The 57,671-nt window shown below is 64.3% G+C and carries 41 protein-coding genes; 14 read left to right on the forward strand and 27 right to left on the reverse strand.

Annotated features, from left to right (window positions below; genetic code table 11):
• From RTQ83_RS13175 to RTQ83_RS13195, 5 genes are all read right to left on the reverse strand, one after another.
• Positions 1-1,159, reverse strand: a 1,159-nt coding sequence (locus RTQ83_RS13175) for a cache domain-containing protein (protein WP_312515149.1), incomplete at its 3' end; no start/stop codon positions are given.
• A 153-nt stretch (positions 1,160-1,312) separates the two neighbouring features.
• Positions 1,313-1,906 carry a nitroreductase family protein gene (locus tag RTQ83_RS13180; protein ID WP_312515152.1) on the reverse strand — a complete coding sequence of 198 codons (594 nt, stop codon included), beginning with the start codon at positions 1,904-1,906 and terminating at the stop codon, positions 1,313-1,315.
• The gene (locus RTQ83_RS13185; protein WP_312515155.1) at positions 1,903-3,441 is read right to left on the reverse strand and encodes an ATP-binding protein; all 1,539 of its coding nucleotides are present in this window, start codon (positions 3,439-3,441) and stop codon (positions 1,903-1,905) included. The genes RTQ83_RS13180 and RTQ83_RS13185 overlap by 4 nt, the downstream gene beginning before the upstream one ends.
• A gap of 91 nt (positions 3,442-3,532) precedes the next feature.
• Entirely contained in the window at positions 3,533-4,183 is a 651-nt protein-coding gene (locus RTQ83_RS13190; protein ID WP_312515158.1) for a YitT family protein, read from the reverse strand.
• A 393-nt stretch (positions 4,184-4,576) separates the two neighbouring features.
• Complete coding sequence (locus tag RTQ83_RS13195) at positions 4,577-5,743, reverse strand: mandelate racemase/muconate lactonizing enzyme family protein (protein WP_312515163.1); 1,167 nt, start codon at positions 5,741-5,743, stop codon at positions 4,577-4,579.
• A 97-nt stretch (positions 5,744-5,840) separates the two neighbouring features.
• Here RTQ83_RS13195 and RTQ83_RS13200 point away from each other — a divergent pair, with 97 nt between their 5' ends.
• On the forward strand, positions 5,841-6,776 hold the full coding sequence (locus tag RTQ83_RS13200) for a LysR substrate-binding domain-containing protein (protein WP_312515166.1): 936 nt from the start codon (positions 5,841-5,843) through the stop codon (positions 6,774-6,776).
• Here RTQ83_RS13200 and RTQ83_RS13205 read toward each other — a convergent pair.
• Positions 6,760-7,515, reverse strand: a complete 756-nt coding sequence (locus RTQ83_RS13205) for a sulfite exporter TauE/SafE family protein (protein WP_312515169.1) — start codon at positions 7,513-7,515, stop codon at positions 6,760-6,762. The genes RTQ83_RS13200 and RTQ83_RS13205 overlap by 17 nt on opposite strands.
• A 98-nt stretch (positions 7,516-7,613) precedes the next feature.
• On the opposite strand from RTQ83_RS13205, the gene RTQ83_RS13210 reads away from it, so the two are divergent.
• Positions 7,614-8,546: a LysR substrate-binding domain-containing protein gene (locus RTQ83_RS13210; RefSeq protein WP_312515172.1), complete on the forward strand. Its 933-nt coding sequence runs from the start codon at positions 7,614-7,616 to the stop codon at positions 8,544-8,546.
• 200 nt (positions 8,547-8,746) lie between these two features.
• Here the strand turns inward: RTQ83_RS13210 and RTQ83_RS13215 are convergent, their stop codons facing one another.
• Positions 8,747-10,948, reverse strand: coding sequence for an NADP-dependent malic enzyme (locus RTQ83_RS13215; protein ID WP_312515174.1), 2,202 nt, complete (start codon positions 10,946-10,948; stop codon positions 8,747-8,749).
• A 291-nt stretch (positions 10,949-11,239) separates the two neighbouring features.
• On the opposite strand from RTQ83_RS13215, the gene RTQ83_RS13220 reads away from it, so the two are divergent.
• Positions 11,240-12,052 (forward strand): SDR family NAD(P)-dependent oxidoreductase, encoded by an 813-nt coding sequence (locus RTQ83_RS13220; protein ID WP_312515177.1) that lies wholly within the window; start codon positions 11,240-11,242, stop codon positions 12,050-12,052.
• A gap of 156 nt (positions 12,053-12,208) precedes the next feature.
• Here the strand turns inward: RTQ83_RS13220 and RTQ83_RS13225 are convergent, their stop codons facing one another.
• The 5 genes from RTQ83_RS13225 to RTQ83_RS13245 are packed head-to-tail and all read right to left on the reverse strand — an operon-like array spanning position 12,209 to position 19,439.
• Entirely contained in the window at positions 12,209-14,257 is a 2,049-nt protein-coding gene (locus RTQ83_RS13225) for a DUF2235 domain-containing protein (RefSeq protein ID WP_312515180.1), read from the reverse strand.
• Positions 14,235-14,816 carry a DUF3304 domain-containing protein gene (locus RTQ83_RS13230; RefSeq protein ID WP_312515183.1) on the reverse strand — a complete coding sequence of 194 codons (582 nt, stop codon included), beginning with the start codon at positions 14,814-14,816 and terminating at the stop codon, positions 14,235-14,237. Before RTQ83_RS13230 ends, RTQ83_RS13225 begins: the two co-directional genes overlap by 23 nt.
• Positions 14,817-14,827: 11 nt before the next feature.
• Positions 14,828-15,688 (reverse strand): DUF4123 domain-containing protein, encoded by an 861-nt coding sequence (locus RTQ83_RS13235; RefSeq protein ID WP_312515186.1) that lies wholly within the window; start codon positions 15,686-15,688, stop codon positions 14,828-14,830.
• Positions 15,689-15,693: 5 nt separating this feature from the next.
• Positions 15,694-18,564, reverse strand: coding sequence for a type VI secretion system Vgr family protein (locus RTQ83_RS13240; RefSeq protein WP_312515189.1), 2,871 nt, complete (start codon positions 18,562-18,564; stop codon positions 15,694-15,696).
• The gene (locus RTQ83_RS13245; protein ID WP_312515192.1) at positions 18,561-19,439 is read right to left on the reverse strand and encodes a hypothetical protein; all 879 of its coding nucleotides are present in this window, start codon (positions 19,437-19,439) and stop codon (positions 18,561-18,563) included. The genes RTQ83_RS13240 and RTQ83_RS13245 overlap by 4 nt, the downstream gene beginning before the upstream one ends.
• 222 nt (positions 19,440-19,661) lie before the next feature.
• Between RTQ83_RS13245 and RTQ83_RS13250 the strand changes: the two genes are divergently transcribed.
• From RTQ83_RS13250 to tssA, 6 genes are all read left to right on the forward strand, one after another.
• Positions 19,662-20,522 carry a M15 family metallopeptidase gene (locus RTQ83_RS13250; protein ID WP_312515195.1) on the forward strand — a complete coding sequence of 287 codons (861 nt, stop codon included), beginning with the start codon at positions 19,662-19,664 and terminating at the stop codon, positions 20,520-20,522.
• A 193-nt stretch (positions 20,523-20,715) separates the two neighbouring features.
• Positions 20,716-22,188 carry a hypothetical protein gene (locus RTQ83_RS13255; RefSeq protein ID WP_312515198.1) on the forward strand — a complete coding sequence of 491 codons (1,473 nt, stop codon included), beginning with the start codon at positions 20,716-20,718 and terminating at the stop codon, positions 22,186-22,188.
• A gap of 55 nt (positions 22,189-22,243) precedes the next feature.
• Positions 22,244-26,170: a type VI secretion system membrane subunit TssM gene (tssM, locus tag RTQ83_RS13260; RefSeq protein WP_312515363.1), complete on the forward strand. Its 3,927-nt coding sequence runs from the start codon at positions 22,244-22,246 to the stop codon at positions 26,168-26,170.
• Positions 26,167-27,150 (forward strand): type VI secretion system-associated protein TagF, encoded by a 984-nt coding sequence (tagF, locus tag RTQ83_RS13265; protein ID WP_312515202.1) that lies wholly within the window; start codon positions 26,167-26,169, stop codon positions 27,148-27,150. The genes tssM and tagF overlap by 4 nt, the downstream gene beginning before the upstream one ends.
• A gap of 2 nt (positions 27,151-27,152) precedes the next feature.
• A complete protein-coding gene (locus tag RTQ83_RS13270; RefSeq protein WP_312515205.1) occupies positions 27,153-27,932 on the forward strand; it encodes an OmpA family protein in 780 nt (259 codons plus the stop codon).
• A gap of 31 nt (positions 27,933-27,963) precedes the next feature.
• Positions 27,964-29,016 (forward strand): type VI secretion system protein TssA, encoded by a 1,053-nt coding sequence (gene tssA / locus RTQ83_RS13275; protein ID WP_312515208.1) that lies wholly within the window; start codon positions 27,964-27,966, stop codon positions 29,014-29,016.
• An 18-nt stretch (positions 29,017-29,034) separates the two neighbouring features.
• Here the strand turns inward: tssA and RTQ83_RS13280 are convergent, their stop codons facing one another.
• The 13 genes from RTQ83_RS13280 to RTQ83_RS13340 all read right to left on the reverse strand — a co-directional run bounded on the left by RTQ83_RS13280 (position 29,035) and on the right by RTQ83_RS13340 (position 44,772).
• Positions 29,035-29,166, reverse strand: coding sequence for a hypothetical protein (locus RTQ83_RS13280; RefSeq protein WP_312515211.1), 132 nt, complete (start codon positions 29,164-29,166; stop codon positions 29,035-29,037).
• A 399-nt stretch (positions 29,167-29,565) separates the two neighbouring features.
• Positions 29,566-30,567, reverse strand: coding sequence for a PoNe immunity protein domain-containing protein (locus RTQ83_RS13285; RefSeq protein ID WP_312515213.1), 1,002 nt, complete (start codon positions 30,565-30,567; stop codon positions 29,566-29,568).
• A gap of 22 nt (positions 30,568-30,589) precedes the next feature.
• On the reverse strand, positions 30,590-32,215 hold the full coding sequence (locus RTQ83_RS13290; protein WP_312515216.1) for a hypothetical protein: 1,626 nt from the start codon (positions 32,213-32,215) through the stop codon (positions 30,590-30,592).
• Positions 32,215-34,737 carry a type VI secretion system tip protein TssI/VgrG gene (locus RTQ83_RS13295; protein WP_312515219.1) on the reverse strand — a complete coding sequence of 841 codons (2,523 nt, stop codon included), beginning with the start codon at positions 34,735-34,737 and terminating at the stop codon, positions 32,215-32,217. The genes RTQ83_RS13290 and RTQ83_RS13295 overlap by 1 nt, the downstream gene beginning before the upstream one ends.
• On the reverse strand, positions 34,737-35,303 hold the full coding sequence (locus RTQ83_RS13300) for a contractile injection system protein, VgrG/Pvc8 family (RefSeq protein WP_312515222.1): 567 nt from the start codon (positions 35,301-35,303) through the stop codon (positions 34,737-34,739). Before RTQ83_RS13300 ends, RTQ83_RS13295 begins: the two co-directional genes overlap by 1 nt.
• Before the next feature lie 51 nt (positions 35,304-35,354).
• Entirely contained in the window at positions 35,355-38,015 is a 2,661-nt protein-coding gene (tssH, locus tag RTQ83_RS13305) for a type VI secretion system ATPase TssH (protein ID WP_312515225.1), read from the reverse strand.
• Between the two features lie 73 nt (positions 38,016-38,088).
• On the reverse strand, positions 38,089-39,183 hold the full coding sequence (gene tssG / locus RTQ83_RS13310) for a type VI secretion system baseplate subunit TssG (RefSeq protein ID WP_312515228.1): 1,095 nt from the start codon (positions 39,181-39,183) through the stop codon (positions 38,089-38,091).
• Positions 39,147-40,991 carry a type VI secretion system baseplate subunit TssF gene (gene tssF, locus RTQ83_RS13315; RefSeq protein ID WP_312515231.1) on the reverse strand — a complete coding sequence of 615 codons (1,845 nt, stop codon included), beginning with the start codon at positions 40,989-40,991 and terminating at the stop codon, positions 39,147-39,149. The genes tssG and tssF overlap by 37 nt, the downstream gene beginning before the upstream one ends.
• A gap of 1 nt (position 40,992) precedes the next feature.
• Positions 40,993-41,484: a type VI secretion system baseplate subunit TssE gene (gene tssE / locus RTQ83_RS13320; protein WP_312515234.1), complete on the reverse strand. Its 492-nt coding sequence runs from the start codon at positions 41,482-41,484 to the stop codon at positions 40,993-40,995.
• Positions 41,485-41,578: 94 nt separating this feature from the next.
• Entirely contained in the window at positions 41,579-42,070 is a 492-nt protein-coding gene (locus tag RTQ83_RS13325) for a type VI secretion system tube protein Hcp (RefSeq protein ID WP_312515236.1), read from the reverse strand.
• Positions 42,071-42,101: 31 nt separating this feature from the next.
• A complete protein-coding gene (gene tssC / locus RTQ83_RS13330; RefSeq protein ID WP_312515239.1) occupies positions 42,102-43,586 on the reverse strand; it encodes a type VI secretion system contractile sheath large subunit in 1,485 nt (494 codons plus the stop codon).
• Positions 43,587-43,589: 3 nt separating this feature from the next.
• Positions 43,590-44,099 (reverse strand): type VI secretion system contractile sheath small subunit, encoded by a 510-nt coding sequence (tssB, locus tag RTQ83_RS13335; protein WP_312515242.1) that lies wholly within the window; start codon positions 44,097-44,099, stop codon positions 43,590-43,592.
• Positions 44,100-44,184: 85 nt separating this feature from the next.
• On the reverse strand, positions 44,185-44,772 hold the full coding sequence (locus RTQ83_RS13340) for a hypothetical protein (RefSeq protein ID WP_312515247.1): 588 nt from the start codon (positions 44,770-44,772) through the stop codon (positions 44,185-44,187).
• A gap of 236 nt (positions 44,773-45,008) precedes the next feature.
• Between RTQ83_RS13340 and tssK the strand changes: the two genes are divergently transcribed.
• The 5 genes from tssK to RTQ83_RS13365 all read left to right on the forward strand — a co-directional run bounded on the left by tssK (position 45,009) and on the right by RTQ83_RS13365 (position 54,824).
• Positions 45,009-46,355 carry a type VI secretion system baseplate subunit TssK gene (gene tssK, locus RTQ83_RS13345; protein WP_312515250.1) on the forward strand — a complete coding sequence of 449 codons (1,347 nt, stop codon included), beginning with the start codon at positions 45,009-45,011 and terminating at the stop codon, positions 46,353-46,355.
• Between the two features lie 18 nt (positions 46,356-46,373).
• Positions 46,374-47,153, forward strand: coding sequence for a type IVB secretion system protein IcmH/DotU (icmH, locus tag RTQ83_RS13350; protein WP_312515253.1), 780 nt, complete (start codon positions 46,374-46,376; stop codon positions 47,151-47,153).
• Positions 47,150-50,911, forward strand: coding sequence for a type VI secretion system Vgr family protein (locus RTQ83_RS13355; RefSeq protein ID WP_312515256.1), 3,762 nt, complete (start codon positions 47,150-47,152; stop codon positions 50,909-50,911). The genes icmH and RTQ83_RS13355 overlap by 4 nt, the downstream gene beginning before the upstream one ends.
• Positions 50,912-50,958: 47 nt before the next feature.
• A complete protein-coding gene (locus tag RTQ83_RS13360; protein ID WP_312515259.1) occupies positions 50,959-51,420 on the forward strand; it encodes a hypothetical protein in 462 nt (153 codons plus the stop codon).
• Positions 51,421-52,091: 671 nt separating this feature from the next.
• Complete coding sequence (locus tag RTQ83_RS13365) at positions 52,092-54,824, forward strand: TonB-dependent receptor (protein WP_312515262.1); 2,733 nt, start codon at positions 52,092-52,094, stop codon at positions 54,822-54,824.
• Positions 54,825-54,845: 21 nt separating this feature from the next.
• On the opposite strand, the gene RTQ83_RS13370 is transcribed toward RTQ83_RS13365, so the two are convergent.
• Both RTQ83_RS13370 and RTQ83_RS13375 read right to left on the reverse strand, forming a co-directional pair.
• The gene (locus tag RTQ83_RS13370) at positions 54,846-56,201 is read right to left on the reverse strand and encodes a chloride channel protein (RefSeq protein WP_312515265.1); all 1,356 of its coding nucleotides are present in this window, start codon (positions 56,199-56,201) and stop codon (positions 54,846-54,848) included.
• Between the two features lie 98 nt (positions 56,202-56,299).
• Positions 56,300-57,577, reverse strand: coding sequence for a sugar MFS transporter (locus RTQ83_RS13375; RefSeq protein ID WP_312515268.1), 1,278 nt, complete (start codon positions 57,575-57,577; stop codon positions 56,300-56,302).
• Positions 57,578-57,671 lie beyond the last annotated feature (94 nt).

Here is a 57,671-nt window from a genome sequence, read left to right on the forward strand (position 1 = left end):
CGCCGGCGCGCGCCGCTTCCACCGCCGCGTTCAGGGCCAGGATATTGGTCTGGAAGGCGATGCCGTCGATCACGCCGATGATGTCGACGATCTTGCTCGACGATGCATTGATCGAGGCCATCGTCTGCACCACGCGCGAGACCACCGCGCCGCCGTGGGTGGCGACGTTCGAGGCCGACTGCGCCAGTGCGTTGGCCTGGCGTGCATGCTCGCCGTTCTGGCGCACGGTGCCGGCCAGCGCTTCCATCGAGGCGCCGGTCTGCTCCAGTGACGCCACCTGCTGCTCGGTGCGCGCCGACAGGTCCTGGTTGCCGTCGGCGATCTGCGACGAGGCGGCGGCGATGGTATCCGTGCCCTGGCGCACCTGGTTCACCACGTTGGCCAGGCTGTGCTGCATGGTGGCCAGCGACGACAGCAGTTGCGCGATCTCGTCCTTGCCCTCGACCTGCACCGGATGGGTCAGGTCGCCGCGCGCCACGGCATCGGCGGCATCGACCGCCTGCCCGATCGAACGGGTCACGCTGCGCAGCACCAGCATCACCACCAGGCCAAGCGCCAGCCCGAAGCCGACCAGCACGACGACTGCGCGCCACAGGTCGGCGATGAAGGCATCCTGCAGGTCGTCCATGTACAGTCCGGTCATGAAGGTCCAGTCCCATGGCTTGTAGGTCAGCACGTAGGCGCCCTTGGCGAACACCTGCTGCTGATCCGGGTGGCCCGGTTTCGGCCACACGTACTCGACCCAGCCTTCGCCGGTGCTTCTGGCAACCGCAGCGACCTCGCGGTACAGGTAGGTGCCCTCGGTATCCTTGAATTCGGTCAGGTCCTTGCCGATCAATTCGGCCTTGATCGGGTGCATCAGCATGGTCGGATGCGAATCGACCACAGTGTAGTAACCGTCGGCACCGTAGCGCATCGACTTCAGGCGCTGCAGCACCTGTTTCTTGGCCTCGGCTTCCGGCAGCGTGCCGGCCGCGGCCAGCGCCGCGTATTCCTTGACGGTCGACATGCCGACGTCGGTCGCGAACTTCAGGGCGACCCGGCGCTCTTCCAGGCGCTGCGCCTTGCTTTCATGGATGTGGAAGATGGTCATGGCCGACAGGGCCAGCCAGCTCAGGACGAGCGGAAGATACAGTTTGGCGCGGAAACTCAGTGTCATGGTCGAAGGGGGCGAGGAAATAATTGCAAGAAGTTTCATTGATATTGCAAAAGAGCAACTTCATACATGAACCTGAAAACTTCTGGTTTCCGATACACACCACTCACGCGTCAACTGTGGTTCACGATGCCGGCCTAACCACGGCAGCGCCGGCTACAGGGTCGAGAAGAACAGATCGAGCGCCGGCCGCGCGCGCGGCGCCTTGTGCGACGACGCGGTGCCGACGCCGATGAAGCAGATCGCCTGCTCCGTCGCTTCCAGGCGCAGCAGGCGCCGCATGCCGGCGCTGTCCATGGCATTGCCGCTGGCCAGGCCGCTGGCGAAGCCCAGCGCCTGGGCACCGACCAGCACGTTCTGGATCGCGCAGCCGAGCGAGACCAGCTTTTCGCTCTTCGGGATCGCTTTCGCATCCGGATTGTCGCGCGCCACCGCCACCAACAGGCAGGGCGCGTGGAAAGCTTTGGCACGCGCTGCCGCCAGGGCCTCCGGGCCACAGGCCGGGTCGCGCAGCAGCAGCGCTTCGGCGAACACGTCGCCCAGGTCCGCGCGCCGCTCCTGCCCGATCAGGACGAAGCGCCACGGCAGCAGCAGGCCATGGTCGGGCGCATGCGCCGCCGCTTCGACGATGCGCTGCAGTTGTGCAGCGTCGGGACCGGGAGCGACCAGCCGGCGCAGCGACACATGGCGGCGCGCCGCCAACGCCGACCAGTAGTCATCGGTGTCGGGAGATCGGGTGCCGGTCATCATTGGGCCGGATCAGCCAGCGGCAGCGACACCGTGAAGGTGCTGCCCTGCCCTGGGCTCGCGCTGGCCGCCGTGACCTCTCCGCCGTGCAGGGTGGCGATGGTCTTGACCAGTGCCAGGCCGATCCCGAGCCCGCCCTGCGAACGGTCGAGTGCGCGCTCGGCCTGGGTGAACAGGTCGAACACGTGCGGCAGCAGAGCACCGTCGATGCCGATGCCGTTGTCCTGCACCGTCAACGTCGCGCTCGCGCCGTCGGTGCGCAGCGCCAGGCTGACCGCCCCGCCCTGCGGCGTGTACTTGGCGGCGTTGTTGAGCAGGTTGGCGACGATCTGCACCAGCCGGTTGCGGTCGCCCTCCACCAGCGGGTGCGCCGCTCCGGCATGCACCGTCAAGGCATGCCCCTTGGCGGCAAGGAGCGGCCGCGACTGCTCGACCGCGCTCTCCACGACGGCGCCAAGGTCGACCCGTTCCTTGTTCAGTTCGACCAGCCCGCGGGTGACGCGCGACACGTCGAGCAGGTCGTCGACCAGCGCGCTCAGGTGGCGTGCCTGGCGGCCGATGACATCGCTGGCCTTGGCGACCCTGGGGTCGCCGCCGGCGAACATGCACAGCATCTCGGCCGCGCTGGTAATCGGCGCCAGCGGATTGCGCAGCTCATGCGCCAGCATCGCCAGGAACTCGTCCTTGCGGCGGTCGGCGTCCAGCAGCTGCTTCTGCGCACTGCGCAACTCGGTAATATCCATGTTGGCGGCCACCGCGCCGATCACGCGTCCCGTCTCGTCGCGCAGCGGGGAACTCGACACCACGATGGTCCCGCGGCTGCCGTCGCGGCGCTCGATGTCCAGCACCGCGTCGCGCGTATGCGTGCCTTGCTTCAGCGACATCGCGCACGGCCATTGTTCACCCGGGATGCGCTCGCCGGTCTCGGTATGAAAGCCCAGGTAGCTGTCGTAGTCGATCACCGAATGCAGGCTGCCCGTGGACGCCCAGGTCCGCTTCCATTGCTCGTTCTCGATCAGCAGCGTACCGCTTTGGTCGAGCATGATGAGCCCGGTGGGAATGGTGTCGACGATGGCTTGCAAGCGCGCCCGTTCGGCTTCGAGCTGCTGGCGGCTGAACGCCAGTTCGCGCTCGGCCGCCTTGCGTTCGCCGATGTCTTCGATCACCGCGATCGCATAATCGGCCTGACCCTGGAGGTTGCGCACCAGGGACAGCGTCAGCCTGGCCCAGAGCGCCTGCCCGCTTTTGTGCAGCAGGCGTTTCTCGACCGTGCACGATTCGAGCTCGCCACGCGCCATGCGTCCGAACGGCACGGCATCGCAGTCGGCATCGAGGGGGTGGGCAATATCGGCCCATCCCAGCACCAGCATCTCGTCACGCGAACGCCACAGCATCTGGCACAGCGCCTGGTTGACCTCGAACCAGCGCCCGTCGGCAAAGCGCACGAAGCCCATCCCGAGCGCAGATTGTTCGAACAGCGCGCGAAACGCCGGCTCGCTGCCGGCAATCGTGGAATCGTAGAGGGGCTCGGTCATCATGGCGGCATTTTAATGCTTTTTGCACTCCCGGCCGCACGCGCATGGCCGGGCATGGCATCCGGACATGCGTTCATTCCGATACCGCTCGAGCTCAGCTGCCGAAATAGCGCCCGGCGCGGTGCCAGGCCATGACCATGCTGCTCATCGCCACCGCCGACAGCGCCGACCAGGCCACCAGTTGCGGCGCCACCAGCGACAATGCCACCAGCAGGATCACGGCGTCGATCATCACCTGGGTGCGGCCGGCGTTTATGCCGTACTGCTTCTGCAGCCACAGGGTGACGATGCCGGTGCCGCCGACACCGGCGCCGTGGCGCGCCAGCGCCAGGATGCCCATGCCGCAGAAGGTGCCGCCGGCCAGTGCCGCCACCGCCACGTGTACGTGGCCGATCACCAGCACATGCGGCACGGCTTTCAGCAGCAGCATGATGGCCACGCTGCCGGCCAGCGATTTGATGGTGAACAGCGGCCCCATGAACAGGTAGCCGAACAGGAAGAACGGCACGTTGATCAGCATGAACAGGAGGCCCACCGGCATGCCGCTGAAGTAGGACGACAGCAGCGCGATGCCGGCCACGCCGCCGGTGATCAGGCCGGCCGCCTGCAGCAGCACGATGCCGGCGCAGACGAACAGCACGCCGACGGCGATGCCGTAGACATCGTCGAGAAGGGTATGGGGTTTGACCGGCATCGGGCGGCTCGCGCTTGGCGTGGGGCCCGGGAAAGCAGCCTGCCGCGTCATTGCGCGCAGCTCCGGCCAGCGTCGCACGCTGTAGCAGCGGACATGGCAAGCGCAGGGCAGGACGGACGCTGGAGCAGCGTGGCGAGCAGGCGATACTGGTTCATGTTGTACAGTGTTCTGAGGGTGGAACGCGATGGCAACCGACGGTCCTGGCTTGGGCCGGATGGTGCCGGGAGCCGGGCCGTCGCGCCAGTCCCGGTTGGGGGCTGGACGCCATCTTGCGCGAAAGCGCCGCCATTATCGCTTATGTTGCGGCGCAATGTCGATACAGAACACGTTTGAACCCTTCAACTGTGGCGTCACGGCAGGAAATTCCACAAGAGCGTGCGGCGTCGCACCATGCGGGTGCGGGTTACACCCGATTGTGCACCCGATTGATGCTGAACGACGCCCTCAGGCAGTCAGCTTGCGCATCTGCGCGATCAGGTCGGCCTTGCCCTCGAAGCCGATGCCCGGCAAATCGGGCATGGTGATGTAGCCGTTGTCGACCTTGACGCCATCCGGGAAGCCGCCATACGGCTGGAACAGGTCCGGATACGATTCGTTGCCGCCTAGGCCGAGGCCGGCCGCGATATTCAGCGACATCTGGTGCCCGCCGTGCGGGATGCAGCGCGCCGGCGACCAGCCGTGCTGGCGCAGCATGTCGAGGGTGCGCAGGTATTCCACCAGGCCGTAGCTCAGCGCGCAGTCGAACTGCAGCCAGTCGCGGTCGGCCCGCATGCCGCCGTAGCGGATCAGGTTGCGCGCGTCCTGCATCGAGAACAGGTTCTCGCCGGTGGCCATCGGCTTGTCGTAGTAGTTGCGCAGCGTCGCCTGCAGCTCGTAGTCGAGCGGGTCGCCCGCCTCTTCGTACCAGAACAGGTCGTACTGCGACAGCGCCTTGGCATACCTGATCGCGGTATCCAGGTCGAAACGGCCGTTGGCGTCCACCGCCAGCTTCTGGCCGTCCCCCAGCACGCTCAGGATCGAATCGATGCGGCGCAGGTCTTCGTCGAGCGAGGCGCCGCCGATCTTCTTCTTGACCACCGTGTAGCCGCGGTCGATGTAGCTGCGCATCTCGTCCTTCAACTTGTCGTGGTCCTGGCCCGGATAGTAATAGCCGCCGGCCGCGTAGACGAAGATCTTCTTGTCCGGCGTGCCGTTGCCATAGCGTTCGGCCAGCAGCTGGAACAGCGGCTTGTCGGCGATCTTGGCGACGGCGTCCCACACCGCCATGTCGATGGTACCGATCGCCACCGAGCGCTCGCCGTGGCCGCCCGGCTTTTCGTTGACGAACATCGCGGCCCACACTTTATGCGGGTCGAGGTTGTCGCCGCCGGCGTCGAGCAGCGAGGCCGGGTCGGCTTCCAGGATGCGCGGGATGAAGCGTTCGCGCATCAGCGTGCCCTGGCCATAGCGGCCGTTGGAATTGAAACCGTAGCCGATCACCGGCTTGCCGTCCCGGAGGACGTCGGTGACCACGGCGACGACGCTGAGCGTCATCTTGCTGAAGTCGATATAGGCGTTGCGGATCGGGGAGCTGATCGGAACAGTCTTTTCGCGGATGTCGACGATTTTCATGCGGGTCTCCTGAGGGCGGATATTGGGTCGAGCCGACAGATTATTCGCTTTATAGGAGGTTATGATTCAGGATTCTTTACAAGATTCTTCACCCAAAGTGAAAAGCGACCTCGCCTCCCAGCTCGAATTCTTCGTCCTGCTGGCGCGCCACGGCAGCCTGTCGGCGGCGGCGCGCGCGCTCGACATCACGCCGCCGGCCGCCACCAAACGCCTGTCGCAGCTCGAGGAACAGCTGGGCGTGCGGCTGGTGAACCGCACCACCCGCACCAGCAGCCTGACGCCGGAAGGCGAAACCTACCTGCACTACGCCACCCGCATCCTGGCCGAACTACGTGAAATGGAAGATGCGGTGTCGAGCACGCGCTCGGTGCCGCGCGGTCTGCTTCGCGTGAATGCGTCGCTCGGTTTCGGGCGCACCGCGATCGCGCCGATCGTTTCCAGCTTCGCGCGGCGCTATCCACAGGTCGAGGTGCAGCTGGACCTCAGCGACCGCCCGGTGGATCTGGTGGCCGACGGCGTCGACCTGGCGATCCGCTTCGGCGCCCCGCCCGACCAGCGCCTGGTGGCGCGCCGCATCATGTCGAACCGGCGCTTCCTGTGCGCGGCGCCGCGCTACCTGGAACGCCATGGCGCGCCGGCCACGCTGGCCGACCTGGCCGCGCACCACTGCATCATCCACCGCCAGAACGACGAGGCGCACGGCGTCTGGCGCCTGGAGCGTGACGGTCAGATGGAGACGGTCAAGGTGCGCGGCATGCTGGCCTCGAACGACGGCGACATCGCGCTCGGCTGGGCGCTGGACGGGCATGGCATCCTGGTGCGTTCGGAATGGGATCTAGCGCGCCACGTCGAGAGCGGCCGCTTGACGGTGGTGCTGCCACAGTACGTGCAGCCGGCGGCCGACCTGTTCGTGGTGTACCCGAACAAGTCGCACCAGTCGGCGCGGGCGCGCGCGTTCATCGACTTCCTGGTCGAGCAGCTCGGGCCGGGGCCGCGGATCGAGTCACAAGTCGACCTCACGTCGCCAGCATGACGGCGGCGGTGCCGACCAGCACCGCGCAGAACAGCCAGCGCAGCAGCGGCGCCGGCAGCTGGTGTGCAAGATGCACGCCCCACGACACGCTGAGCACACCGCCGAGCGCCATCGGCAGCCCGGTCTCCCAGTCCACCTGCCCCGCCTGGCCATAGGCCGCCAGCGCGATGAAGGCGCCCGGCACCACCAGTGCCAGCGCCGTGCCCTGGGCGCGCGTCTGCTTCATGCGCAGCAGGCTCACCAGCGCCGGCACCACCACCAGCCCGCCGCCGATGGTGAAGAAGCCCGACATGGCGCCGCTAGCCACGCCGATCACCGGCAGCAGCGGGCGCGGGATCGGCTTGCCCGGTTCGTCGTGCGCGGCCTTCCCTTTCGGCCAGCCGAAGTACAGCGCCAGCGCGATCAGGAACAGGGCGAAGGCGACGTGCAGGACATCGGCGTCGATGCCGACCGCCAGGCGCGCGGCCAGGTAGGTCGTCACCATCGAAAACACGCTGATCATGGCCACCGAGCGGAAGTCCACCGGGTTCTTCTGGTGATAGCGCAGCAGGCCGAGCAAGACGTTGGGAGCGATCATCACCAGCGCCGTGCCCTGGGCCAGGTGCTGGTTCATGCCGTACAACAGGCCCAGGATCGGGATCGCGATCAGGCCGCCACCGATGCCGAGCATGCCGCCGGCGACGCCGAGCGAGGCGCCGAGGCTGAAGTTGGTGGCGAGCGAAATCAGGGACAGCGTCATGGTGCGGCATGGTCGAGTGAAAGGCAGGCGTAGTGTAGCTGTCCGCAGCGGTTTTATAATGCAGCCACCTTTCATCTATTCATAAGCTGAACTGACTAATGAGCCGCATCGCCGACCTGGAGTTTTTCGTGGACCTGCTCAAGCACGGTTCGCTGGCCGCGCTGGCGCGCGAACTGGGCGTGACGCCGCCGGCGGTCAGCGCGCGCCTGGCGCAGCTGGAAAAGCGCCTCGGCGTGCGCCTGCTGAACCGCACCACGCGCCGCATCAGCGTCACGCACGAGGGCGAGCTGTATCTGGCCACCGGCGCGCGCCTGCTGGGCGAGCTGGAAGACCTGGAGCAGCTGGTGTCGAACAGCCGCGCGGTGCCCAAGGGACGCCTGCGCGTGAACGCCAGCTTCGGCTTCGGGCGCCAGCACATCGCGCCGGCCATCGCCGCGTTCGCGCGGCGCTATCCGCAGGTGGAGGTGCAGCTGGAACTGACCGACCGCTCGCTGAACCTGGCCGACCGCGCCTTCGACGTCGGCATCCGCTTTGGCGAGTTGCCTGATTCGCGCCTGGTGGCGCGGCGCGTCGTGGGCAACCGGCGCCTGCTGTGCGCGGCGCCGTCGTATCTGGCCGAACACGGGGTGCCGGCGACGCCGCGCGAGCTGCAGTCGCACCAGTGCATCGTACTGCGCCAGAACGACAGTGCGTTCGGGACCTGGCATTTCACCAAGGGCAGCCGGCAGGAGACGGTCAAGGTACGTGGGACGCTGACGTCGAACGACGGCGAGGCCGGGGTGCTGTGGGCGCTGGACGGGTTCGGGATCATGATGCGCTCGATGTGGGACATTCACGCGCATGTCGCCAGGGGGCAGCTGGTGCCGGTACTGGAGGATTGGGAATTGCCGAGCGCGGATGTGTATGCGGTGTATCTGGAGCGCGCGACGGTACCGGCCAAGGTGACGGCGTTTATTGATTTTCTGGTGGAGTGGTTTGGGCGGGAGGCGGCGTGGGTTGCACCGGTGTCCGCGCAGCTACGGGGTAAGTGAGCAGGCCCGCTGCTCTTTTTAGTTTGTTACCGCATAAAACGTCATCCCCGCGAAGGCGGGGACCCAAGTTCGATGCGTAGCACCTGCTTCAAACGAAGTGGCTGCGCGTGCAAACTTGGGTCCCCGCCGAGTGCGACGTTCGTCCGGGATGACATGCTGAGGTTAGCGGTTCGATGAAACGCTAACTCACAACAAACAACTTACTTCGCTTCCGCCGCCGCCAGCGCCGTCATGTTGACGATACGACGCACGGTCGCGCTCGGGCTCAGAATGTGCACCGGCTTGGCCGCGCCCAGCAGGATCGGGCCCACGGTCACGCCCTTGCCAGCAGCGACCTTCAGCACGTTGAACAGGATGTTGGCCGCATCCAGCGACGGCATCACCAGCAGGTTCGCGCTGCCCGCGAAATCGCCTTCGATGTTGTAGATCTCGCGGATCTCCTGCGACAGCGCGGCGTCGCCGTGCACTTCGCCGATCACCGCCAGTTCCGGCGACTGCTCTGCCAGCAGCGCGCGCGCTTCACGCATGCGGCGCGCCGATGGACGCTCGGACGAACCCTGCGACGAGTGCGACACCAGCGCCGCCTTCGGCTCGACGCCGAAGTGCTGCAGCATCGACGCCGCCTGGCGCGTGATCGCGGCCAGTTCCTGGGCGCTCGGCTGCTCGTTGACGTAGGTGTCGGTGATGAACAGCGTGTGCTTGTCCAGCACCAGCGCGTTCATCGCGGCCAGCACTTCGGCGCCCGGCGCGGTGCCGATTTCGTTCTTCACGTGTTCCAGATGGCTGTCGTAGCTGCCGGTCATGCCGCAGATCAGGCCATCGACTTCGCCCGCTTTCAGCAGGCGCGTGCCCTGCAGCGTGGTGTCGCCTTGCGCCGCGACCACGGTATAGTCGCTGCCGGCTTGCAGACGCAGACCGGCTTCCTTGACCGCGCGTGCGATGTCGTCGGCGGCGCCGATCAGCACCGGATGCGCCAGCTGCTCGTCGACCACGGTCTGCACCGCACGCAGCACGCGCTTGTCCGTCGCTTCGGCGTACGCCACCTTGCGCAGCGTGGCCTTGGCCTTGGTGAACACGGGCTTCATGAAGAAGCCGGTGTGGTAGATCATCTGGCCCAGCTTGTCGCGGTAGGCATCCATGTCCTCGATCGGACGGGTCGCCACGCCCGAGTCAAAGGCGGCTTGCGCCACGCGCGGCGCGATCGCGGCCAGCAGGCGCGGATCGAACGGCTTCGGGATGATGTATTCAGGGCCGAAGGTCAGGTCCTGGCCTTCGTAGGCCAGCGCCACCACGTCGCTCGCTTCGGCTTCGGCCAGTTCCGCGATCGCGGTCACGCAGGCCAGCTTCATTTCGTCGGTGATGCGGGTGGCGCCGCAATCCAGGGCTCCGCGGAAGATGTACGGGAAGCACAGGACGTTGTTGACCTGGTTCGGGTAGTCCGAACGGCCGGTGGCAATGATCACGTCCGGACGTGCGGCCTTGGCCACTTCGGGACGGATTTCCGGTTCCGGATTGGCCAGCGCCAGGATGACCGGCTTGTCGGCCATGGTCTTGACCATCTCGGCGGTGAGCACGCCGGCGGTCGAGCAGCCCAGGAACACGTCGGCGCCGTCGACGATGTCGGCCAGCGTGCGCGCGTCGGTCGCCTGCGCGTAGCGCGCCTTGTTGACTTCCATATTGGCTTCGCGGCCCTGATAAATCACGCCGCGCGAGTCGGTGACCCAGATGTTCTCCTGCTTCACGCCCAGCAGCACCATCATGTCGAGGCAGGCGATGGCGGCGGCGCCGGCGCCCGAGGCGACCAGCTTGATCTGGCCGATGTCCTTGCCGACCACTTTCAGCGCGTTGAGCAGCGCGGCGGTCGAGATGATCGCGGTGCCGTGCTGGTCGTCGTGGAAGACCGGGATGTTCATGCGCTCGCGCAGCTTCTTCTCGATGTAGAAGCATTCCGGCGCCTTGATGTCTTCCAGGTTGATGCCGCCGACGGTCGGCTCGAGCATCGCGATGGCGTCCACCAGCTTGTCGGGATCGAGTTCGTCCAGCTCCAGGTCGAACACGTCGACGCCGGCGAACTTCTTGAACAGGCAGCCCTTGCCTTCCATGACGGGCTTCGAAGCCAGTGGGCCGATGTTGCCCAGGCCGAGGACGGCGGTGCCGTTCGAGATCACGGCCACCAGGTTGGCGCGCGACGTGTAGTCGGCGGCGGTAGCCGGGTCGGCGGCGATTTCCTCGCAGGCGTAGGCCACGCCCGGCGAATACGCGAGCGAGAGGTCGCGCTGGTTCGACAGCGGCTTGGTGGCCACGACTTCGATCTTGCCGCGCGTCGGGCTGCGGTGGTATTCGAGCGCGTCGAGGCGCAGCTGGGTGTTCTGGGTTTCGTTGAGCGTGCTGTCGGTACTCATGTGTTTTCCTATAGCTTGTAATGCGAAATCTGGTGCTGCTGCCGGCACCAGGCGCGGTCAGTCGGACGGCCGCGTTTCCTGGTGCTTGTTGGTCGTGCCCGCGCAGCGACTGGTGCGTGCGCAGGGGTGGGACATTCTATCCGAATACCACCATTGATGGGTTGTCAATGCCAATTTGCCAGCGTCTGCGGTGGCGCGTTTCGGGTCACGCCGCCCTGTCCCGAAGCGGACGTTGTCGAAATGATCAACATGCTAAGCTCGTTTTACATGTAATCAGCTTAGGAGAATGCGATGACGAGCAATACCGATCGACCACTGGCGCTGATCACCGGCGCCTCCAGCGGCATCGGCTACGAGCTGGCGCGCCAGTTCGCCGCCGACGGCTATGACCTGTTCCTGACCGCGACCCAGCAGGCGGGACTCGAACGCACCGCGAGCGAAGTCAGCGCCAGCGGCGCGCGGGTGGAGATCTTCACGGCCGACCTGACCGAGTACGACGGCGTCGAACGCTTGTTCCAGGCGGTGCGCGCCACCGGGCGCCCGCTGGCGGCGGCGGTGCTCAATGCCGGCGTCGGCCTGGGCGGCTACTTCGTGGGCGGCACGGAGCTGGAAGACGAACTCAAGATGATCCAGCTGAATGCGGTGTCGCAGGTGCACCTGACCAAACTGATCGTGCCGGACATGGTGGCGCGCCGCGCGGGCAAGCTGCTGTACACGGCGTCGATTTCGGGCACCATGCCGACACCGTACGAGGCGGTGTATGGCGCGACCAAGGCTTTCCTGATTTCGTTCGCGGAAGCGGTCAAGTCCGAGATCAAGGACAGCGGCGTCGAGATCACCCTGCTGCTGCCGGGCCAGGTCGACACCAACTTCTGGCCGCGCTCCGGGATGGTGGACAACAAACTGGCGGTAGGCGAGAAGGCGTCGCCGGTGAAGGTGGCGGAGGAAGGCTATCAGGCCTTCAAGAAAGGCGAAGACCGCGTGGTGGCGGGGATGGTGAGCAGCAAGATCATCGGGAATGTGGTGAACAACCTGGCGCCGGATACGGTGAAGGCGGATCTGCATGCGAAGGAGGCCAAGCCGGGGTCGGGCTTGAAACAGTAGCCGCCGGCGGCGCCGTGGCTCTTCGGCGGCCGCGGCGCCCTGCTGCAGCGGAACCGATCAGAACCAATCGCCCACGGACATCGATGTACGCTTGATCCGGTTGATCCTGCAATCAAGGATTACTTCGGCATCCTTGCGCTTGGAGTCGGCAGCTGGCTAAGCCTGGACTTCGGATCTTTGACCATCGTTGACGTTTCGATTTGCGTATTGCACCTCATTGCCATGAGACCGCTGCTGCATCGCATACCGGTATTTCTCATCGCCACCCAGGTACACGACGCGCGGATCGGACGGTAACGTCGCGTCCGTTGCAAAGCCGGCCAGGGAATCGTGTACATAGTTATCGAAAAAAGCAATGATCGTTTCATCCTGCAAGCCCTTGTTGTGGATGAACTCATTTTCGTATGCCTCGAGCATGACCTTGTAGTGCGGACGTAATTCGCCGCGCCTGGCGCTGTCCGGGTCGCCGCCGAAAGTGCCGCGCTTTGTGAACACATCGCGCACGGCTTTCACATCTGCCATGAGTTGAGCATCGTACATATCAACCATGCCCGAAAACTCGCTCATGTCCGGCTGCGCATCGCGCTTGGCTTTCGCACGCAAATAGTTATCTTCTGCGACTCTCTGGCGATTTTTGGCGCTTTCCCGCTCGGCTTCATACTTGGGCAGATCCTTTGGCGTCGGGTTACTGTAATTGCTTTGGACGTAACTCAACCAACGTTGCTCCGCGATTGCCACATCCCTGCGTGCCTGGTTATTGATGTCTTCGAGGCGGGATACTTCCCTGTCCAATGACGCCGTTTCATTCTTAAATACCGCATCTGCGCGTCGAACATCGTTGGCCTCATTTCTGTCGCCACCCATCTTGCGTCGAATCGCCCGGAACCGCCACGCAAAATAGAAACCCATATGCGCGTTGATCAACGGCCCCAGATTGGACATACCGGCGAACTTGCTATGATAATAATTATAATGCTGCAGCAATGTGGCACTAGTCTCGAAATCTTGCGCCTGGAGAGCGCTCCACGCCGTCCTGGGCAGCAGCGGCACACCATGTTCCAGGGCGAGTTGATACATCGAACTCAATGTCACGAGGGAGAAGAGTGCCTGGCGCTCTTTACTGCGTCCGCCCTCGCCTTCTCGATAGCCACCACCGACATCGGAATGCGCGCCAGGGAACACCGTTTCATGAAAATGCTCGGGCTTGATGACCTGCCCGTCTCTCAGCACACTGATACTATCGACCGGAAACGAATTACGCACTTCATGTGCGGCTACGAAATGCCGGACGTGTTCGACCACGTGTGGGATCGCCATCAGGTTGCCCCAGTCACTGTGCCCGTCATACACTCCAGGCGCAGGATCCGCACCGGGCGCCGCACCGGGTGCGAACGCAAGCGCGTCAGGCCGAAGCTTCGCTAAAACGGGGGCATACGCGCGTGTCGCGATAAGTTGTCGGATCCCGATACCCGACGCGACGATATCCAGGTTATTGGTGCTCATCGGCAATCCAACAGATGCGACCGTGTCGAACAGCCCCATGAATCGGATACGCAACCGGTGATTACCCTGCTTTAGCCGGCACCCGCCGGACTGGATCACGCAACGCTCTTTGATCAGGATATTGGAAAATGCCCGAGCCATTGCGGCGCCTCGGCTGAAACCAAACAGCGCAACGTTGATTTCCACAATCTTATTACCCGGTGAATTAGCACGGGCCAAGTGGCTTTGAAGCAGTTTGTCGAATTGTTCCAATGCCCAGTCAAGACGGACCTGTCCATATCGTCCCATGCCGAGTCCGAGCTTTCCGCCGCCGTTGTCACCGACTTCGCGAAAATAGGTGCCCACGCCAGGCACGTATACCCGATAGATGCCCGCTACCGGGTCGACATCCGCATGCACCCTGTATAGCCTTGCAATATTACTGTGCTTGAACGTGCCGATATCCGCATTCAGGTTATTTCCGGTGCCGTCGAAGAAAAAACTCAGCCATGGCTGCTGTTGACAGCTGGTCGGCGCCGGAGCGCTGTCCGCTTGGCTGGCCACGGCCAAGCCCGCGGAAGCCGAGGGGGTCCTGACGGCACGCGAGGCCTCTGCCACCAGGAATTGCGCCTGATCGACCCCATCGCGCAGTGCGTCCTCCTGCGGGCGCAGAGCGGGCGATTTGCTGTCCCCTACCGAATCATTCTGCGGGCTTTTTGTCATTCGGGCACCTTGGAAAATCCGATTGATCGTTTCTCTCTTTACTGAGCGACAGCCGAGGTGCTGACAGCTCCTTCGTGACCACCACCTGTACCGAATCGTCCGGGTAGAAATGCACTTCCATGTATTCGCCTTTTCCGGACGTAGTTTCAGTCACCACTACTTTTTTTTCTTTGTAGAATGAATGCAAGGTGTTGTAGACCTCGTTCGAGTAGCTCGATGGCTGGCGGTAATAGCATGCATCCGATTGCCACCGCACAGTGACCGTCTTTGGCTTGGGGCCGGGCTGGTAGAGCACGCAGCAAACAATCCCGCCGCCGCCACTGTCGGGAGAACTCACGTTGATGTTCCCCCCCCCCTGACCGTCCACGCTAAATGAATCGATATAACGGTCAGTATAGTTATAGCCAACCAAGGCAAGCGTGCCAGGCTCATTGCGCGCTGCTTGCGCGTCGCCAACCGGTGACGCGATTGACCCCTTACCGCAACCAGTAATGACCATAATGACTGCCGCCAAAAAATAACGAAGCACAAGCTCGCGAAATTCGAACTGTCGGTTCAATCGATGCTCCTTCATAGCTGCTCTTCATAAGCCAGGACTTCCTTGGAAAAGACCGCAGAATTTCCTCTGACCTTGGCCAGTATTTCTCTCCAGGGAGAGCTATCTGCGAAATGCTCGCCATGAATTACTGCAAGGCCGCAATACAGCGTCATATCGTTTGTCGATTCGATACCGGCCGCATGGGCTGCAGCCATATGGCGGCGCAGGAACAGCTCGCGCTCGGCGACATTTACGCGAATCGCCAGATCGGGGAACATACCACGCAGACGCCCTTCCACGACGTCGATTTCACTGGCGTCGATCATTGCGAATTCCTGCTCAGCCGCCAGTTGCAATGGACTGACAAAGGCGTCGATACCGCAGACGGATTGGCGGCAAATCAGCTTGCCGCTACGGTCCGGGTACCACCAGCAATCCGCCGGAGACAGGAAGGTGCTCGCCTGCTGCTCATCCAGTACCGCCAACAGGCTTTCGAATACGCGCGGATCAAAATATCGCAACAACACATCCATTCCGTCCGTGATGCGGGCGTGCATGCGCCGTGCCAGCTGGCTGCACAATTCATCCAGACCGAACGGTGAACTGAGCAGCAATATCGACGACGTATAAGTGCCATGCTCGGCCAGCCAGCACATGAATCCCTCTTTCGTCTCGTCGTCCGGGGAAGGCAATGCAAAGAGAAGTGGGGCTGCCGACAAGGCAGCCTGTTCGGTGGTTGTCTCGAACAGGCTCGCCCAAGACAGTCCCCGGTGCACCAACTGACGGTGCAGGCCTGGCATGCCTGCATGATCGGCCAGGCAATACATTACATTGGACGGATGGGCGATATTGGACTCTTCGCACACCGCTTGAAGATCGAGAAATTCGCTCATCGTGATTATTTAATAAGGAACGGAGCACCCGCCGCTCGCGCTTTCAACAAACACTCGACGCACACGTGCTGAGGCATCAAGGGCAGAGGATACGAAGTCGTCACCGGCCCGATGAAGCTCTTTTTACCAGCGTGAATCGTGATTTTACCGGGGCACTGCACCGTGATGTTCCCGCCCTCGATCGTGATGTTCGCCCCGCCCGCCGTCGACAGGCTGATGCTCTTGGCCGCCGCCCAGTCGATGTGGGCATTGGCACTGACGATATCGACCTGGTCGCGCGCCTGGACGTTGAGCACGTCGGCCTGCGCCTGCAGGTCGACCGCGCCCTGGGCCGCGATCAGCTGCAGGCCGATGTTTTCCTCGCCCGGCTTGACCGCCCCGCCCAGCATCCCGATTGCCTGGCCGCTGTGGATGCGCATCTGGCCGCCGGTGACGAACTGGGTATCCTGCCCGCTCATCAGCGAAATCGTTTCGCCGTTGGCCAGCTGCAGGTCCTGCCCCGCCACCACGCCGAGCCCGGCCTTGGCAGCGATGGCGATGATCGCAGCGCTGCTGTGCGGCAGCTTGCCATCCTCCGGCGCCACCGGCTTGTCCGGCATTTCGGCGCGCGCGGCGTCGACGCTGTCGCCGCTGAGCATGCCCGAGGTCGCCGTCAGCAGCGCCTGCAGCGGCGCTGCCTTGTCGTCGAGTTTGCTGGCATTCGGTTTGGCCGCGCCCAGGTGCGTGGCGAAGGCCACGGTCTGGTGAGTGGTCGCCGCATCGCTAAACGCTTGGCCAAGCTGCACCGCCTGCTTGAGCAGCACGATCCCTGCCACGTTATCGCCGGCCGGTTCGCGCGCATCGGCGGCATGGTTGATCTTGTAGCTCGACACTAAAAGGCCGGTGCCGGCGCGCACCGCGCCATAGCCGTCGGTGCGCAGTTCGGCGCCCAGGCCGCGCAGGCTGCCGCGGTAATTGTCGGCGGCGTGGATCAGGTGACCCAGGTTCAGTTCGCTCGCCGCGTAGCTGCTCTTGAGCTGGATGCGGCCCTGGTCGTCGGTGTCGTCGAACAGCAGCTGGTTGTAGCCGCTGCCACCGAATTCCTTGCTGCGGATACCCCATTGCGCCGCCGCGTTGCGATGACCACTGCCGCCCGCCGCGGCGCCATGCCACACTGGACTGTTGCCACCGGCCAGGTTACCCTGCGCCGAAACGGCATGGTCATGCGCCGCGCCGAACACTTCGGTGTCACCGTCACGTTCGCGGCTGCCGCCCGGCGTCGGCGGCTCGCCGCCCTCGCCCTGGCCGTTGTACAGCGCGCCCACCACCAGCGGCCGGTCGATGTCGTTCTCGATGAACTGCACCAGCACCTCTTGCCCGATGCGCGGCAGGAACTGGCTGCCCATGCCGCCGCCGGCCGAACGCTGGGCCACCCGCACCCAGCAGGTGGCGGCCTCCTGCTGCCAGTGGAAGCGGATCCGCACCCGCCCCAGGCGGTCGCAGTGGATTTCGTCGGCGCCGTTGGCGCTGGCGCCGCCGTCGGCGCCGACCACGATCGCGCTCTGGCTGCCGTGGGCGGTGGGCTTCGGATGGTGACGCAGGCCGTTCTCGCCGACCACCGGGCGCCACGACGTATCGGCCGCGATCGCGTCGAAATGATTGGCGTAGCCGCTCGATGCCGCCTGCGCGATGACCTGGGCCAGCAGTTCGTCGCGCGGCACCTGCTGCTCTTGCAGCACGTCCTGCAGCAGCTCGGGGATCGGCCCGAACAGTTCTTCCAGCCCCTGGCGCGCGCGCGCCGGCAGGTTGTTCACGCCAACGCTCACCACGCGCAGCACGACGTAGTCGGGATCGACTTCGCTCCCTGCCTGCAGCGGTCCCTGAGTCAGGCTGAAGCGGCTGCCGGCGCGCAGCGTGCGCACCGTCGAACGCGCCTGCCACAGTTGACGGCGCGCTTCGTTGGCCTGCATCTGCAGCAGCGCGTAGCGGCGCGCCTGCTCGCCGTCGGCGAAGAAGTACTGGCCCGGCGTGTCGTAGCTTTCCAGCGCCGGCGCGTTGGGGCCGCCGACGACGCCGGCGGTCGGCACGCTGGCGGCGAGCGCCTTTTTGGCCTTGTAGTCGTAACTGAGCACGGTACTCAGGCCGATGCGCAGGCTACGCCGCGCGCGCAGGGCCTGGATGCTGTCGTGCGCTTCGCCGGCGCGCGCGCCGTGGAAGCGGATGCCGCCGCCCGCCGCGCTGCTCGGGTCTTGCGGCGTGGCGCGGCTGTCGCTGCTGTCGGCGAACAGCACCACGCTGTGGCCTCCTGCGCCGTCGTCGTTTTCTTCCACGCGCCAGGCCAGGCCTTCCTCGGTCAGCAGGCGGGTAACGAAATCGAGATCGGACTCGCGGTACTGGCAGCAATAGCTGCGCGTGCCGGCGCCGGCCATGAACGAGGCCACCTCGTCGCTCCAGCGCCACTGCGCCAGCGGCGCATGCGCGCCGAACACGGCGTCGACGATCTCGATCACGGTCTTGTCTTGCCACACGCGACTGTTGCGGGTGCGGCCCAAGCGCCACAACCATGGCTGCAGGCGCAGCCGGTAACGCGCCAGGCCGCCGAAGCTGCCCAGCATCGCCGCTTCGCTCACCACGCCGCTGAAGCGCGCGCGGCTGCCGTCGGCCAGGCTGGTTTCGAGCGCGGCCGGCTGGCCGAGCAGCGGTTCGAGGTCGAGTTCGGCCCTGGTGCTGAGCAGGATCAGGTCGCGCGCGCCGACCGACTGCAGGCCATCGTCGGCGGCGAAGGCTTCGACCATCAGGCCGCTGCTGTCGTCTTCCAGCTGCAGCGCATATAACCGGGTGTGGCTGGAAAAGCCGCCCAGCGCGGCCAGCACCTCGTCGACTACCGCCAAACTCATCGTTGCACCTTGCACAGGCCCACGTTGCTGCGTCCTTCACAGGCGCGTTCGCGGCAGGCCGCCAGGTCGGCCTTGGGCTGCTTGCGGCAGGCTTTCAATTCCTGCTCCAGGCTGGGGCGCGCCTTCTTCGGCGCCGCCTCGGCGGCGTTGGCGTGCGCGATCAGAGCCGACAGCAGCACCGCATCGGTGTCCTGCGGGGCGGGCGCAGCCTTGCGCGCGGCTACCTGCTTCACCGGTTTCGGTTTGGCGGGGGCCGCCTTTGGAGCAGACTTGGGAGCGGCTTTCACCACCGCGGGCACCGCCGCAGCCGCCGCCAGTGCGGTGCCGTCCGGCGCTTCCAGCGCCTGGCTCAGGACGTCACCTCCGGCGCCCGGCGCTGCATCGTGTTGCACGGCGGCCGTGGCCGGCGCGGCGTGTGCGGTCTCCAGCATCTCGCTCAGGCTCTGGCCGGCGGCTGCATTGGCATGCGTTGCGCCGTCGTCCTGGATCGTGGCGGCGCCGGCGTCGCCTGCTGCCGGTGCGGCGGAAGCAGCGGGCACCGGCGCCGGCACCGGCACCGGCGCGGCCTCCGGCTGCGGCGTGGCGGCAGCCAGCACCGGCGCCGAATTTGGCGGCGGCGCCACGCTGCGCTGGCCGTACCACAGCCCGGCGCCGCCGGCGATGGCGGCCACCACCAGGCCGAACATCAGCCAGACCCACGGCGTGCGTGCGGCCGGACCGGCCTGCGCGCCGGAAGCGGCTTTCGGCGCGCGCTTGCGCTCGCCGTCGGTCGCTTCCAGCGTCGACAGAATACGGTTGCGCTCGGCCTCAGCCTGCTGCGCGGAGGTCAGCAGGCTGGGGGCTCCCCGGCCGGAAATCTTGTCTTTTCGTAGCAAAATTCAAGCTCCTGATTGTTATCGCAACACTTTACGCTAATAAAGTGACTAAGGCGATACCCCGCACGATACCCAACAATTGGTAGTGCATAAGCCCTGCACGGTTGGGAACAATGTCCTTCGATTATCAGACTAGTAAGTTATACTCACAAGCAATAACCAACTGGCAATGCGGCATGCATAAAATGCGTCCGCAGGTCGTGTTCGAGTGCGGAGTCTCATGTGTTGCTGATGGCAATTGCCCTGTATTTCCTGCTCGCCTGCCTGATCGGCTGGCTGCTGTTCTTCCCTGCCGGAAGAACATGGGCTATACAGGCGGCAGCGCGGCTGGAAGCGCGCGTGCGGGCCTGGATCGCGGTAGCGGCAAGCATGCGCCTGCCGGCCTTCAAGGCGGCGCCGGCGGCGGCCGGCATATCGCAGGCCGCCGGCAGCCCGTCCGGTGCGCGCCGCCACTACTGGCTGTGGCTGGCCGGACTGGCCGTGCTGGCGTTGCCGCCGGCGCTGGTGTTCATGACCGGCGACAAGAACAAGCTGGACGGTTTCGCGGCTTCAACGCGCGAAGCCAATCCGCAGGTCGCGGCACTGCTGCATGGCGAACAGCTGGCGCCGCCCGCGGCCCTGCCGCCGGACGTGTTCACCACGGCCGAGGTGGTACAGGAGCGGCCGATGCTGCAGTCGGCCAGCCGCAACTGGGACCTGCTGGACGCCGAGTTCACCCAGCGGCTGCTGCTGGTGTTCAAGATCATGAAGGAGCAGCACGGCTACGAGATGGCGATCCTGGAAGGCTACCGCAGTCCCGAGCGCCAGGACGCGCTGGCGCGCATGGGCGGGCACGTGACCAATGCGCGCGCCGGGCAGAGCTGGCACCAGCACGGGCTGGCGGCCGATTGCGCTTTCCTGCGCGACGGCAAGCTGGTGATTTCGGAGAAAGACCCGTGGGCCATGCGCGGCTACGAGCTGTACGGCCAGGTGGCCGAATCGGTCGGCCTGACCTGGGGCGGGCGCTGGAAGATGATGGATTTCGGGCACACCGAGTTGCGGGTGCCCGGCGTGATGCAGCGCGCCAGGCACGCCAGCGAATGACAAACATGCGAGAACGCGAGATCGGGAATGGAGGGAGGCATGGTGGCAGGTCCTGTAATTCGTCCGCGCCGCGCGCGCGGCATGGCGCCGCACGACAGCGCGACAGCGCACGCCTCACGGGCAGCCACCTCGGGCCAGCTGTCGGCATGGGCATCGGCCTCATGAGCATCAACCATCTGCAAGGGCCAGCGCCATGCCTTCCTGGTTGAGCCGCATCCTGATCGGCCTGGCGGTCTTCGGCGCCTGCTGGAGCGGCGTGCTGTGGTATTGGAACAGCGCGCACCACATGCCGGGCACCGCCGACATCGTGCTCTGGCTGCTGCTATTGCCGCTGGCCCTGCTGCTGGCGCTGTGGGCGCTGCGCAAGCTGGCGACCGGCGCCGCGGCCCGTTCGGCGGCCGCCGCGGCAGCCGCTGCCGCTGCCGCCAGCCAGGCCGCAGCCGCGCCTGCACCTGCCGCCCTGCCTCCTGCCACGCTGACCGTGCTGGCCGGCGCGCTGCGCACCCCGCACGGCGACCACCCTGCCGTGCTGGCCGAGGCCATGCTGTCGCGCCAGGCCAACCTGCAGCTCGATCCGGAACTGCTCGACGAGCGCGGCTATCCGATCCTGAGCGGGCGCGCCGGCGACGTCGACATCCCGGCCCAGCAAGACGCCATGGCCGACTGGCTGCAGCAGCACCATCCGGACGCCCGGCTGCAGGATGAACAGTGGCGCGCGCTGGCGCTGGGCAGCGCGGTGGCGCTCGAACTGGCAAGCGAACTCGCCGCGCACCCGGCATTGCCTGCCTACCTCGACGCGCTGGCCGCGCGCAAGAGCGCGCCGCCGCTGCCGACGCTGCATTTGCTGGCCGCTCTTCCGGCCGAATGGGCGGCGCCGGAACGCGCCGCCGGCGCGGCCTGGCTGCGCGCGGTCGTGGCGCAATACGGCTGGCCGCTCGAGCAGATCAGCATCGACGTGCCGGCGCCGGGTCAGGTGCCGCTGGCGGCGCTCGACACCCTGGCCGGCCGCGCCGTCCAGGCTAAAGAACCCTTCCTGTGCCTGCTGCTGGCCTGCGATTCGCGCATCGGCGAAGCCAGCGTGCAAGACTGGGCCGAGCGCGCCATCCTGCTCGACAGCCGCCACCCGCAGGGACGGGTGCCGGGCGAAGGCGCGGCCGGGCTGCTGCTGGCCGACCGCAGCCAGGCTGCCCTGCTCGACACCCTCGATGCTCCCCTTGCTCCCCTGCTGTATCCGGCTGCCGGCGGCGTGCGCGCCGGCTCGGCCGATGCGCGCGGCCAGATCGACGCCACGCTGCTGGAGCACGCCGCCGCCGAGCTGCTGGACAAGGCCGGCATCGGCGCCGACACCGTTACCCTGGTGACTGCCGATAGCGACGCCCGCGCCAGCCGCGTCGGCGAGACCATGGGCATGGCGAGCACGCTGCTGCCCGAACTCGACCCGGCCAGCCAGGTGCTGAGCGTGGCCGCCGCCTGCGGCGACGCCGGCGACGCCAGCCTGGTCGCCGCGCTGGTGCTGGCCCAGCAGCACGTGCGCGATGGCGCTGGCGCCGCCCTGTGCGTGAGCAATCTCGATCCGTTCCAGCGCAGCGTGGTGCTGCTGGCGCCACAACCGCAGCCGGACGCCGCAAGCGCTCCCGCCGACACCGCTCAGGCGATCACCGCATGAACCATTTACCTCAACCTTCGTCCGTCTCGCACCCCATCGGGTCCATTCTTCTATGATGCAACGATTCTGGCAATTCCTCACCGCCCGCTTCAGCCTGGCCGCCATCGGATTCGCCGCGCTCGCCGTGGCGCTCCTGATCGGCGCCGCCGTGTTCGACATTTCCTACTGGTGGGCCGGCGCGCTGCTGCTCGGCGCCGTGCTGCTGTACGGCGGCACCTGGCTATGGCGCCGCTACAAGCACAAGCGCTCGGGTGCAGCCTTCGGCGGCATGCTCGAGCAGCAGGCGGCCACGCCCGGCGCCAGCGCCGCCCAGCGCGACGAGAATGAGCTGATCCGCAAGCGCATGGTCGAAGCGATCGGCACCATCAAGACCTCCAAGCTGGGCCAGCTGTCGGGCGACGCCGCCCTGTACGAGCTGCCCTGGTATATGGTGATCGGCAACCCGGCGGCCGGCAAGAGCACCGCGATCGCCAGCTCCGGCCTGCAGTTCCCGTTCGCCGACAGCAAGATCGTGCAGGGCGTGGGCGGCACCCGCAACTGCGACTGGTTCTTCACCACCGACGGCATCCTGCTCGACACCGCCGGGCGCTACTCGGTGAGCGAGGAAGACCGCGGCGAGTGGCTGGGCTTCCTCGACCTGCTGAAGAAATACCGCAAGCGCGCGCCGATCAACGGCATCATCATCGCGGTCAGCATCGCCGAACTGACCGGCAACCGGCCCGAGTTCGCGATCAACCTGGCCAAGAATCTGCGCCAGCGCGTGCAGGAACTGACCGAGCGCCTGGAAGTGCATGCGCCGGTGTACGTGGTGTTCACCAAGGCCGACCTGATCACCGGCTTCAACGAGTTCTTCCAGGACGCCGAACGCGGCGACCGCGACAAGGTATGGGGCGCTACTCTTCCCTACAGCCAGACCAGCTCGAAGGAAGACGTGCTGCAGCAGTTCGACGCCCGCTTCGACGAGCTGTACGACGGCCTCAAGGAACTGAGCATGGCCAACATGGCGCTGCAGTGGCGCCAGAACATGCCGCCGGGCGTGTTCACCTTCCCGCTCGAATTCAGCTCGATCAAGGGCTCGCTGCGCACCTTCATCGCCACCCTGTTCGAAGAGAATCCGTTCCAGTTCAAGCCGGTGTTCCGCGGCTTCTACTTCACCAGCGCGGTGCAGGAAGGCGAAACGGTGTCGGCCTCGTCCGAACGGGTGGCGCACCGCTTCGACCTGCAGCTGGCACCCGCTTCGCAGTCGCAGGTGCAGGAGCAGCACGGCTACTTCCTGCTGAACCTGTTCCGTAAAGTGATCTTCGCCGACAAGGACCTGGTGGCGCAGTACGCCAGCCCGGCCAAGACGCGCGCCCGCTACGTGACCTTCTTCGCGGTGGTGGCGCTGGCCGGCCTGGCGCTGGGCGGCTGGAGCTGGTCGTACCTGGCCAACCGCCAGCTGGTGGCCAATGTCCAGGCCGACCTCGACCAGGCGGTCAAGGTGCAGGAGCAGCGCCTCGACCTGGCCTCGCGCTTCGAGGCGCTGGAAATCCTGCAGGACCGCATCGAGCAGCTCGAAGGCTACCGCGACGACCGTCCGCTGGCGCTCGGCCTGGGCCTGTACCAGGGCGAGATGCTGGAGCAGAAACTGCGCCAGGAATATTTTGCCGGCCTCAAGGAAGTGATGCTCAAGCCGGTCGGCCAGTCGCTGGAAGCCTTCCTGGGTGAAGTCAACGCCGGCGCGGCGCAGTTGCAGCCGATTTCGGCGCCGCCGCAGTCGGGAGCGACCGGGGTAAGTGCTGCGCCTGTCACCCCGGCCGGCGGCGTCGCACCGGTGCCGGTCGCCGGTGCCGCCCAGGCTGTCGCAGTGCCGGGCTTGCCGGCCACGACCACCAACAGCGCCGGTCCGCTGCCGGCCGCCGCCGTCAACTTCGGCGCCCTGCAATTCAAGGACGCCAACCCGGGCAACGTCGAAGACGCCTACAACGCGCTCAAGACTTACTTGATGCTAAGCGACAAATCGCGCGCCGAAGCCAGCCACCTGAACGACCAGTTGACCCGCTTCTGGCGCGTCTGGCTCGACAGCAACCGCGGCACCATGACGCGCGAGCAGATGATCCGCAGCGCCGAGCGCATGATCTCGTTCTACCTGAGCCAGATGAACGACCCGGCCTGGCCCACCATCGAAGGCAAACTGGCGCTGGTCGACCAGACCCGCGACAACCTGCGCCGCGTGGTGCGCGGCATGCCGGCGCGCGAGCGCGTGTACGCCGACGTCAAGGCGCGCGCCGCCACCCGCTTCGCCTCGATGACGGTGGCGCGCGTGGTGGGCGACGCCGACAAGGAACTGGTGGTCGGCAGCTACGCCATCCCCGGCACCTTCACCCGCGAAGCGTGGTCGAGCTACATCCAGGGCGCCTTCCGCGACGCCGCCAACCGCGAGCTGCAGAGCACCGACTGGGTGCTGAAAACCGCAGCCAGCGACGACCTGACGCTGGAAGGCAGCCCGGAGCAGATCCAGAAAGCGCTGGTCGAGCTGTACAAGAACGAGTACGCCGAGCAGTGGCAGAAGTTCATCCAGGGCGTCAGCATTCGCGACCTCAACGGCTTCGACCAGGCGGCGTCTGCCATGAACCGCCTGGGCGACCCGGAAGCCTCGCCGATCGACAAGCTGATCAAGACGGTGTACGAGGAAACCTCGTGGGACAACCCGTCGCTGGTCGATGCCGGCCTGCAGCGCGCCCAGCGCGGCGCACTGGGCTGGTTCAAGGAAACCATCCTGCGCCAGAAGCCGGCGGTGGTGGAAGTCAAGCTCGACACGACCAACAAGAACGCCGCCGCCATCCCGATGGGCCCGGTGGGCCGCGAATTCTCGGGCGTGGCGCGCCTGGTGGTGAGCCGCGACCAGGGTGCGACCCTGATGAAGGGCTATATGGACATGCTGTCCAAGCTGCGCGCGCGCTTCAACCAAATCAAGAACCAGGGCGACACCGGCCCCGGCGCCAAGCAGTTCATGCAGCAGACGCTGGACGGCTCGGGTTCGGAACTGGCCGATGCGCTGAAATATGTCGACGAGCAGATGCTGGTCGGCATGACCGACGCCCAGAAGCAAGCCATCCGGCCGTTGCTGGTGCGTCCGCTGATGCAGACCTTCTCGGTGATCGTGCGCCCGACCGAAGCCGAGATCAACAAGGTGTGGGCGGCCCAGGTGCTGGAACCATTCCAGCGCACGCTGGCCGTCAAATATCCTTTCGCCGGCGAATCGGCGGTGGAAGCCACCGACGCCGAGATCGGCCAGATCTTCGGCCCGGAAGGCGCGATCGCCAAGTACTTCAACACCACCATCGGGCCGCTGGTGGTGCGCCGTGGCGACGTGATCAGCGCCAAGACCTGGGCGAATATGGGCATTAACCTCGCGCCGGGCGTGGTGAGCAGCTTCCCGAGCTGGATCGCGCCGCTGTCGGCCGGCGGCGTGGCCGCCAACGCCGGCGCCGGCGAAGCCCAGACCCGCTTCGACGTGCAGGCGCTGGGCGCGACCGGGGCCACCGAGTTCACCATCGAGATCGATGGCCAGGCGCTGCGCTGGCGCGGCCAGCCGCAGCCGTTCGTGCAGATGGTGTGGCCGAACCCGCGCGGCGTGCCGGGCTCGCGCATCACCGCCATCACGCCGGAAGGCCGCACCGTGGTGCTGCTCAACGAAATGGGCCACTTCGGCCTGAAGAAGATGATCGACGCCGCCAAGCGCACCCGGCGCGACAACGGCGTGTTCGAGCTGAGCTGGGAAAACAGCGGCGTGGCGGTACGCGCCAACCTGAAGATCGTCGGCACGACCAAGGCCGCCGCCCCGCCGCCGGGCGCCGCCGCGGGCTTCCGCCGCATGCGCCTGCCGGACGTGGTGGCGGTGTCGGCGCCGCCGACGCCGGCCAGCGCCACCGCCACTGTTGCCACCAGCGCAGCCACCAACGCCGCTGGCGCCGCCGCGCCGGCGGGGAGCAAGCCATGAGTCGACCGGTCGCGATCCCGATCGGCTATTTCGGCAAGATTCCGACCCGGGCCGACTTCGTCAAGGCGAGCGAGAACGCAGCGCTGAGCAGCATGCTCGACGCCTGGCTGGCGCAGGCAATCGACCTGCTCAGTGCCGACGCGCGCTGGAAGCGCAACTACGACGCGCTGGCGCCGATCCATTTCGCCTTCATCGGCCCGCGCCGCGGCCGCGCCGTGGCCGGCCACCTGGTGGCCAGCACAGACCAGTCCGGCAGGCGCTTTCCATTCCTGTTGATGAGCACCATGCCGATCGCCGCGCCCGCCGCCTTCGTGCCGAACAGCCCGCTGATGCTGGGGCCGTTGTGGAACCGCCTCGAAACCCTGAGCGCGGACGTGATGCGCGCGCCCGATCCGGTGGCGCCGCTGCAGGCCGCCGCCACCGCGACGGTCGAGTTCGATTCGGAAGACCCGCTCAGCGCCGCCGCCTTCGACGATTTTCTCGAACACCAGACGGTCGGCGCGCTGGACGCGATGCTGGCCCACCCGAATTTCGAAGGCTCGACGCGCCAGATCCTGCTGGCGCTCGGCCTGCTGCTGCAGCCGGTGATGGCCACCAGCTCCAGCCGCCTGGAAAAAAGCCTGGTGCTGCCGCTGCCGTACGAGCCGCACAACCGGCGCATGGTGGCGACCTTCTGGATGCAGCTGATCGCGCCGTTCCTGATGCGCGCCGACTTCGAGCTGTCGGTGTTCATCACCCGGCAGGAAGAGCGGCCGGTGCTGGTGCTCGGCTTCAGCGGCGCCTCGGCGCAGACACTGCAGGCGATCATGGACCCGCAGGTCGGGCTCGAGCACCACATCGGCTTCGACCAGCTCGACTGGGTCGAAGACCAGGTCGGCGCCGACTATGCGATCAAGAAGGTGTCGACCTATCTGGCGCAAGGCGCCCTTTCTCTCAAATCGGCCGGCGACTCGCTGCGCGCCGCCTTCATTGGAACCTGACCATGCGTGTAGTCCTGACCCTTTTATTGATGTCCGCCTGCCTCGGCGCCGCCGTTCCCGCGATCGCTCAGACCGCCGCCACGCCGCAGCCGGGCCAGGTGCTGGCCAGCGGCACCGTCCCCGACGAAGCCACCAAGGCCGCGGTGCTGGCGCGCCTGATCGAGGTGTATGGCGCCGACAAGGTGGTCGACCAGATCGCGGTCGGCCAGGTGGCGCAGCCGGCCAACTGGAACGCTTACGTCCAGAAGCTGATCACGCCGCAACTGAAGACCATCTCGCGCGGCCAGCTCAAGATCGATGGCAGCACCGTCAGCGTGCGCGGCGAAGTAGCGAACGAGGCGCAGCGCCAGAAGATCGCCAGCGACTTCGCCACCAGCCTCAATCCGACCTATGTCGTCAACAACGGCTTGCGTGTGGCCGCCGCCGAACAGGGCATCCTGGATAGTGCGCTGGCGAACCGCATCGTCGAATTCGACAGTGGCAAGGCGACGCTCACCCCGACCGGCCAGGCGATCCTGGATCAGATGGCGGCCGCGATCCAGAAGCTGCAGGGCCGCAAGATCGAGATCATCGGCCACACCGACAACCAGGGGCTGAAGGCGGCCAACCAGAGCCTGAGCCAGGCGCGCGCCGAAGCGGTGAAGACCTATTTCACCGGCAAGGGCCTGAGCCCCGACATGTTCACCACGCTCGGCCAGGGTTCGGACCGCCCGGTCGCCAGCAATGCCACGCCGGACGGACGCGCGCGCAACCGCCGCATCGAATTCCGAATTGCACAATAAATTCGCTCAATAACACTCACGGGCCGATTTCATGACCTTTACCGCAGAAGAACTTCTCGAACCGATCAGCCCGACTTCGCCGGCGGGCGACGACCTGGCGTTTTCGCCCGAGCTCGACGCGATTGCCGAGGCGCGCCGCTTCGACGATCCGTCGCTCGAGCAAGGCGAATGGATCACCGAACTCAAGGAAGCTGACTGGAATTTCGTGGTGCGCCGCTGCGCCGCCCTGCTGCAGGAGAAAAGCAAGGACCTGCGGCTGGCGGTCTGGCTGGCCGAAGCCGGCGCCAAGACCGACGGCCTGCGCGCGCTGGGCGAAGGCCTGCGCACGCTGGCAGGACTCTGCCAGGATTACTGGGACGTCGGCCTGTATCCGGAGTCGGATGGCGACGACCAAGACCAGCGCATCGGCAACCTGAGCTGGATCCTGGCGCGCATTCCCTCGCTGACGCGCGAGATCCCGCTGACCGACGGACGGCAGGGGAGCTATTCGACAATCGATTTCGAGACGGCGCGCAAACAGGCGGCGGGGAATGGGGATGGCGCCGGGCCCGGGCCGAAGCTGGCGGACCTGGAAGCGGCGCGGCGCAATAACTCGCCAGCGTTCGTGGCCGCGTTTGCTGCGGATGTGCAGCTGTGCCTGGATGCGTTGAAGGAGCTGGAGACGGTGGCCGACGAGCGGCTGGGGCACGACAGCCCGGGGTTCTCGGCGGCGCGCGATGCGCTGCTGGACTTGCAGCGCATGATGCCTGCGGCCGCTGCTGCCGTCCCGGCTGTTGCCGCCAGCGAGGCCGTCACGGCGGCTCAGGATCCGGGCCAGGCCGACCCGGCAGGCCACGCGGCGCCGATCATCCCTGCCGGGCCACCCGGTGCGATCCAGACCCGCGCCCAGGCGCTGGCACAATTGCGCGCGGTGGCGGAGTTCTTCCGCCGCACCGAGCCGCACAGCCCGGTCTCCTACTTCGCCGACAAGGCCGCCGACGCGGGCGAGCAGAACCTGCACGACTGGCTGCGCTCGGTGGTCAAGGACGATGCGACCATGGCGCACATCGAGGAGTTGCTGGGGGTGCAGCGGCGCAACGATTGATGCGTCCCTGGGTGGCCGTTAGTCGGCCATGGGTGCTCGGCCGGCGGTCTTCCTGAGCTCGTCGACGGCGCGCTTGGTGCCGACAAAGAAGTCAAAGTCGCCCAGCTCTTCATCGGGAATGAAGGCCAACATGCTGGCGATGCCGAACATCCTGGCATAGGCGAGCGAGTCATAGGTGATCTCGTACAGCGTGCCTGGAACGGATCACGGAGGCTCAACGCGCTAATGCCCTGCATCTCGCGGCCATCGCCATAGGTCGCAGGTTCGAGCTGCACCTGCAGATCCGGCGCCAGGTCGGTCAACGCGCCATCCGCTTCAACCCTGAACAGGCACAGACGCCGGCCGTCATGGGTTCGAAAGACAAGTTCGCGCTCGTCGCTCCAGTAACCCTTGGCACGATCGGAAAATGGGATGCCGACTTAAAATGACCAATTAAAAAGCAACGGCCAACCATTGCGACGATAACTTTTCGTTCACTTATCGGCATCGGCATCGGCATCGGCATTCATCTTAACAGCTTAATCTTCTCAGTCTGTATCTCTCCCAGCGTTATTCCATGGATTGATTATCGCTCCACTGCCAGATGGTTTCACCATATGGTGAGTTGTCAAAGTTCGGCATGATGTCTCCTTTATTGAAAAATTTTAAGCTTCCTTGACCCGCGGGCGTAGTCCAGTAACCTGTTTCCGGAGCACGCAGACCACCTTTAACTGGGCTATGTGTGCGCTCAGGAGATTCTTGTGCTGACTTAAACGTCAGTTCCATCTTTTTGGCGAAATCAACCAGATCCTTGGGATAAACGATATTTTCGCGAAAAGCACTGTCATCAAACTCCATCAAATATACGAGCGCAGCTGCTTCAATCGCCCAGTATCCAAAATAGCCTGCGCAGGTATTTTCGTTGATACTGAGGTGGCTATCATGCCATGGTGCTTTTTTGAAAGATTTGTACCATCCTTTAAAATAGCGTTCAAAGTCGGCGAGACTTTCCTCATCTGTATCACGATACATCGTGTTGATAAGATCACGATATGGAATATCATGATACCAACGATCCAGTTCAAACCTATCTTTCAAGTCGAATGAAAGCATATCTTCATAAAGCGTATCCTTGTCGGAAAACGCAGGATCGAACATAGCCGCGACACGAGGCAACAAATCTCTACGATGCATTAAAAAACACAATCCGATCATTTGGAGGACGCGCTCGTATTCATCTATTTCAACGAACCTTAGTGCCGGGAAACTCTCATTTTTTTCGTATAACCTCACAAAATGCGTTGCGTTTTCATATGCGGAAACCACGAAGTCGAGCTCATCCCGCAAGATCGCGATCGGCTCCCCCGCCGTGTATCTCAGCAAATAATCAGCGAACGTCTCGTCCGCGTAAGCATCAGCGACACGGGCCTTATCCTCTGCGTCGAAATCCGACCTTGAAAGAGACTTTAAATAGCCCGGCGCGGCGACCTCTTTGAAGAATTTTGTAGTCGAGACATAAGCTGCCTCGCTGAGGAATTGTTGCCGCCGTTTATTATGGAATTCCATATGCATTCAATAATCAAGGTGTTTAATCTCAAATTTCTTGCGCTCGCTTCAGGGCTTTCAGTTTCGCATTTACCGCTTCCTTGACCTCTTTCTCATCGTGACGGTGAGTGCTCGGAATTGCATGATTTTGGTGACTGGTATGCAATACCGCGGCCGAGCTTTCTGCCGATTTCAGCGCTAATGCATGCTCGGCTGCGGCTGGCAGGTAGAATGGGGTGTAAAACAGATGGCGAGAGTATATGCGATGACCACGATCGCGGAATTCGAAACCAATCTGCATATCTTTTACGGCAGCAGCGATGTTCTTGCTGATCCACCTGCGGCTCATCTGAACGATAGGTGTTTCGCCGGGAGAACTCTTCGTAGATGATCCCGCAGACGAATTGCCATTGGACCGCTGTCTAGCCTGCTGCCCTCTTCGCGCCCTGGCAGATTGCCCACCCGGCAGACCTCCTCCAGCGGGAGCACCCGCACTAGCTGCAGCGTCTGCTGTCGGCGGATCGAGTAGATCCACTGTTTTCGGTAGTGCCGTAGCAACCGCAGTTGCTTGTCGCAGGCGCCTGGCATTGGAAAGCAACTTCCCAGCGACTTGTGGCTTCCGAGAGGCGATCCTTGGGGTAACCGCGTTTGATGATGCCTTAGATTCAACGATTGCATAAGGTTTATTTCCGTTGTGAGGATCTGCGAGTTGAACCTTCCACACGCCATCGATGCCCACGCCATGTGCCTTTAATGCAACTAACGGATTTAACTTAGTTGCCTCATTTAACTTTCCTGGAAACTGTTTCCCTGGCATATACTCCCATTCCCCGCTAGTGCCTTTATCGTGAGCGTTCCATCCTTTTCCCCAGCCAAACTCTTCGTACAAGAAGTAGTCAGTAATGTGCTCGCCCAGAATACCAATGACATCGTTTGTGAGCTCGGCCAACGCGGATGTACCAACCACAGCATTTGCTGACGTGTTGGACGGAACCTGATGAGGCGCATTGTGTCCCATTTTCGCCGTCTGCGGATCAATGGCGGCTGGCTTGATCGACGCAGGATCGGTCTTTCGTGAGCCTATGCTACGCGAGGCAGTATCGCGCTGCACCCGTCGCCATTTGGTAAGCTTCATCGTCACCAGCGTCACCATGGCAGGGAGCGACGAACGCACTGTGCCCAAGGTCGACGAGAGAACTTGCTGCCCTGCCACCGGTAGCTGCTCATAGGCCCATGATTTTTCAACACTCGATTGGACTGCCCCGAGAACAGCAATTAACCCTGCCGCATCAAACAACTTTTCGAGCAACACCTCGGGGCTGGTCCGGATACTAAGCTTGAGGCAAACCATCCTCAGTACATCGAACAGGATAGGAGCGTAACGTGCCGGGTTTTTGTTAACTATACGAATAGTTTTTTTAACGCCACCTCCTGCGCCTGGAATCCAGCCCACTATGGCTAAAACAAGATCAAATTTCGCCTCATTCTCTGCTTCAACGCCCTTACTGTTGTGCAAGGCAAGCAGGCATTCAATGGTGTCATAAACGTTAATCGCCTGTCCGACGACAGGCACTAAGCCTGCTGCGACTGCGGTGCCGATTTCTTCAACCATCGCTATGAGGTCGTTCTCACTTTCCTCAGTCGATAACATATCCAGATCGGACCCAGTGGTCATTACAAATTTCTCCCAGATAATGTATCTAGCAAGTATTCGATACCATCTACATCAGTGTCGTATCCGAGTTTTTTTAACTCCTCCTGAATAGCACCAAGGGAAACTCCTTCCAGATCCTCAAGTGCCGGAGGCACGTAGGGGCGTGGATCTTCACCGTAGTAAACTCGTACTGGCCCAGGTGGAATATTTTCTAGGCGAGCAAAGCCCTTGTCATCGAGTATGCCTTCTCTGACGGTGCCATCGAAAAACACAGCTCGATACGCGCCCCCAGCCACAGGCGACAAGTCTGGCCAGTGGTGATTAAGTTCTACGAAATTCTTGATGTTTCCTGTTTTCGGAAGCGCGGGCAACGCTGCTGGCACAACCTCCGGCCCCGTCAGCTCTTTCATCGATGCCTTGAAGGCCATCGTTCCCGGCCCGTGAATCTCAATATTGCCGCCGAAAAGCTTCAACGCCGCTCCCTGCGCTGCAAGGAGAACATGTTCTCGCGCCGCCACATTCACGCTCTTGGTCACGCTAGCGACCGTCACCGCCTTGTCAGCCGTAATGCGCGTCTCCGCGCTCTGGCTTTGACTACTGACCTTGCCGCTGGCCGCGTGCATCCGGATACCCGTTTCCTGGTTCGGTTTAACCGTACTGCTTGCCTTCCCATAGGTGAACAGGCCAATTCCGCTGCGCACTGCATGATAGGAATTGCCCTGCGATGCCACGTCGATATCATGGTCGGCCGTTAGCGCGGTCACGTTCCCCGCGCTCAGGACCGCGTGTGTCGGCGTCAACGCCGCAATTCCAGACGGACTCGACAACTGCAAATGCGGCTGATCGTACGCGGTCACTACCCCCGGGCCTTCGGTAGCCGCGCCGGCCTCAGTCTGCGCCCGTGCCTGCAGCGTCTCGATACTGCGCTTCAGGCCGACAACTGCGGCAAGCGACTCGGGCGTCGTCTCACCTTGCAGTTGCGTTTTGTGCTTGTGTGCCAGCGCTGCCAGTTCCGTCGACAGCGTCACCGCCTGCTCGTTCAGCATTTCGGCCTGTGTCGAGTCCAGCTGCGCTGCGCCCACTGACATTCGGTCAGTCGACAGCAACAGTCCTTGCCCGGCGCGGAGCGCGGCGGCGTTCTCGGTCTTGAACTCGGCGCCGAAACCCGCTGCCGCCTGCAGCGCGTTATCGCTCTGATGGCGCAGGTGACCGAGGTTCAGCTCGTCGGTGCCCTGATGCTGTCCGGCGTGGCGCTGCAGCGCGACCCGTGCCTGGCCGGGACTGTCGTCGAATACCAGTTGGCTATAGGCACCGCTACCCGACGCGCTTGCCTGCAGTGCCTGGCTCTTCAGCCCTGATAGCGCTGCAGCATGTGCATGCGCCCCACCCTGCCCCGGGAACCACGCCGGCGCATTACCGGTCGCCGCCCCCGCCCCCTGCGCCACCTGGTTATGCTGCGCATCCTTCGCCCCCGCGCCGTTATAAACCGCCCCGATCACCACCGGCCGATCGATATTCCCATCGAGGAAGTCGATCAGCACTTCCTGCCCCACCCGCGGCAGCGCGTGACTACCCCAGTTGACCCCGGCCACCGGCGCCAGCGGCGTGGCCACGCGTACCCAGGTGCCGGCGCGCTCGTCGCCCGGCGCGCCGGTCTGGCCGTCCGGCACGGGATGGTTCAGGCGGCTGTGGCTGGCGTCGCCGCGCTGCCAGTGAAACTGCACCTTGACGCGGTGATCGCGGTCGGTGTGGATCACCGCGCCCTGCGGACCGACCACGATTCCGGTCTGCTGACCGCGCGCGAGGGGACGCGGATGCAGCAGCTGCCCGTCGCCGTCACTGCCGCTGGCGCGGTACGGCACGCTCGCCGGAATGGCGTCGATGCGGTTGCGGTACACCGGCCGTTGTCCGGTCCCACGTCCCACCGCGTGCAGGCTCGAAGCCAGGTCGGCATCGTTCTGCCGGCGCAGCGCACACTGTCCCAACAAGCGCGTGAGTGCATTGTCGACGTCCGCATCCAGATTGTTGTGCGCCATATGCAGCGCGCGCACCACCGTAAAGGCAGCCGAGTCGCCGCCAGCAAACCGTGGGTGCCCCTGCAGTGTGAAGGTGGTGCCCGGCGCCAGGGTACGCACGGTGCCGGCGCCGACGTGCACCTGCTTGCGCGCCTGCAGCGCCTGCAGCTGGTGTTCGGCGATGCGTTCGCCCTGCTTGCGGGTCGAGTAGGCGTACGCGCCCGGATGATCGCGGCTGGTGAGCGACGCATCGCCGCCGACGCTGCTCGAGACGCTGCGCACCGAGCGGCTGCGGTAATCCCAGCTTTCCAGTTCGATGGCATCGGTCTGCACCCGCCACTCGGTGCGCCAGCGATCCAGACTGTCCTCGCGCATCACCGCGCCCGGCTGCGTGAAGCGCACGTCGGATTGGACATTCGGCGCGAAGGCGCCATTGTGGTCGGCGATCACCAGCGTATGGCTGCCGAACGACGGGCTGTCCGGGTCGCCCGAGTGCTCGAAGAAATAGAACAATCCCTCTTCGAACATCAGTGTTCGACGAAGGCCAGGTCGCTTTCCTGGTACTGGGTGGTGACACTGCGTTTTGGGCAGGCGTCGAGGTCCTGCAGGTCGAAGCGCCAGGCCGGCGCCAGGCGGCCCTTGCCATCGTAGGCGCGGAACACGGCGTCGAGGATGTCGGGCACCGTCATGTCCTGGAAGATGCGGCTGTCGCGCCCCATGCCCAGGAATCGGGTCCAGGGTTCGACCGTCAGCACGTAGCGCGCGAAGCCGCCGTTGGCGCCGGATTGTTCGGCGCCCGTCACGTGGCCGTGGAAGAAGCGTGGCGCGCCGGCGGTTTCCAGCTGCAGCAGCACCGGCTGCCCGATCAGCGTCCTGAGGGAGATCGCGGCGTCGAGCGACAGCGCCGTCACCTGCAGGCGGAAGCCTTCGCTCAGGCCTTCGCTCGCGCGCAGACTTTCGGCCAGCAGCGCGTCGCGCCCGGCGCCGCTCGACAGGGTCAGGATGCGCCGGTGCTGGCTGTATTGTCCGCCAAGTGCGGCCTGGACCGCCGTCGCCAGCGCGGCGCCGGCCAGGTTGGTGTTTGCATTCGTCATGATGCCGGGGCTCGAATGTGCGCGGGCCGCCAACGACGGCAGCCCGCCTGCTTACTTCACGCTGTACTTGAACTGCCCCTTCTTGTCGGCGCTGACCTTGATCTTCGAGATCGTCTTGCCCTCGGCCATATTCGCCAGCACCGATTCCGCGATCTCCGGCAGCAGGCTGCCGTTCAGGATATTGTCGACATTGCGCGCGCCCGAATCGACCTCAGTGCAGCGCGCCAGCACCGCTTCCACCAGTGCCTCGTCGTAGGTCAGCTCGGCCTTGTGATTGACCGCGATGCGACGCGCGATTTTGCCCAGCTTGAGTTCGATGATGCGCACCAGTACGTCGTCCGGGATCGGGTAGTACGGCACCACCTTCAGGCGGCCGAGGAAGGCCGGCTTGAAGGCCTTCATCAGCTGCGGGCGGATCTGCTGTTCCAGCTCCTCCGGGCTCGGCATCTCTTCGGCCGTCTTGTTCAGGCACGCCGCCATCATCGTGCTCGAGGCCACATTCGAGGTCAGGATGATGATGGTGTTGCGGAAGTCGATCTCGCGCCCTTCGGCGTCGTCCATCACCCCCTTGTCGAACACCTGGAAGAACAGTTCCAGTACATCGGGGTGCGCCTTTTCGACTTCGTCGAGCAGCACCACGCTGTAGGGATTGCGCCGCACCGCTTCGGTCAGCACGCCGCCTTCGCCATAGCCGACATAGCCTGGCGGCGAGCCTTTCAGGCCCGACACGCTGTGCGCTTCCTGGTACTCGCTCATATTGATGGTGACGAGTTTGCGCTCGCCGCCATACAGCACGTCGGCCAACGCCAGCGCGGTCTCGGTCTTGCCGATACCGGATGGGCCGACGAACAGGAACACGCCCTTCGGCTTGTCCGGATCATCGAGGTTGGCGCGCGAGGTGCGCACGCGCTGGGCCACCGCCTCGATCGCGTGCGACTGGCCCAGGACACGCTCTTCCAGCATGTCCTTCAATTTGAGCACCGTCTTGATCTCGTCCTTGACCATCTTGCCGAGCGGGATACCGGTCCAGCCGGCGACGATTTCGGCCACCACGTGGCCGTCGACCTGCACCGGCACCATCGGCGCTTCGCCCTGCAGCTCGCGCAGTTCTTTCATCATGGCCTGCACGCCGGAAGCGTCACCCTTGGCGCCATCGGCCTTGGCCGCTTCCAGCTCGCCGCGCGCGGCCTGGATCTTTTCGGTCAGGCCCTTTTCGACTTCCCAGCGCGCTGACAATGCGCCATGCTCGTCGCTGGCCTTGGCGCGCGCCGTGCGCAGTTCATCCAGGCGCGCCGCGTGGCTGCCGCCGCCGCTTTCCTCGCGTTCCAGCGATGCGATCTCGGCGTCGATGCGGTCCAGGCGCTTGACCAGGTTCTCGATCAGGGCCGGGGTCGCGTTCTGGCCCAGCGCCACCTTGGCGCAGGCGGTGTCCAGGACGCTGATCGCCTTGTCCGGCAGCTGCCGCCCGGAGATGTAGCGGTGCGACAGGCGCACCGCCTCGGTGATCGCTTCGTCATACACGCGCACGTTGAAATGCTTTTCCATCAGCGGCGCCATCGCGCGCAGCATGGCGCAGGCCAGTTCCTCGCTCGGCTCTTCGACCTTGATCACCTGGAAGCGCCGCGCCAGCGCCGGGTCCTTCTCGAAATACTTCTTGTACTCGCCCCAGGTGGTGGCGGCGATGGTGCGCAGTTCGCCGCGCGCCAGCGCGGGTTTGAGCAGGTTGGCGGCGTCGTTCTGGCCGGCCGTGCCGCCGGCGCCGATCATGGTGTGCGCCTCGTCGATGAACAGGATGATCGCATGCGGGCTCTTTTTGACTTCGTCGATCACGTTCTTGAGGCGGTTCTCGAACTCGCCTTTGATGCTGGCGCCGGCCTGCAGCAGGCCCATGTCGAGCGTGTGGATCTCGACGCCTTTCAAGACGTCCGGCACGTCGTCCTGGGCGATGCGCAGGGCAAGCCCTTCCACCACGGCGGTCTTGCCGACGCCGGCCTCGCCGGTCAGGATCGGGTTGTTCTGGCGCCGCCGCATCAGGATGTCGACCGCCTGGCGGATCTCCGCATCGCGTCCGATCACCGGATCGACCTTGCCGTCGCGCGCCCGCGCGGTGAGGTTCGTCGTGAACTGGTCCAGCGCCGGCGTCTTCGAGGCGCCCTGCCCGGCCAGTTCGCCGACCGGGTCGGCGCCCGCTTCCGGCTCCACGTTCTCTGATGCCGCCGTCAACCGCGCCTCTTGCGAGCCCTCGGTCATCTGGTCGAACTTGTGCTTGAGCTCATCGACGTTGATCTTGTTGAACAGCTTCGAGCCGCGGTACGCCAGCTGCGCCAGCTCGCTGTCCGACAACAGCGCCAGCAGCAGGTGGCCGCTGCGGATGCTGGTCTCGAAGCCGGCGCGCACGTCGAGCGAAGCGATCAGCCAGGCGTTCTCGAACAGCTTCGGCAGGCGCGGCGAGAACACCGGCGTGCGCGTATTGCCGGTCTTCAGGCGCGCCACTTCGGCGTGCAGGTCGGCTTCCAGCATCGGCAGGCTGATGTTGCTCTTGCGGGCGACCACGGCCAGGTCGCTCTGCGGCTGCTCGAGCAGGGCCAGGAACAGGTGTTCGAGGTCGACCTCGAATTGGCCCAGCCCCACGCAAATGCTGGCCGCGCGCGTGGCGGCGGTGCGGCTGGTGTCATTGAGCTTGCCGATCAGCGTCTTCAGGTTGATGCTCATTGCGCGCGAGTCCTTATTGGTATGGTTGGTTGAATGGGGAGTGAATTGACTTCAGCATTGGCTCCGGCGCCGGCTACAGCGCCGCCAGCTCGTAGCGCAGGTCGTCGCGGTCGCGCGTCTCCGGTTGGGTCGACAGGAAACTGTCCCAGCCCAGCCGCCCGCCGACACGCTCTTCGCTCAGCGTGATGCCGTCCACGTCGGACGCGCGCAGCACGACGTGGACTTCGTATTCGAGCGTGAGGCCAGTGAACATCGACAGCATCCGCCCCAGTGCGCGCGCCGCCAGCCCGCCCGGCAGGAAGGCTTCGTAGCCGGCCCGGCTCAAGGGCCCGACCGTCAGGCGCATGCGCAGGTCGCGCTGCCACACGCGCGCGCCGACCAGGGCGCTGATTCCCAGCCCGGCATTGGCGCCGCCGAGCGTGGTCTGCTGCGCACTCGGCACGTCATACCAGGCGCCGATGAACTGCGTGACCGAAATCGGCTCGCCGAAATAGTCGCTCAGCACCCTGCCGACCAGGGCCGCCGAGGCAGGACGCTGACGCATGGCGGCGGCGAAATACGCCACCGATTCGTCCAGCACCCCTTCGCCGCCGTCCGACAGGCGGTGCTTGAGCGTGTGGTTGCCGACACCCGCCATCGACAGCAGCAGCGGCAAAAAGCGGTCCTGGCCGTCGACCGCATACTGCAGCTCGAGCCGGTATTTGCGCCAGGCTTCGTAGAACAGCGCCAGGCTGCGGTTGGAAAAGGTGTCGAGGAAGGCGCGCGGGCCGTCATCGCGTTCGTACAGGGCGTGCGCCGCCACCCGCTCGGTGTAGTGCGCCGGCAGCGAGCCGGCGGTGCCGAGAAAGCCCATGAAGGCCGGCGTGATGCGGATGTACTTGACTTCGCCGCGCCGCAGCGCCGCTCCAAGCGCCGCGCCGTCGACCGCGTCACCCTGTCCTTCGGGACGCGGCTCGGGCGCCATCGCTTCGAGCTGGCTGGCCGGGAAATTCAGCGTGGTCGAATTCTGGAAGCGCAGGAAGCTGGCCACCGCCCCTTCGCGCGGCAAGCCGTTGCGCTTGAGCCAGAGCTCCAGCATGCGCACGGCCTGGAAGAACTGGAAGCGGTACGGCTGCGCGAACAGCCGGGCGATTACACTAGGCTCGAATCGCCGCTGCGGGGTGCGCATCGCCAGATTTCCTCTCCGGTTTTCCGGGAAACGATCATGAGTTGAACGAAGCTGTTGGCGTGCACGTACAGGCCGAGGAAGCATTCGATCAGGTGGGCAAAGGCATGGATGCCGCTGCCGATGAAGGCTTCCTCGTCGATCGTCAGGCGCACCTCGATGCCGCGCACCAGGCAGGCGAACGGGTTACCCGGCAGCCACGCGTTGGCGGCCTTCGAGTCGATCGCGTGGATGCCGCGGATCTGGCGCTGCGAAATCGCCGAACGCGGCAGGTCGTACAGGGTCAGCATCTCGCGGAAAGCTTCCACCCCGCTGTCGGCCAGCGACAGGTGGTTGAGCGACAGGTGCGACACCAGGCGCCAGTGGGCGCCGCGCCCGCGCTCGAAGCGCTGCGCCGGGCTCGGACGGCGCAGGAACGCAATGCTGCGGATGCTCGAACCGCCCTCCAGGAACAAATCGCCGCCCGGCAGGCCGTAGCTGAGCGCATGCGGCATGTCGCGGTTGGTGCAGGTCAGTTCCAGGCTCAGGGTGTCGGTCTCGATCGCGGCCGGGTCGAAATCGATGTCGACGATCGAGATCTCGGTTTCGTAGCCGGGGCTTTTCAGCGCCACCAGCTCATCGCGCCGCATCACCCAGTAGTGGCCATGTTTGGCCGGGGTTTCGCCATGGCGCAGCGAATAGAACGGGCGGAACTCGACCACCGATTCGCCCTGCGGCGTCTGGCGCACCAGCTTCACCGAGTCGATCGACTGCACCTCGAACGCATACGCGCGGCGCGCGTCGGCCAGCACCGGATAGCTGGCGGTGGCATGCGTCAGGCGGATCGGTTCGCCGCGCTGGCGGAACAGGTTGACCACCGGCGTGCAGCCGAGCAGCAGGTTATTGGTCGTCATCGTGCCCAGCATGCGCGCAATATTCGAGTCGGTGCGCAGGCCGGAGAGGCCCAGGTGCAGCGTAAACCGTTTGCAGCCGGGCGGCAGCGCCGCCACAATCGCCGCCAGGTCGATGTCGAAGAAGTTGAATTTCTCGGGGAAGCAGAAATACTCGGTCAGCAGCCGGTAGGCCGGATGCGAGCGCGCCGAGAATTCGATCAGCGACTCGTCTTCGTCGAAGCCGACCGCCTTCAATGGAATCGCACCGAGCGGCGTCCAGCGCCCGCTGCGTTCCGGTTCGACCCAGGCTTTCACGCTGCGCATGAACAGCGCGTCGCGCAGCGCGGCGCAGAACGACGGCTCGCCGTCGATGAACACGCGCAGGCTGCTCACGCCGAGCTGGCCGATGTTCACTTGCGCCGCGGCGGTCTCGATGCCGATGCCGATGCTGGAACTCACGCCCGGCGGCAGCATCACGGCTTCCGGCGCGTCGATGATCGGCTGGAATTCGGCCTGGCTCAGGGCCAGCGGCGCCAGCGTCACCGGGTAGGCGGTGCGGAAGGTGCAGGCCACGCCCTTCACCGGGCGGGTATCGAGTTCGGTGCCGCGCGCCAGCACGCCGGCCGTGGTCAGCTGGGCCGCGGCGGCGCTGAAGTCCATGCGCGCGATCGAGCACGAAGGAAACGGGCGCAGGTAGTGCGGGTACATCACCTCGAACAGCGCTTCGGTCAGCTCGGGGTAGTCGTCGTCCAGGCGCTTGGCCACGCGCGAATTCAGGAGCGCGAACGATTGGATCATGCGTTCGATGTGCGGGTCTTCGCACACCTCGCCGCCCATCAACAGGCGGCCGGCGATCTTCGGATAGCGTTCGGCGAATTCGCGCGAATAGCGGCGCAGGAATCCGAGTTCACGCTCGTAATACGGTAACAGTTGTTCCAATTCAGCTTCCCTGGGCCAGACGGCGTGCCTTGCTGATCGTGTAGTGCAGGCTCGATGGCTGCAGCACGGCGTCGAAGTTCACCGGTTCCTGCTCGGCCGGCAGTACCAGCAAGGCGGTGATGGCAAAATTCAGGCGATTGATCGCGCCCTCCTGCACCACCAGCGCCGCGCGCACGTTGCGCAGGCGCGGTTCATGGCGCGCGATGGTCTTTTCGATGCAGGCACAGATGTGGGCGCGGTCGTCGCTGCTCGACAGACTGAGGCCGGCGAAATCGCTCAGGCCATAGGTGACGATCGAGCGCGCGCACTCGGGATAGTCGCGGATGCGCAGGTCGCCGAAGGCGGCGCGGGTGTTGAGCAGCGCTTCCAGGTCGCGCGCGACGCTGTCCTTGAGTTCCTCGATCGACAGCCGTGACACCGTGGCCGGCCCGACGCCGCCATGGCGGCCACCTTCCATCAGGCGATCGAACAATCCCGGCGAAAAACCTTTCATGTGGTTCCCGAATCAAGAAATGAAGTGGGCGCGGCGGCGGCGAGGTGATCGCGCCGCCGCCGCGCTGCTCAGGATCGTAAGACCAGGAGCGCTATCAGGCGGTCTTGTTGGCCGACAGGTCCCAGCCGCCCGAGGTGTTGCCGCCCGAGCCGCCGCCGACTTTTTGCTGGGTGTACTTCCACTTGACCTTGGAGTACTTCAGCGCCACGTTTTCCGACAGGATGTCGCCCGGATTGACCGACGGCGCCACGTTGCTGATTAGGACGTTCTCGAGTTCGATCTCGAAGTACTTGATGCGTTCGCCCTGGCCGTCGGCGCGCAGGAATTCGAACTTGGCTTTCGGGATGGTCTTGCCCGACGAGCAGTTTTGCAGCAGCAGCGGGGTCGCCAGGTCGGCCAGCTTGGACACCACGATGTCCTTGTGCTCGGTACGCTCGGCGGTGTGGCCGCCGCCGGTCGATGCGGTCGCCGATTTCGGCTGCAGCACTTCCCACTGCACCGAACGGCATTCGATCCAGTCCTTGTGCGCGGTATCGGTGGATTCACCCTTGATGCCGTCAATTTGCAGGTATACGTCGATGGCCATGCTAGTTCCTTGAGTTGGTTAGAAAAAAAATTTACGACTTGGTCGATTGAGGCAGCTCCGCGACCAGACGGAGTGAGACAGACAGCTCGTCGAGCTGGAAATGCGGACGCAGGAACGACACCGCGCGGTACACGCCCGGGCGGCCCGGTACTTCGGACACCTGCACCGACGCTTCGCGCAGCGGGAACTGCGCCTTCTGTTCCTGGCTGGCGTTGTCGTCGAGCAGCACGTACTGGGTCAGCCAGCGGTTCAGGAAGTCTTCCACGTTGGAAGCCGAGGCGAAGCTGCCGATCTTGTCGCGCATCATCGCCTTCATGTAGTGGGCGATGCGCGACACCGCGAAGATGTACTGCAGCTGGGCCGACAGCACCGCATTGGCGTTGGCGGCGTCGCTGTTGTACTTCTTGGCTTTCTGGGCCGACTGGGCGCCGAAGAAGGCGGCATAGTCGGTATTCTTGCAGTGCACCAGCGAGATGAAGCCGAGGTCGCTCAACTCTTTCTCGCGGCGGTCGGTGATCGCGATCTCGGTCGGGCACTTGAGCGCCACTTCGCCTTCGTCGGTTTTAAACGTGTGGGTCGGCAGGTCTTCCACCAGGCCGCCACCCTCGACGCCGCGGATCGCGGCGCACCAGCCGTAGTCCTCGAAGGCGCTCGTCAACCGCGCGCCGAAAGCGTAAGCGGCGTTGCACCACAGGTACTTCTCGTGGTCGGTACCGTCCACGTCCTCGACGAAGTTGAAGCCTTCCACGGTGGCGCCGTCGGCCGGGTGGAACGGCAGCCGGCCCAGGAAGCGCGGCAGCGTCAGGCCGACGTAGCGCGCGTCTTCCGACTCGCGGAACGACTTCCACTTGGCGTATTCGACGGTGTCGAACACCTTCGACAGGTCGCGCGGTTTGCCCAGGTCGCTGTAGGTTTCGAGGCCGAACAGTTCGGGCGAGGCGGCCGAGATGAACGGCGCGTGCGAGGCGGCCGCCACGTGCGACATCTGCTCGATGAAGTACATGTCTTCCGGCTGGCGCGTGATCTCGTAGTCGCCGATCAAGGCGCCGAACGGGGCGCCGCCGAAGGTGCCGAATTCTTCTTCGTAGACCTTCTTGAACATGGTCGACTGGTCGAATTCGAGCGCGCTCTGGAAGTCTTTCACCAGCTCGCGCTTGGTGGCGTTGAGCATCTTGATCTTGAGGTTCTGGCCGGTGGACGAGTTCTTGACCAGGTAGTTCAGGCCGGTCCAGCTGCTTTCGATCTTCTGGAATTCAGGGGCGTGCATGATGGCGCTCAGCTGGCGCGAGATCATGGCGTCGATTTCCGCCACCCGAGCGTCGATCGTGGCGGCCAGGTTGTCCGACACCACCACGGTGCCTTCCATCACTTGCGACACCAGCTCGGAAATGATGTCCTTGGCGCGCGCGTGCTCGGTGCTCGACTTGGCCACCTTGCTCTGCTCGACGATCTGGTCCAGCAGCGCCAGTTCGGTGGTGGCCGCGCCGGCGGCCTGGGACGAGGTTTGGACGGACATGGTTCAGTCTTTCTTGGCAGGGGTTTGCTGGCCCAGTTCGGCCAGCTTTTCGGTGCTCGAGAGCACGTCGCTGAGGAGGTCTTCGAGCTTGTCGTTGCCGGCCATCTTGTTGCGCAGGTCGGCCAGCTTGGTGCGCGCTTCCAGCAGCTTTTTCAGAGGTTCGACCTGCTGCACCACCGCTTCCGGACGGAAGTCGTCCATCGACTTGAAGGTGAGGTCGACGCCGAACTTGCCGTTGCCCTCGCCCAGCTCGTCGGCCACCTGGAACGCGGCGCGCGGCTCGATGCCCTTCATGACCTCGTCGAAGTTGTCGCGGTCGACGCCGACGAACTTGCGCTCCTTGAGGCGCTTCTGCTCGACCTGCGACTGGCCGCCGAAGTCGCCCACCACGCCCATCACGAACGGCAATTCCTTGTTTTCGATCGCATCGCCGATCTCGACGTCATAGGTCATCTGGACCCGCGGTGGACGCACTTTCTGCAGGCGCTTCTGGACACTTTCTTTTTTCGACATGAGGTTCCCCATTTCACATGAACGGCGCCGTGCTGGCGGCGCCGGTATTGGCGATATACATCCGCAACTGTCAAGACCCGGCTGCTTATTTCAGCGCCCCGAACGGATCGGCGCTTTCGGCGGCCTGCTTGGCGCCCTTGCGCGCGCTGCGGGTCGGCGCCGGCGTGGCGGCCTTGCGCGGCGGCGGTGGCGGCGGAATCAGGACCTGCTCGCCCAGGCTTTCGCGCAGCAGCTTGGCCAGGTCCTGCGACTCGGTGCGCAGCGAACCCGACAGGTTGTTCTGGCTGCGCAGGTCCGACAAGGCGCGGATCGACAGGCGCAGGCCGCTGATGGCGATGATGCTGTTGGCCAGCTGGTCGTTGGGATCGCGCACCTTGACTTCTTCGGCGTTGACGATCGCTTCGCCGTACTGGCCGGCGTCGTAGCGGGTCTGGGCGATCTTGATCCATGGGTCCTTGTCGGCCGGGTAGGCGCCGGCGGCCTGGCGCCACAGCGCGATGGCGGCTTCCTTCTGGCCGGCACTGTCGGCGGCGGCTGCCTTGCCCATGAAGTCCGCCAGCGTCGGCGGCGCGGCCGGCGCCGGCGGCTTGACGGGTGCGGTGCTGCAGGCGCTCAGCGCCAGCGCGCACAGGGCGCCGCCCATCAGGCGGCGAAGGCTCGGAGATAAAGTCATGCGGTCCTCAAAAATGTTTATGCATAGTAGATATCCACTATTGCTCGACTGTCATGCCCCGAAAAATACCATAAATCGGAATTCAAGCGCTCACATCAGCTCTAGCGGACATTTTCATGCGCGGCGGGTAACCAATACTCAGCACGATACGCGCTCGAAATACCGCTTCTCACTTTTCGATGTTATTGTCTTGTCAGTTGTAAGCGAGCATTAATATGTCGTCAATAGGGTATGCAATGAGCATTTCTGGGAAACTTCTATGGGGCGAGGGGCTGTTTCTGCGGCCTCAGCATTTTCAGCAGCAAGACCGCTACCACGAGACGCGTCTGCGCGACAGCGTGCGTGCGCTGCATCCGTACAGCTGGGGCGTGGGCACGCTGCAGGTCGATCGCGATGCCTTGCAAAACGATACCTTGCGGCTGCTGGAACTGACAGTCCACTTTCCGGACGGCGAAATCTACGCCGCGCCGGGCGAGGACGACCTGCCGCCCGAGATCGACCTGGGCGCGATCCCGCGCGGCCAGCAGGAGCTGACCTTCTACGCCGCCCTGCCCGCCTTCAAGCACTTCGGCGGCAATTTCGCGCCCGACGGCCAGGCCAGCGCCGCGGCACGCTTCGCCCAGCACAATGCCGACACGCCCGACCTGTACACCCAGGCCGCGAGCGCCCAGCTGGCCTACCTGAAGAAGTCGCTGCGCCTGGTGCAGGAATCCGAGCCGCGCGACTCCTATGTATCGGTACCGCTGCTGCGCCTGCGCCGCCTGTCGACCGGCGGCTTCGAGCAGGATCCGGCCTTCGTGCCGCCCAGCCTGTCGATCCGCAGCGCGCCGCTGCTGTTCCTGCAGCTGCGCCGCCTGCTCGACGCGCTGCAGGCCAAGGTCGACGCCCTGTACGGCCACCACCGCGAGCCGAGCAAGCACGTGATCGAATTCCGCTCGGGCGACATGTCGAGCTTCTGGCTGCTGCACACGGCCAGTTCGGCGCATGCCTCGCTGAGCCACTACTTCCACCATCCGACCCTGCATCCGGAGCGCCTGTACGAAGCGCTGCTCGGCCTGGCCGGCGCCCTGATGACGTTCTCGAAAGGGATCTCGCTGAGCGAACTGCCGCCCTACGAGCACGTCAATCCCGGCCCCGGCTTCGCGCGCCTGCACGCCATCATCCGCGAGTTGCTCGACACCGTGATCTCGTCCAAGTACTTCGCGATCGCCCTCAACGAAGTGAAACCCTCGTACCACCACGGCATGCTCGACTCGGGCAAGATCGACGCCCAGACCAGCTTCTACCTGGGCGTCTCGGCCGACCTGCCGGGCGTGGAACTGGTGGACGTGGTGCCGCTGCGCTTCAAGGTCGGCGCCCCGGACGACGTCGAGAAGTTCGTGCTGTCGGCGATGCCGGGCGTGCGCCTGGCGCATGCGCCGCAGGTGCCGGCGGCGGTGCCGGTGCGGCCCGACACCTATTATTTTTCGCTCGACCCCAAGGGCCAGATGTACGAGCGCATGCTGCAGGCGCAATCGATCTCGATCTACGTGCCTTCCGGCCTGCGCGACCTGAAGCTCGACCTGGTCGCCGTCACTTCCTGAACCTGAACTGTCTTTGCCATGACTTCCAGCGCCCCTTCCCTGATCCCCGGCGGCCAGCCGTCGTTCACGCCCAACGTCGCGGCCGGTCCCGGCACCGAACACACGCTGATGGACCTGATGTACGACGGGTTCTACGCTCTGTTCATGCTCAAGAACGGCAACGGCCCGCAGTCCGAAGCCGAGTTCCGCAACAAGCTCACGCGCTTCCTGGACGACTTCACGCGCGGCGCCAAAAAGCAAGGCGCTTCGCCCGACGACATCGACAACGCCAAGTACGCGTTCTGCGCGGCGGTCGACGAAATCATCCTGCGCTCGCCCTACGCGATCCGCGACGACTGGGCGCGCCGTCCGCTGCAGCTGGTGCTGTTCGGCGACCAGCTGGCCGGCGAGAACTTCTTCAACCGTCTGGAAGACCTGCGCGCGCGCGGCAGCGCCCACCTGGAAGCGCTCGAAGTATTCCATATGTGCCTGCTGCTCGGCTTCCAGGGCCGCTACATGATCGAGGGTTCCGAAAAGCTGGCCTACCTGACCTCGCGCCTGGGCGACGAGATCGCCCACATGAAGGGCCGCAAGGGCGGCTTCGCGCCGCACGCCGAACGGCCGGACCAGATCATCCACAAGCTGCGCAATGAAGTGCCGCTGTGGGTACTGTGCTCGGTGTTCGCGCTGGTGTGCGCGCTCGGCTACATGGGCCTGCGCACGGTGCTGGGCAAGGGCACCGAGACGACGCTGAGCGCCTATAACGACGTCGTCAAGCTGGCGCCACGCCAGGCCAACCTGACCATCACGCTGCCGTGATCGCGCTGTCGGACATCGCCGCGCTGCCCGGCATCGACGCGCTGTTCGGCGTCAAGCTGAGCCAGCACGCGCGCCTGATCACGCTCGCCACCGCGCAGGACTCGGCATTGCCGCAGGCGCTGGTGGCGGAACGCTTCGCGGGGCGCGAAGCGGTCAATGAATTGTTCGATATCGAGATCGATGCGCTCAGCACCTCGACCGACCTCGATCTGGCGCAGTTCATCGGCGAAGAGATCACGCTCGGGCTGCTGCAGCCGGACGGATTGCGGCGCTCGTGGCATGGGCTGTGTGTCGATGCGGCCTGGCTCGGCGCCGACGGCGGGCTGGCGCGCTATCGACTGCACCTGCAGCCGGCGCTGGCGCTGCTCGGGTTGCGGCGCGACAGCTACATCTTCCAGGACAAGAATGCGCGCGACCTGATCACCGAGCTGCTGGCCGATTATCCGCAGGTACGCTTCGAATTCGACGTGTCGCAGGAACTGGCGGTGCGGCCGATCTGGACCCAGTATCGCGAGAGCGACCTGGAGTTCCTGCAGCGGGTGCTGGCGGCCGAAGGCTTGAGCTGGCGTTTCGAGCACGACCAGGAGGGCGATTCGGAAGGCGACGGTGGACAGCAGCATGCGCGGCACAAGGTCGTGTTCTTCGACAGCGCCGCGGCCCTGCCGCCGACACCGGGCGGCGAGGTCTTGCGCTTTCATGGCGTGCGCGCCACCGATGACGACGATGCGATCGACAGCTTTGCCGCGCGCCGGCGGGTGCAGGCCAATGCGGTGACCATCAGCAGCTGGGATCCGGCGCAGCTGGTGGCGCCGGCGGCCGAGCAGATGAGCAATCTGGAGACCGGCGAACTGCCGTCGCTGGCGATCTACGACGGCAGTGCCGAGCGCCGGCATGCGGACAATGCCGGGGCGGACCTGCACAGCCGCCTGATGCTGCAGGCGCTGGAACTCGATAACAAGCAGTTCGAGGGCGCGGGCGCGGTGCGGCGCATGGCGGCGGGTCACGGCTTTCAGCTGACCCAGCACGAGAACTATGCCGATGGCGCCAATCTGTTCACTACATTGTGGGTCGAGCATGAGGCGCGCAACAACTTCGGGCCGGCGCTCGATGGCGCGCTGGCGCGGCTGCTGGCGTCAGGCACGCCGCAGATTGGCGCCCTCGCCCCGCTTGACACCGAGGAGCTGGAACCGGGCACCTATCGCAACCGCTTCGCCTGCGTGCGCGACACGGTCGCCATCGTGCCGCGCGCCAGTGCCGCGCGCTTCGCCGGCGCCGCGCTCGGACCGCAGACGGCGCTGATCGTCGGCTTGCCGGAGACGATCAATACGACTACGCGCGAGCATCAGGTGCGCATTCAGTTTGCCTGGCAGCGCGGCGCGGCCAGCAATCCGGGCGGACTGGCGCACGATACCGACGAACAAGGCAATGCGCCGGGCAACGACGCCTCCGGCACCTGGGTGCGCGTGGCCGAAGCGCTGGCCGGCCCGAACTGGGGCTCGCAGTTCACGCCGCGCATCGGCACCGAGGTGCTGGTCGATTTCATCGAAGGCGACATGGACCGGCCGCTGGTGGTGGCGCAGCTGTACACCGGGTCGGATACGCCGCCGTTCTCGGCCGGGGTCGATACCGAGGTCAATCACGCGGGTGTGATCTCGGGGATTCACAGCAATAACTTCGATGGCGGCGGATATAACCAGTGGGTGGTCGACGATACCAGCGGGCAGGTGCGTACGCGGCTGGCGACCAGCAGCGCGGCGACGCAGCTCAATCTTGGGTATCTGGTGCAGCAGGCGGTCGGGTCGGCGCAGCGCGGGAGTTATCGCGGGCAAGGGTTCGAGCTAAGGACCGATGCCTGGGCGGTGGTGCGTGGCGGTGAAGGGACCTTGATTTCGGCGACGGCGCGGACGCAGCAAGGCAGCGGCGTGACGTCGACACAGCTCGATAGCGCGGAGGCGGTGGGGTTGCTGCGCGGGGCTGCGGAATTGAATACTGTACTGATCGATGCGGCTGGCCAGCAGAAGGCGTTGTCGAGCAAGGATGCGCAGCAGGCGCAGGCGGATTTCATCAAACAGGTCGATCCGGAGGAAAGTGGAAAGTTCGATGCCGGCGTCGGCGGGCAGGATGCGCTCAAGGCGAGTACCGGTGCGCGCGAGCTCGATGCGGCGGCGCCGGTGGAGAAGTTCGGGCAGCCGATCGTGTTGATGGAGGGGCCGGCCAGCATCAACTGGGCAACGCCGGCGTCTACCGCGCTGTTCGCCGGCGGGCAATTGCAGTGGACGACGCAAGCTGATCTGCACATGGCGGCGGCGCATACGGTAGCGTCGGTGTCGGCGAACGCGACCGGGTTGTTCACGCATGACGGCGAGATCCAGGCAGTGGCGGCGAATGGGCCGGTGTCACTGCAGGCGCATACCGACCAGTTGGAGATTTTGGCGGACAAGGCGGTCACGATCGTGTCGGTGAACGATGTCATCGAGATCAAGGCAAAAGAGAAGATAGTGCTCCAGGCAGGGCAGTCTTCGGTAACGCTGGAGGGCGGGAATATCACGTTCGCTTGCCCAGGAAGTTTCACGGTTAAAGGTAGTCAACATATATTCGAACAGGGTGCCGAAGGCGCACCTCGTTTTGAACCACTGCCGGATAGCAGATTAAAGCTTTTCGACGAAGGTTTCATTATCAAAGACATCAAGACTCGTGAACCCTTACCCCGCCATCCTTATCGGATTACACGTATCGATGGAACTTTCGAAGAAGGTGTAACTGATGACTTAGGGCGCACGCATACCGTAGCAACGGCTGATGTTGAGCAACTTACATTAGGCCTGATTCAATCGCCGCGCCAAAGTTCTCATGATGAAAAGTTATTAGTTCCAAAAGCCAGTAGCACGAAATATAAAGCCGCCGAAAAATCGGTTACCAGTCCGGTAGAAATAAAAGCTCGCAAAGAAGTATTTACCAAAAAAGCCAATTGCTGGATTGAAGATTACGAAAAAGAAGTCAATACAAAAACTGCGGATTTGTATCACTTGACAACTGACCTCAACGGCAATCAAGTTTTATTTGAACAAGAAGCGAAATTTTCCCTTTATGTTCCGACCAAATCAGGATCGAGCGTTATCGCCGAACTGCGTATTAAGCCACAAATTTACTTGTCCACTGGTTTGGAAATACAAAGACGGAGAATGGACAAAGCCAGGCAGGAGTCGCTAGACAAAAACGATCAGCTTACGATTCCATTAGTTCAAGCCAAGGCCGAACGTGGTCTTGCTCAGTACTGGAATAACAAGCTTAAAATCAAGATTATCGACCCCGAATGTGGAATTCGTACTTTCCCAATCGAATACAGAATAAAATGGGTTGATAGCGGTGAACATTATAAGATGATGATTCACTTGGGAGCAGATGCCGCGAAATTTCGAGAAAGTGTTGGACTCACACAAATATCAGTTATTCCTGAGAGCGATGAATTTGTGTATGCACATGAATTAGCTCATTGCTACGGTCTCGCAGATGAATATTCAACCAAGGCAGGAGAAGATCGACTCGTCACCTATTTCAAGCCTGACGGGTCAGGGGATGCGCCCATTGATGCGCTTGCTTCATCGCGCGCACCTGGCGAAGAAGGAGCGAATATCATGTCTGTACGGGACGAGACCAAAATTGAACCTAGACATGCTTGGCAAATCGCATATGAAGTGCAAACACTTCTCTCCGAAAAAATTGGTAGAAAGATTAAATGCGACATTCTCTTAGGCTAGTTCTACTGGCTCTACTTCTTGGTAGCCCGTCAACATATGCATATACTATGGAAAACCAAATTTTAACAGTGGAATTGTTTTGCCCTTACCATACAAATTGCATCGCCAATGGGCGAGATATGCCCATCGAGATTACCATTAAAAATACGAGCTCGTCAGTTATTGGATTTCCTCTTGCTTACATGAATCGGCTTGGGCCGTCTGGGCGACTCTTCGACAATATCACTAAAACGGAAATTTCGTTACGAACGGGTATGCCTGACTGGAGATTCAAGGATATATTTACCAAAATGCATCCTGGAGAATCAGTTAAAATGAGCACTATTCTTTACATTGACGAGATTCACGCCTTCAAACAGGAGTATGTCGACATAACGGCAGAGATAGGCATAGTCAGCAATATCCGCATTGATGATCAAGTTGAAACCACAAAATTTTCTGGCTATTCCACCATTCAGATTCTCGATAAAAAAACATACCGCGAACGTAGTCGCACCATTTCTCCATAACTTTACAAATCCAATTAATAACACGATGAGCAGTTTCAGGGCAGCCTAAAATCGATTCCCATATCGTGCATTTGATCGTCTTTATCCGCGTGGTGTATGTACTGTCAAGTGGCTGCAACTCAGAGGAATATGGGAAACACCGTCGACCTACCTCGACGCCCTGAAACAACTACTTTGTCTAAAGCTTCCGTTCATCTCCGCTCAATGGGAGCTGGTTACCACTCCCGAGTTTCATGGTGGCGTTCCCGGCCGTACTGACTACATCGCCTTAGTTGCAAAGATTGCTCATCCGAATGCAGGATTGCGACTGGTATGCCCACCTTGTCTTTACCCGAGGTCGCTGGAAAATTTTGCAAATCCGACGACCGAATGCTGTTGCGTATTATGGCGGTCGATTCCACCGCTATTACGCAACGACCTGACGACATGAAGTAATTGCTTTCGCAGTCGCTAACACATCGAAATCACCCTGACCGCACTTCATTGCCAGCACCCGCGTCGTCGAAACGAGATCACTGCCCTTTCGCGCTGTCAACATATACACTACTACCCCAACCACGACGACGTTTCATATTTACAACAACCATTGCATCTTAATTTAATATTTACCCTTCTTGTTTCTCTCCCGATTACCATCCCGGTTTAAGCCGAGTTTTCATCAAGGAGAAACAATGAATACGAACCTGAAAGCGGGAGCACGCGCCGTCCGCGGCATCCTGCTTGCGGGCGCCTGGACCACCCTGGCAGGCACACTCGGCAGCACTGCCGTGGCGCAGGAAATCGCGGCAGAACTGCCGCGCGTCGAAGTCACCGGCTCCGCCATCCGCCGCGTCCAATCCGAAACCGCGCTCCCCGTCGAAATCATCTCGCGCGCCGAGATCGAAAAAACCGGCGTCACCACCGCTGCCGAAATCCTTGGCCGCGTCTCGGCCAACGTCAACGGCCTGACCGACGGCGCCAGCATCAACGTCGGCGGCGACCAGCGCGGCTTCAACAGCGCCAACCTGCGCGGCATCGGCACCTCGTCCACCCTGGTGCTGCTCAACGGCCGCCGCATGGCCAACTTCGCTTCGCCCGGCGACGACAGCGGCGTGGACCTGAACAACATCCCGGCCGCCGCGCTCGAGCGCGTCGAAGTGCTGCTCGACGGCGCCTCGGCCCTGTACGGCACCGACGCCATCGGCGGCGTGATCAACTTCATCACCCGCAAGGATTACCAGGGCCTGGAACTGAACGTCTACGGCGGCAAGACCGACGAAGGCGGCGCGGGCAAACGTACTGCCAGCATCAGCGCCGGCAAGGGCGAACTGGAACGCGACGGCTACAACATCTTTGCCGTCGCCGACTTCCAGCGCACCAACGCCCTGAACACCTCGCAGCGCAGCTTCATCCCAGCCCTAGAGGTCGAGCAGCGCCTCGGCCACCTGCTGTCCGGCTACACCGGCCCGGCCAACATCCGCCTGACCTCGAACCAGCGCGACCACCTGCAGGAACTCGGCTTCACCATCAACGGCCAGCCGATCACCAACCGCCTGATCAACCTGTCGGTGCCGAATTGCGCGCCGCCGGCCAACGTCTACCTGCCGGCCGGCACCGGCGGCGTTGATGCCTGCACCTATAACTACATGGGCGACACCGAGCTGTATCCGAAGTCGGAAAAGGCCAGCCTGCTCAGCCGCGGCGTGATCAAGCTCGGCGCCGGCCACCAGGCCTATGCCGAAGTGGCGCTCACCCGTTCCAAGACCTGGTACACCGGCTCGGCCGCGCGTGTTACCGGCTACATCGACTTCAGCCGCGTGCCGCAACTGGCCGGCACCGGCCTCGATCAGCTGGACGACGACTATCCGGGCGAACTCGAACTGCGCATGCGCCTTAACGAAGCCGGCCAGCGCACCAGCGAACTGACCAGCGAAGGCATGCGCTTCGTGGTCGGCATGAACGGCACGCTGGGTGGTTGGGACTATGACGCCGCCTTCAACCACAGCGTCAACACCGTCAAGGACAAGGACACCCACGGCTACGTGCTGTACAACGAGCTGCTGGAAGGGATCGCCGACGGCCGCATCAACCCGTTCGGCCCATCGAGCGCCGAAGGCGTGGCCCTGCTCGACAGCATCCAGGTCAACGACGTGGTGCGCCGTGCGCGCGGCACGCTCGACTCGTTCGACTTCAAGTTCTCGCGCGCCGTGACGCCGCTGGCCGGCGGCGACCTGGCGGTGGCGATCGGCGGCGAAGCGCGGCGCGAGCGCAACCGCTTCACCCCGTCCGCCCTGCTCCTGAGCGACAACATCAACAACGACGCCGCGCCGGAAGGCGGCCGCGCCACCAGCGACAGCCGCAACGTGGCCGCGCTCTACGGCGAGGTGCTGGTGCCGTTCGCCAAGCAATGGGAAGCGCAGTTGTCGGCGCGCTACGACCATTACCAGCAGGTCGGCGGCGCCGCCAGCCCCAAGATCGGCCTGAGCTACCGCCCGAGCGACGCGCTGCTGCTGCGCGCCTCGGCCGGACGCGGCTTCCGCGCCCCGACCATGACCGAGCTGCACCGCCCGACCGTGTACAGCGCCACCGCCACCCTGCCCGATCCGGTCTACTGCGCCACGGTCGACAACAACTACGCCGACTGCGCCGACAACTGGGACACGCGCCGCTACAGCAACGAGAACCTGAAGCCCGAGAAGAGCCGCCAGTTCTCGCTCGGCGCGGTGTTCGCGGCCGGGCGCCACGTCAGCGCCTCGCTCGACTACTGGAACATCAAGCGCACCAACCTGATCAGCGAGATCGGCGACGACATCATCCTCGGCAACCTGGCCAAGTACGGCAGCCTGGTGTACCGCGACGAAGATGGCCTGATCGACTACATCGAACTGCGCAAGGAAAACCGCGGCGCTCAGCTGGCGCGCGGACTCGATCTGGCAGTCACGGTGCGCGGCGTCGACACGGCCATTGGCCGCTTTGGCGGACGCCTGAACGGCACCTATGTGCTGTCGTCGAAAATCCAGAACGCGCCGGGCGACGCGTTCGTCAGTAACCTGAACCGCTTCGTCACCGACGGCGTGGTGCAGCGCTGGCGCCACACGGTCAGCTTCGACTGGGATCAGGGTCCGTTCTCAAGCAGCCTGCAGAACACCTGGTCGAGCGGCTACGAAGACCAGAACACGGCGATCAACATCGACGACGGCAGCGTGGTGGCGCAGAACCGCGTCAAGTCGTACTCGCTGTGGGATCTGTCGGGCGCGTACCAGGTCAACAGCGCGCTCAAGCTGCGCGTCGGCGTGCAGAACATGTTCGACGAGAGCCCGCCGTATTCGAACCAGGCGTATTACTTCCTGTCCGGCTACGATCCGAGCTACACCGACCCGCGCGGCCGCCGCTTCTACGCCAGCGCCAACTACACGTTCCGTTGACGACCGTGGCGGCGCCGCGCATCAGTGCGGCGCCGCCACGCGGCCCTCGGCCTGCCGCTCCACCCGAGGCGGCAACTGCAGCAGCGCCAGCGCACCATACAACGGTGGGCTGAGCACACGCGACACCGTACTCGATACCACCGCGCACGCCATCAGGCTCAGCACCATGCTGTGGCCATCCACCATTTCCATCACGATGATGAAGGCCGTCAGCGGCGCCTGCGTGGCCGCCGCCAGGAAGCCGACCATCCCCAGCGCGATCAGCGCCGCGCCGCCCGAGTAACCGGTCAGCAGCGCCACGTCGTGGCCGAGCGAAGCGCCGATCGACAGCGACGGCGCGAAGATGCCGGCCGGGATGCCTGACCAGGCGGTCAGCCAGGTGGCGGCGAACTTGAACAGGGTATATGCGCCCGGCACGCTGGCTTCGTTGCCGAGCAGGCCGGCGGTGGCTTCGTTGCCGCTGCCGTAGGTGGCGCCGCCGCTGATCACGCCGATCACCGCCACCGCCAGGCCGCAGCCGGCCGCGAAGCGCACCGGATAGCGGGCGCGCCAGCGCGTCGGCAGGTCGGGCGACTGGCCACGCAGGCACGTCACCAGGAGGCGCGCGAACAGGCCGCCGGCCAGGCCGCACACCACCGCCACCAGCACGCCCGGCCCCAGCAGCGCCAGGCCGATCGGCCCCGGGTGGATCACGCCGAAGTGGGTGCCGTTTCCGTACACCGAGACCGAGATCAGGCCGGCCAGCACGATGCCGGCCACCAGCAGGCCGCTGTTGCGCTGCTCGGGCGTACGCGAGAGTTCTTCGATGGCGAACATGACGCCGGCCAGCGGCGTGTTGAAGGCAGCCGCGATACCGGCCGCGCCGCCCGCCACCAGCAGCGCGTGGGCGCTGATGCCGCTCTTCTTCGGCAGGAAGCGGCGCGCGCTCAGCATCACGCCGGCGGCGATCTGCACCGACGGGCCTTCGCGCCCGAGCGACATGCCGCCCAGGAAGCCGGCCGACGTCAGGCCGATCTTCGCCAGGCTCAGGCGCAGCGACACCAGCAGCGGCCGCCGTCCGCCCGACAGCGCCGGGTCGAGCGCCGCCACCACCTGCGGAATGCCTGAGCCGCCGGCGCCGCGCGCGTAACGGCGCGTGGTCCAGGCGATGGCGGCGCACACCAGCGGCGTCCACAGCAACGGTGCCCACCACGCCACCCGGCTCAGGCCGAGGAAGGCGAAGAAGGCGGTCTCGGCCAGCCAGGTGAAGCCGACCACGACCAGGCCGGCGACGGCGGCCATGCCGACCACGACGATGCGGGTATGCCAGATATTGGGGGAGATGATTTCGCGCTGAAACGCGCTACGGACGTCGTGCTGAGGGGTCTCGGGAAGCATGATGGCGGCTTGCGGGGCAAGCCGTCATTATAGCGCAAATACATTTGCACGAATGTTCCGCTTGACTTCCCATCAAGCGGAACATGGCAGAGCCGTGCTTACTTGGCCGCGTACATCGACGCATACTTGGCGCCGAAATACAGGATGAAGCCATAGCACGCCGCCGGCAGCAGGAACGACAGCTGCACGCCCATCGAATCGGCCAGCGCGCCCTGCGCGAACGGCACCAGCGCGCCGCCGACGATCGCCATGCACAGGATGCCCGAGGCCTGGCCGGTCTGCTTGCCCAGGTTGTGCAGCGCCATGCTGAAGATGGTCGGGAACATGATCGAGTTGCACAGGCCGACCGCCAGGATCGCCCACATCGCCAGGCTGCCTTCGCCGAAGGTACCGACCAGCACCAGCACGATCGCGGCCACCGAGTTGAAGGCCAGGGTCTTGCCCGGGCTGACCACGCGCATCACGGCGAAGCCGATGAAGCGGCCGATCATGGCGCCGCCCCAGTAGATGCTGACGTAGTGCGCGGCGTCGGCGTGGGACAAAGCGGCGATGTGCGACTCGCCCAGGAAGTTGATCAGGAAGCTGCCGATGCTCACTTCGGCGCCGACGTACAGGAAGATGCCGATCGCGCCCAGCACCAGATGGCGGTGCGCCAGCACCGAGCCTTTGGCTCCGCTGACTGCTGCCACTTCGGCGCTGTCGTCGATCTTCGGCAGTTTCGCCATCATGAACAGCACCGCCAGCACCACCAGGGTGCCGGCCAGCGCCAGGTAAGGACCGCGCACGGTGGCCGCTTCCGCCGCCGGATCGAGCACCGCGCCGGCAGTCGCACCGACCGCCGACAGGATCAACAGGCCGCCGACCGCCGGGCCGATGGTGGTGCCGAGTGAGTTGAAAGCTTGTGTCAACGTCAGGCGGCTGGAGGCGGTGCGCGCCGGTCCGAGTACCGCGACGTAGGGGTTGGCCGCCACCTGCAGCACCGTGATGCCCGAGGCCAGCACGAAGAAGGCGAACAGGAACACGCCGTAGCCGCTGAACGAGGCCGGGTAGAACAGCGCGCAGCCGACCGCCGCGATCAGCAGGCCCGTGACGGCGCCCTTCTGGTAGCCGATGCGGCGGATCAGGGCACCGGCCGGCAGTGACACGATGGCGTAGGCGCCGAAGAAGCAGAACTGCACCAGCATGGCCTGCACATAGGTCAGCGTGTAGATCGCCTTGAGGTGGGGAATGAGCACGTCGTTGAGCGACGTGATCAGGCCCCACATGAAGAACAGGATGGTGACGATGACCAGCGCCCCCGTGTTGCTGTCGAGTTGCTGCGCCCCGCCGGGCCCTTCCTGCTGCGCCGGGGGCGCGTTGTATGCCATGTTTGCCATGCTGTCTCCTGGTATTCGGTATCTTGTTCGGTTGCCCGAGTGTGTATAGACGAAACGCCGAGGGGTCTCCTCGGCGTTCCGGTACTGCTTACTG

This window comes from Massilia sp. (assembly GCF_031995545.1).
Classification (GTDB): domain Bacteria; phylum Pseudomonadota; class Gammaproteobacteria; order Burkholderiales; family Burkholderiaceae_D; genus Telluria.

Bases quoted from the DNA above. Each gene is read 5' to 3' on its own strand.
- RTQ83_RS13180 (WP_312515152.1), bottom strand. From the start codon at position 1,906: ATGATGACCGGCACCCGATCTCCCGACACCGATGACTACTGGTCGGCG.
- RTQ83_RS13185 (WP_312515155.1), bottom strand. From the start codon at position 3,441: ATGATGACCGAGCCCCTCTACGATTCCACGATTGCCGGCAGCGAGCCG.
- RTQ83_RS13190 (WP_312515158.1), bottom strand. From the start codon at position 4,183: ATGACGCGGCAGGCTGCTTTCCCGGGCCCCACGCCAAGCGCGAGCCGC.
- RTQ83_RS13195 (WP_312515163.1), bottom strand. From the start codon at position 5,743: ATGAAAATCGTCGACATCCGCGAAAAGACTGTTCCGATCAGCTCCCCG.
- RTQ83_RS13205 (WP_312515169.1), bottom strand. From the start codon at position 7,515: ATGACGCTGTCCCTGATTTCGCTCGCCACCAACTTCAGCCTCGGCGCC.
- RTQ83_RS13210 (WP_312515172.1), top strand. From the start codon at position 7,614: ATGAGCCGCATCGCCGACCTGGAGTTTTTCGTGGACCTGCTCAAGCAC.
- RTQ83_RS13215 (WP_312515174.1), bottom strand. From the start codon at position 10,948: ATGAGTACCGACAGCACGCTCAACGAAACCCAGAACACCCAGCTGCGC.
- RTQ83_RS13220 (WP_312515177.1), top strand. From the start codon at position 11,240: ATGACGAGCAATACCGATCGACCACTGGCGCTGATCACCGGCGCCTCC.
- RTQ83_RS13225 (WP_312515180.1), bottom strand. From the start codon at position 14,257: ATGACAAAAAGCCCGCAGAATGATTCGGTAGGGGACAGCAAATCGCCC.
- RTQ83_RS13235 (WP_312515186.1), bottom strand. From the start codon at position 15,688: ATGAGCGAATTTCTCGATCTTCAAGCGGTGTGCGAAGAGTCCAATATC.
- RTQ83_RS13240 (WP_312515189.1), bottom strand. From the start codon at position 18,564: ATGAGTTTGGCGGTAGTCGACGAGGTGCTGGCCGCGCTGGGCGGCTTT.
- RTQ83_RS13255 (WP_312515198.1), top strand. From the start codon at position 20,716: ATGCCTTCCTGGTTGAGCCGCATCCTGATCGGCCTGGCGGTCTTCGGC.
- tssM (WP_312515363.1), top strand. From the start codon at position 22,244: ATGCAACGATTCTGGCAATTCCTCACCGCCCGCTTCAGCCTGGCCGCC.
- tagF (WP_312515202.1), top strand. From the start codon at position 26,167: ATGAGTCGACCGGTCGCGATCCCGATCGGCTATTTCGGCAAGATTCCG.
- RTQ83_RS13270 (WP_312515205.1), top strand. From the start codon at position 27,153: ATGCGTGTAGTCCTGACCCTTTTATTGATGTCCGCCTGCCTCGGCGCC.
- tssA (WP_312515208.1), top strand. From the start codon at position 27,964: ATGACCTTTACCGCAGAAGAACTTCTCGAACCGATCAGCCCGACTTCG.
- RTQ83_RS13280 (WP_312515211.1), bottom strand. From the start codon at position 29,166: ATGTTCGGCATCGCCAGCATGTTGGCCTTCATTCCCGATGAAGAGCTG.
- RTQ83_RS13285 (WP_312515213.1), bottom strand. From the start codon at position 30,567: ATGCATATGGAATTCCATAATAAACGGCGGCAACAATTCCTCAGCGAG.
- RTQ83_RS13290 (WP_312515216.1), bottom strand. From the start codon at position 32,215: ATGACCACTGGGTCCGATCTGGATATGTTATCGACTGAGGAAAGTGAG.
- RTQ83_RS13295 (WP_312515219.1), bottom strand. From the start codon at position 34,737: ATGTTCGAAGAGGGATTGTTCTATTTCTTCGAGCACTCGGGCGACCCG.
- RTQ83_RS13300 (WP_312515222.1), bottom strand. From the start codon at position 35,303: ATGACGAATGCAAACACCAACCTGGCCGGCGCCGCGCTGGCGACGGCG.
- tssH (WP_312515225.1), bottom strand. From the start codon at position 38,015: ATGAGCATCAACCTGAAGACGCTGATCGGCAAGCTCAATGACACCAGC.
- tssG (WP_312515228.1), bottom strand. From the start codon at position 39,183: ATGCGCACCCCGCAGCGGCGATTCGAGCCTAGTGTAATCGCCCGGCTG.
- tssE (WP_312515234.1), bottom strand. From the start codon at position 41,484: ATGAAAGGTTTTTCGCCGGGATTGTTCGATCGCCTGATGGAAGGTGGC.
- RTQ83_RS13325 (WP_312515236.1), bottom strand. From the start codon at position 42,070: ATGGCCATCGACGTATACCTGCAAATTGACGGCATCAAGGGTGAATCC.
- tssC (WP_312515239.1), bottom strand. From the start codon at position 43,586: ATGTCCGTCCAAACCTCGTCCCAGGCCGCCGGCGCGGCCACCACCGAA.
- tssB (WP_312515242.1), bottom strand. From the start codon at position 44,099: ATGTCGAAAAAAGAAAGTGTCCAGAAGCGCCTGCAGAAAGTGCGTCCA.
- RTQ83_RS13340 (WP_312515247.1), bottom strand. From the start codon at position 44,772: ATGACTTTATCTCCGAGCCTTCGCCGCCTGATGGGCGGCGCCCTGTGC.
- tssK (WP_312515250.1), top strand. From the start codon at position 45,009: ATGAGCATTTCTGGGAAACTTCTATGGGGCGAGGGGCTGTTTCTGCGG.
- icmH (WP_312515253.1), top strand. From the start codon at position 46,374: ATGACTTCCAGCGCCCCTTCCCTGATCCCCGGCGGCCAGCCGTCGTTC.
- RTQ83_RS13360 (WP_312515259.1), top strand. From the start codon at position 50,959: ATGGAAAACCAAATTTTAACAGTGGAATTGTTTTGCCCTTACCATACA.
- RTQ83_RS13365 (WP_312515262.1), top strand. From the start codon at position 52,092: ATGAATACGAACCTGAAAGCGGGAGCACGCGCCGTCCGCGGCATCCTG.
- RTQ83_RS13370 (WP_312515265.1), bottom strand. From the start codon at position 56,201: ATGCTTCCCGAGACCCCTCAGCACGACGTCCGTAGCGCGTTTCAGCGC.
- RTQ83_RS13375 (WP_312515268.1), bottom strand. From the start codon at position 57,577: ATGGCAAACATGGCATACAACGCGCCCCCGGCGCAGCAGGAAGGGCCC.